53 protein-coding genes (2 of these 53 running past the window's edge) are annotated in these 57,671 nt (G+C 55.7%); 26 read left to right on the top strand and 27 right to left on the bottom strand.

The genetic code is table 11. The features are described from left to right. Positions 1 to 2,652, bottom strand: the 5' portion of a protein-coding gene (gene rbbA, locus WG929_RS05040) for a ribosome-associated ATPase/putative transporter RbbA (RefSeq protein ID WP_416205144.1). The gene continues 96 nt to the left of window position 1, outside the view; 2,652 of the gene's 2,748 nt are visible here — the first part of the coding sequence; it begins with the start codon at positions 2,650 to 2,652; its stop codon lies beyond the left edge, outside the window. Positions 2,653 to 2,655: 3 nt separating this feature from the next. Continuing rightward, the gene (locus tag WG929_RS05035; protein WP_416205143.1) at positions 2,656 to 3,732 is read right to left on the bottom strand and encodes an HlyD family secretion protein; all 1,077 of its coding nucleotides are present in this window, start codon (positions 3,730 to 3,732) and stop codon (positions 2,656 to 2,658) included. Positions 3,733 to 3,988: 256 nt separating this feature from the next. Between WG929_RS05035 and WG929_RS05030 the strand changes: the two genes are divergently transcribed. After that, a complete protein-coding gene (locus tag WG929_RS05030) occupies positions 3,989 to 4,642 on the top strand; it encodes a TetR/AcrR family transcriptional regulator (RefSeq protein ID WP_416205142.1) in 654 nt (217 codons plus the stop codon). Positions 4,643 to 4,841: 199 nt separating this feature from the next. Next, a complete protein-coding gene (locus tag WG929_RS05025; RefSeq protein WP_416205141.1) occupies positions 4,842 to 5,360 on the top strand; it encodes a DUF3087 family protein in 519 nt (172 codons plus the stop codon). A gap of 103 nt (positions 5,361 to 5,463) precedes the next feature. Here WG929_RS05025 and WG929_RS05020 read toward each other — a convergent pair whose 3' ends face one another. From WG929_RS05020 to WG929_RS05010, 3 genes are all read right to left on the bottom strand, one after another. After that, positions 5,464 to 5,865, bottom strand: coding sequence for a NifB/NifX family molybdenum-iron cluster-binding protein (locus tag WG929_RS05020; RefSeq protein WP_416205140.1), 402 nt, complete (start codon positions 5,863 to 5,865; stop codon positions 5,464 to 5,466). A 236-nt stretch (positions 5,866 to 6,101) separates the two neighbouring features. Beyond that, positions 6,102 to 6,518, bottom strand: a complete 417-nt coding sequence (cueR, locus tag WG929_RS05015; protein ID WP_369856454.1) for a Cu(I)-responsive transcriptional regulator — start codon at positions 6,516 to 6,518, stop codon at positions 6,102 to 6,104. 74 nt (positions 6,519 to 6,592) lie between these two features. Further along, positions 6,593 to 9,148: a heavy metal translocating P-type ATPase gene (locus tag WG929_RS05010; RefSeq protein ID WP_416205139.1), complete on the bottom strand. Its 2,556-nt coding sequence runs from the start codon at positions 9,146 to 9,148 to the stop codon at positions 6,593 to 6,595. A 250-nt stretch (positions 9,149 to 9,398) separates the two neighbouring features. On the opposite strand from WG929_RS05010, the gene WG929_RS05005 reads away from it, so the two are divergent. The 9 genes from WG929_RS05005 (at position 9,399) to WG929_RS04965 (ending at position 14,583) form a co-directional block, all read left to right on the top strand. Then, entirely contained in the window at positions 9,399 to 9,596 is a 198-nt protein-coding gene (locus WG929_RS05005) for a heavy-metal-associated domain-containing protein (protein WP_369856455.1), read from the top strand. 111 nt (positions 9,597 to 9,707) lie between these two features. Next, positions 9,708 to 10,109, top strand: a complete 402-nt coding sequence (locus tag WG929_RS05000) for a hypothetical protein (protein WP_416205138.1) — start codon at positions 9,708 to 9,710, stop codon at positions 10,107 to 10,109. After that, on the top strand, positions 10,109 to 10,423 hold the full coding sequence (locus tag WG929_RS04995; RefSeq protein ID WP_369856457.1) for a rhodanese-like domain-containing protein: 315 nt from the start codon (positions 10,109 to 10,111) through the stop codon (positions 10,421 to 10,423). The genes WG929_RS05000 and WG929_RS04995 overlap by 1 nt, the downstream gene beginning before the upstream one ends. A 2-nt stretch (positions 10,424 to 10,425) precedes the next feature. Beyond that, a complete protein-coding gene (locus tag WG929_RS04990; protein ID WP_369856458.1) occupies positions 10,426 to 10,812 on the top strand; it encodes a hypothetical protein in 387 nt (128 codons plus the stop codon). A gap of 156 nt (positions 10,813 to 10,968) precedes the next feature. Beyond that, complete coding sequence (thrC, locus tag WG929_RS04985) at positions 10,969 to 12,372, top strand: threonine synthase (protein ID WP_416205154.1); 1,404 nt, start codon at positions 10,969 to 10,971, stop codon at positions 12,370 to 12,372. A 142-nt stretch (positions 12,373 to 12,514) separates the two neighbouring features. Then, entirely contained in the window at positions 12,515 to 12,994 is a 480-nt protein-coding gene (locus tag WG929_RS04980; RefSeq protein ID WP_369856459.1) for a DUF2947 family protein, read from the top strand. A 236-nt stretch (positions 12,995 to 13,230) separates the two neighbouring features. Further along, a complete protein-coding gene (gene bfr, locus WG929_RS04975) occupies positions 13,231 to 13,704 on the top strand; it encodes a bacterioferritin (protein WP_369856460.1) in 474 nt (157 codons plus the stop codon). An 11-nt stretch (positions 13,705 to 13,715) separates the two neighbouring features. After that, the gene (gene bfr / locus WG929_RS04970) at positions 13,716 to 14,204 is read left to right on the top strand and encodes a bacterioferritin (protein ID WP_416205137.1); all 489 of its coding nucleotides are present in this window, start codon (positions 13,716 to 13,718) and stop codon (positions 14,202 to 14,204) included. A 130-nt stretch (positions 14,205 to 14,334) separates the two neighbouring features. Beyond that, positions 14,335 to 14,583: a DUF2164 domain-containing protein gene (locus tag WG929_RS04965; RefSeq protein WP_369856462.1), complete on the top strand. Its 249-nt coding sequence runs from the start codon at positions 14,335 to 14,337 to the stop codon at positions 14,581 to 14,583. Positions 14,584 to 14,707: 124 nt separating this feature from the next. Here WG929_RS04965 and alc read toward each other — a convergent pair whose 3' ends face one another. Together alc and puuE are read right to left on the bottom strand one after the other, a co-directional pair. Then, positions 14,708 to 15,739, bottom strand: a complete 1,032-nt coding sequence (gene alc / locus WG929_RS04960; RefSeq protein ID WP_416205136.1) for an allantoicase — start codon at positions 15,737 to 15,739, stop codon at positions 14,708 to 14,710. Then, positions 15,736 to 16,683 carry an allantoinase PuuE gene (puuE, locus tag WG929_RS04955; RefSeq protein WP_416205135.1) on the bottom strand — a complete coding sequence of 316 codons (948 nt, stop codon included), beginning with the start codon at positions 16,681 to 16,683 and terminating at the stop codon, positions 15,736 to 15,738. Before puuE ends, alc begins: the two co-directional genes overlap by 4 nt. A 255-nt stretch (positions 16,684 to 16,938) precedes the next feature. Between puuE and WG929_RS04950 the strand changes: the two genes are divergently transcribed. Further along, positions 16,939 to 17,463, top strand: coding sequence for an ureidoglycolate lyase (locus tag WG929_RS04950; RefSeq protein WP_416205134.1), 525 nt, complete (start codon positions 16,939 to 16,941; stop codon positions 17,461 to 17,463). 209 nt (positions 17,464 to 17,672) lie between these two features. Next, positions 17,673 to 18,101, top strand: a complete 429-nt coding sequence (locus tag WG929_RS04945) for a hypothetical protein (protein WP_416205133.1) — start codon at positions 17,673 to 17,675, stop codon at positions 18,099 to 18,101. A 157-nt stretch (positions 18,102 to 18,258) separates the two neighbouring features. Here WG929_RS04945 and WG929_RS04940 read toward each other — a convergent pair whose 3' ends face one another. The 4 genes from WG929_RS04940 to WG929_RS04925 all read right to left on the bottom strand — a co-directional run bounded on the left by WG929_RS04940 (position 18,259) and on the right by WG929_RS04925 (position 22,693). Then, positions 18,259 to 19,233: an isopenicillin N synthase family dioxygenase gene (locus WG929_RS04940; protein ID WP_416205132.1), complete on the bottom strand. Its 975-nt coding sequence runs from the start codon at positions 19,231 to 19,233 to the stop codon at positions 18,259 to 18,261. Between the two features lie 108 nt (positions 19,234 to 19,341). Then, positions 19,342 to 20,433, bottom strand: coding sequence for a BMP family ABC transporter substrate-binding protein (locus tag WG929_RS04935; protein WP_416205131.1), 1,092 nt, complete (start codon positions 20,431 to 20,433; stop codon positions 19,342 to 19,344). Positions 20,434 to 20,816: 383 nt separating this feature from the next. Beyond that, positions 20,817 to 21,164, bottom strand: coding sequence for a cupin domain-containing protein (locus WG929_RS04930; RefSeq protein WP_369856474.1), 348 nt, complete (start codon positions 21,162 to 21,164; stop codon positions 20,817 to 20,819). 149 nt (positions 21,165 to 21,313) lie between these two features. Further along, the gene (locus WG929_RS04925; RefSeq protein WP_416205130.1) at positions 21,314 to 22,693 is read right to left on the bottom strand and encodes a trimethylamine monooxygenase; all 1,380 of its coding nucleotides are present in this window, start codon (positions 22,691 to 22,693) and stop codon (positions 21,314 to 21,316) included. Between the two features lie 223 nt (positions 22,694 to 22,916). Here WG929_RS04925 and WG929_RS04920 point away from each other — a divergent pair, with 223 nt between their 5' ends. Next, positions 22,917 to 23,138 (top strand): hypothetical protein, encoded by a 222-nt coding sequence (locus WG929_RS04920; protein WP_416205129.1) that lies wholly within the window; start codon positions 22,917 to 22,919, stop codon positions 23,136 to 23,138. Positions 23,139 to 23,312: 174 nt separating this feature from the next. Here WG929_RS04920 and WG929_RS04915 read toward each other — a convergent pair whose 3' ends face one another. Continuing rightward, on the bottom strand, positions 23,313 to 24,593 hold the full coding sequence (locus tag WG929_RS04915) for an NAD(P)/FAD-dependent oxidoreductase (protein ID WP_416205128.1): 1,281 nt from the start codon (positions 24,591 to 24,593) through the stop codon (positions 23,313 to 23,315). Between the two features lie 356 nt (positions 24,594 to 24,949). Here WG929_RS04915 and WG929_RS04910 point away from each other — a divergent pair, with 356 nt between their 5' ends. Both WG929_RS04910 and WG929_RS04905 read left to right on the top strand, forming a co-directional pair. Then, positions 24,950 to 26,410, top strand: a complete 1,461-nt coding sequence (locus tag WG929_RS04910; protein ID WP_416205127.1) for an NAD-dependent succinate-semialdehyde dehydrogenase — start codon at positions 24,950 to 24,952, stop codon at positions 26,408 to 26,410. Between the two features lie 141 nt (positions 26,411 to 26,551). Then, a complete protein-coding gene (locus tag WG929_RS04905; protein ID WP_416205126.1) occupies positions 26,552 to 27,889 on the top strand; it encodes an aminotransferase in 1,338 nt (445 codons plus the stop codon). 372 nt (positions 27,890 to 28,261) lie between these two features. Here the strand turns inward: WG929_RS04905 and WG929_RS04900 are convergent, their stop codons facing one another. From WG929_RS04900 to WG929_RS04860, 9 genes are all read right to left on the bottom strand, one after another. Next, the gene (locus WG929_RS04900) at positions 28,262 to 28,525 is read right to left on the bottom strand and encodes a Txe/YoeB family addiction module toxin (protein ID WP_416205125.1); all 264 of its coding nucleotides are present in this window, start codon (positions 28,523 to 28,525) and stop codon (positions 28,262 to 28,264) included. After that, on the bottom strand, positions 28,518 to 28,772 hold the full coding sequence (locus WG929_RS04895; protein WP_303434130.1) for a type II toxin-antitoxin system Phd/YefM family antitoxin: 255 nt from the start codon (positions 28,770 to 28,772) through the stop codon (positions 28,518 to 28,520). The genes WG929_RS04900 and WG929_RS04895 overlap by 8 nt, the downstream gene beginning before the upstream one ends. Positions 28,773 to 28,903: 131 nt before the next feature. Next, a complete protein-coding gene (gene rarD / locus WG929_RS04890; RefSeq protein WP_416205124.1) occupies positions 28,904 to 29,806 on the bottom strand; it encodes an EamA family transporter RarD in 903 nt (300 codons plus the stop codon). A gap of 45 nt (positions 29,807 to 29,851) precedes the next feature. Then, on the bottom strand, positions 29,852 to 30,400 hold the full coding sequence (locus tag WG929_RS04885) for a cysteine hydrolase family protein (protein WP_416205123.1): 549 nt from the start codon (positions 30,398 to 30,400) through the stop codon (positions 29,852 to 29,854). A gap of 319 nt (positions 30,401 to 30,719) precedes the next feature. Then, a complete protein-coding gene (locus WG929_RS04880; protein ID WP_416205122.1) occupies positions 30,720 to 32,144 on the bottom strand; it encodes a gamma-aminobutyraldehyde dehydrogenase in 1,425 nt (474 codons plus the stop codon). Between the two features lie 84 nt (positions 32,145 to 32,228). Continuing rightward, positions 32,229 to 33,038, bottom strand: coding sequence for an ABC transporter permease (locus WG929_RS04875; protein ID WP_416205121.1), 810 nt, complete (start codon positions 33,036 to 33,038; stop codon positions 32,229 to 32,231). Then, the gene (locus tag WG929_RS04870; RefSeq protein ID WP_416205120.1) at positions 33,028 to 33,996 is read right to left on the bottom strand and encodes an ABC transporter permease; all 969 of its coding nucleotides are present in this window, start codon (positions 33,994 to 33,996) and stop codon (positions 33,028 to 33,030) included. Before WG929_RS04870 ends, WG929_RS04875 begins: the two co-directional genes overlap by 11 nt. 1 nt (position 33,997) lies before the next feature. Further along, positions 33,998 to 35,059, bottom strand: coding sequence for an ABC transporter ATP-binding protein (locus WG929_RS04865; RefSeq protein WP_416205119.1), 1,062 nt, complete (start codon positions 35,057 to 35,059; stop codon positions 33,998 to 34,000). 98 nt (positions 35,060 to 35,157) lie between these two features. Next, entirely contained in the window at positions 35,158 to 36,291 is a 1,134-nt protein-coding gene (locus WG929_RS04860) for an ABC transporter substrate-binding protein (protein WP_416205118.1), read from the bottom strand. A gap of 321 nt (positions 36,292 to 36,612) precedes the next feature. On the opposite strand from WG929_RS04860, the gene WG929_RS04855 reads away from it, so the two are divergent. Together WG929_RS04855 and WG929_RS04850 are read left to right on the top strand one after the other, a co-directional pair. After that, the gene (locus WG929_RS04855; protein ID WP_416205117.1) at positions 36,613 to 37,614 is read left to right on the top strand and encodes a LysR family transcriptional regulator; all 1,002 of its coding nucleotides are present in this window, start codon (positions 36,613 to 36,615) and stop codon (positions 37,612 to 37,614) included. A gap of 24 nt (positions 37,615 to 37,638) precedes the next feature. Then, positions 37,639 to 39,081, top strand: coding sequence for a gamma-aminobutyraldehyde dehydrogenase (locus WG929_RS04850; RefSeq protein ID WP_416205116.1), 1,443 nt, complete (start codon positions 37,639 to 37,641; stop codon positions 39,079 to 39,081). A 437-nt stretch (positions 39,082 to 39,518) separates the two neighbouring features. On the opposite strand, the gene WG929_RS04845 is transcribed toward WG929_RS04850, so the two are convergent. From WG929_RS04845 to WG929_RS04830, 4 genes are read right to left on the bottom strand one after another with little or no spacing between them, the layout of a single operon-like run. Continuing rightward, positions 39,519 to 40,889 (bottom strand): 8-oxoguanine deaminase, encoded by a 1,371-nt coding sequence (locus tag WG929_RS04845; RefSeq protein ID WP_416205115.1) that lies wholly within the window; start codon positions 40,887 to 40,889, stop codon positions 39,519 to 39,521. A 7-nt stretch (positions 40,890 to 40,896) separates the two neighbouring features. Beyond that, the gene (locus WG929_RS04840) at positions 40,897 to 41,823 is read right to left on the bottom strand and encodes an ABC transporter permease (protein WP_369856491.1); all 927 of its coding nucleotides are present in this window, start codon (positions 41,821 to 41,823) and stop codon (positions 40,897 to 40,899) included. Between the two features lie 4 nt (positions 41,824 to 41,827). Further along, entirely contained in the window at positions 41,828 to 42,943 is a 1,116-nt protein-coding gene (locus WG929_RS04835; protein ID WP_369856492.1) for an ABC transporter permease, read from the bottom strand. Next, positions 42,940 to 44,502, bottom strand: a complete 1,563-nt coding sequence (locus WG929_RS04830) for an ABC transporter ATP-binding protein (RefSeq protein WP_369856493.1) — start codon at positions 44,500 to 44,502, stop codon at positions 42,940 to 42,942. Before WG929_RS04830 ends, WG929_RS04835 begins: the two co-directional genes overlap by 4 nt. A gap of 303 nt (positions 44,503 to 44,805) precedes the next feature. Here WG929_RS04830 and xdhA point away from each other — a divergent pair, with 303 nt between their 5' ends. From xdhA to WG929_RS04795, 7 genes are read left to right on the top strand one after another with little or no spacing between them, the layout of a single operon-like run. After that, positions 44,806 to 46,347, top strand: coding sequence for a xanthine dehydrogenase small subunit (xdhA, locus tag WG929_RS04825; protein ID WP_416205114.1), 1,542 nt, complete (start codon positions 44,806 to 44,808; stop codon positions 46,345 to 46,347). Next, positions 46,340 to 48,772, top strand: a complete 2,433-nt coding sequence (gene xdhB / locus WG929_RS04820) for a xanthine dehydrogenase molybdopterin binding subunit (RefSeq protein WP_416205113.1) — start codon at positions 46,340 to 46,342, stop codon at positions 48,770 to 48,772. Before xdhA ends, xdhB begins: the two co-directional genes overlap by 8 nt. Then, positions 48,772 to 49,710, top strand: coding sequence for a xanthine dehydrogenase accessory protein XdhC (xdhC, locus tag WG929_RS04815; protein WP_416205112.1), 939 nt, complete (start codon positions 48,772 to 48,774; stop codon positions 49,708 to 49,710). Before xdhB ends, xdhC begins: the two co-directional genes overlap by 1 nt. Beyond that, entirely contained in the window at positions 49,707 to 50,222 is a 516-nt protein-coding gene (gene uraD / locus WG929_RS04810) for a 2-oxo-4-hydroxy-4-carboxy-5-ureidoimidazoline decarboxylase (RefSeq protein WP_416205111.1), read from the top strand. Before xdhC ends, uraD begins: the two co-directional genes overlap by 4 nt. A gap of 22 nt (positions 50,223 to 50,244) precedes the next feature. After that, entirely contained in the window at positions 50,245 to 50,595 is a 351-nt protein-coding gene (uraH, locus tag WG929_RS04805; RefSeq protein WP_416205110.1) for a hydroxyisourate hydrolase, read from the top strand. Positions 50,596 to 50,597: 2 nt separating this feature from the next. Continuing rightward, the gene (gene guaD, locus WG929_RS04800) at positions 50,598 to 51,938 is read left to right on the top strand and encodes a guanine deaminase (RefSeq protein ID WP_416205109.1); all 1,341 of its coding nucleotides are present in this window, start codon (positions 50,598 to 50,600) and stop codon (positions 51,936 to 51,938) included. Between the two features lies 1 nt (position 51,939). Then, positions 51,940 to 53,124 carry a urate hydroxylase PuuD gene (locus tag WG929_RS04795; RefSeq protein WP_416205108.1) on the top strand — a complete coding sequence of 395 codons (1,185 nt, stop codon included), beginning with the start codon at positions 51,940 to 51,942 and terminating at the stop codon, positions 53,122 to 53,124. Between the two features lie 110 nt (positions 53,125 to 53,234). Here WG929_RS04795 and WG929_RS04790 read toward each other — a convergent pair whose 3' ends face one another. Continuing rightward, on the bottom strand, positions 53,235 to 53,729 hold the full coding sequence (locus WG929_RS04790) for a TetR family transcriptional regulator C-terminal domain-containing protein (RefSeq protein WP_416205107.1): 495 nt from the start codon (positions 53,727 to 53,729) through the stop codon (positions 53,235 to 53,237). Between the two features lie 63 nt (positions 53,730 to 53,792). Next, positions 53,793 to 54,020, bottom strand: a complete 228-nt coding sequence (locus WG929_RS04785; RefSeq protein ID WP_416205153.1) for a solute carrier family 23 protein — start codon at positions 54,018 to 54,020, stop codon at positions 53,793 to 53,795. 443 nt (positions 54,021 to 54,463) lie between these two features. Here WG929_RS04785 and WG929_RS04780 point away from each other — a divergent pair, with 443 nt between their 5' ends. After that, positions 54,464 to 57,671, top strand: partial view of a hypothetical protein gene (locus tag WG929_RS04780; RefSeq protein WP_416205106.1) — the 5' portion only. 1,223 nt of this gene lie beyond the right edge of the window; only the first 3,208 of its 4,431 coding nucleotides appear in the window; its start codon is at positions 54,464 to 54,466; the stop codon falls past the right edge of the window.

The following is a 57,671-nucleotide window of genomic DNA, read 5'->3' as shown; positions in this document are numbered from 1 at the left end:
GGTCAGCGCTTTGCTGAATACACCGCGACTGATGGTCACCATATGGGTGGCCGGATAGATCTGACCAATAACCTGAGCGCTGCCTTCCAGTGAACTGACCGGATCGGTCAGGCCGGAGAACTGGGTCGCCGGAATCAGGGTGCCGACCATGGCGAAGAACATCGCCGCAATCTGACTTTTGGTGACTGCTGAGGCCAGTAAGCCCATGCCGGTAGCGGCAAAACTGAATAACAGGGCGGCGAGGGTCAGGGTCAGATAGCTGCCGGTCACTGGCACATCAAATAAGGTGACGGCGAGCAGACTCATGAGGAAGAAGTTGATCATGGCAAAGCCCACGTAAGGCAATTGTTTACCAAGAATAAATTCGGTGCGGGTGACCGGGGTGACGTACAGATTAATAATGGAACCCAGCTCTTTTTCCCGCACCACCGCCAGCGCGGTCAGCATGGCCGGCATCATCAGCAACAGAATCGGAATCACCGCTGGCACCATGGCTGGCAGGCTTTTGACATCCGGGTTGTAGCGGAAGCGGGTTGCGACATCAACCGCACTGCTGAGGGCTCCGGCATTGCCACCCTGGCGCGCCTGATCCTGTAACCACAGGGTGTGCATACCACTGACATAGCCTTTCACGGTTTCTGCTCTGGACGGCATGGCACCGTCGATCCAGACGCCGATATCGACCTGATCGCCACGCAGTACGCTGCGACCAAAGCCGGGCGGAATTTCAATCGCCAGTGACAGTTCGCCGGAACGCATGCGGCGGTCCATATCGGCGTAATCCCGGAGCGGGGCTTTTTCGCTGAAATAAGCGGAGCCGGTGAGGTTCAGCGCATAATTCTGACTGAGGGTGCTCTGGTCATAATCCAGCACCGCATAGGGCAGGTTATCAACATCCATGGTGATGCCATACCCCATGACCAGCATCAGAATCAGTGAACCGGCCAGTGCCAGTGTTGCCCGTACCGGATCACGCTGCAATTCCAGCGTTTCGCGCCACAAATAGCTCCACAGGCGTTGCGTTGAAAAACGTGGCGGACGTTGGCTGCCGGGCGGGGTTATTTCGTTATGGCTGCCGGTCGCGGCAATATCTTCTTCTGGGTTGGCGGCGCTGGTCTGGTTTCCGCTGGCTTCCATCAGGTAGCTGATAAAGGCTTCTTCCAGCGTTGTCGCGTTACGTTTGCTGATCAGACTGGCGGGTTTATCGCTGTCGAGCACCTTGCCGGCATGCATCATCGACATACGGTCGCAGCGCAGTGCTTCGTTCATAAAGTGAGTGGAAATAAAAATGGTCACCCGATCCCGGCGCGACAGTTCAATTAACAGCCGCCAGAAATTATCCCGTGCAATCGGATCCACGCCTGACGTAGGTTCATCGAGAATCAGCAGTTCCGGTTTATGCACCATGGCCACGGCCAACGACAGGCGCTGACGTATGCCCATGGGCAGTTTTTCCGGCAGAAAGCCTCGCACCTCATGGAGATCGAAACGCTGGATCATTTCTTCTGCGCGGCTCTGAACTTCGTCTTCCGGTACATGAAACAGGCGCGCGTGCAGCACCAGATTCTGCTCTACGCTGAGTTCGCCATACAACGAAAAAGACTGTGACATATAACCCACCCGCTGGCGGGTAGCGATGTCATGGGGATCGACCTCATTACCGAACAGCCAGGCTTGGCCTTCTGTGGCGGGCAGCAGACCGGTGAGCATTTTCATGGTGGTGGATTTGCCGCAGCCGTTGGAACCTAAAAAACCGAAAATCTCGCCACGGCGGATGCGAAAGCTCACATGGTCAACGGCGGTGAAATCGCCGAAGCGCATGGTCAGGTCGGTGGCTTCAATGGCGATGTCCTGACCATCGTCCGGCAGTGGTGGAATATTGACCGGTGCATAGCCTGCTTTTTTGTCGTCCGGCAGCAGTTCAATAAACGCCGCTTCCAATGACTCGGTGGCAGTTTTCTGCAGTAATTCATCCGGCGTGCCGGTATCCAGTACTTTGCCGTCATCCATTACTACCAGCCAGTCAAAGCCTTGTGCTTCATCCATATAAGCGGTGGCGACCACCACACTCATCTGTGGCCGGCTGGCGCGGATGCTCTGAATCAGCTGCCAGAACTGGGCCCGCGCCAGCGGGTCAACACCGGTGGTGGGTTCGTCCAGAATCAGCAGATCCGGATCGTGAATCAGCGCGCAGCACAGCCCCAGCTTTTGCTTCATGCCACCGGACAGCTTGCCGGCCGGACGCGTCAGAAACGGATACAGACCAGTACTTTTGGTCAGGTGATCAATACGCTGGCGGCGCTCAATGGAGTTATGGCCAAACAGGCGGGCAAAAAACTGCAGGTTTTCTTCCACCGATAAGGTCGGATACAGGTTTTTACCCAGGCCCTGTGGCATATAGGCAATGTCAGGGCAGACAAGATCGCGGTGACGCTTGTTGCTCATATCGCCGCCAAGGACAGTAACCTTACCGTCCTGTACTGCCCGGGCACCGGCCAGCAACGACAGCAGGCTGGATTTCCCTACGCCATCGGGGCCCAGTAAACCGACCATGACGCCGCCGGGAATATCCAGCGAGATGTCGTCCAGTGCACAGGTCTTGCCGTAATGCAGGCTGGCATGACTGAGGTGGGCTACCTGAGGTGTGGTCATGGCTTATTCTGCACTCAGATTAACGGTCAGCTCTGCGGGCCATGCGCTTGCCTCATCGAGCTTCAGCCACGCCACGCCGGGCAGCCCGGTTTTTACCTGAGTGATGTATTTCTGCAACAGTTGTGGCGATATCCGTGCGCGCACCCGGAACATCAGTTTCTGCCGTTCGCTTGCCGTTTCGACGGTTTTGGGGGTGAACTGGGCGGTGGACGCAACAAACGACACCTGTGCCGGAATGACATAATCCGGCGCTACGTCCAGCACCAGATGCACGTCTTGCCCGAGAGCGATGCGACCCGCCACAGTTTCGGGCAGAAAAAAGGTCATATAGACGTCTGACAGATCGATCATGTTGATCACCTTGCCACCGGCGCCCAGTACTTCACCCGGCTGAGTCACCAGATACTGTACCCGGCCATCCCGTGGGGCAGTAAGAATACTGTCGGTCAGATCGGTTTCGATACTGGCGACGGTGGCCGCTGCGGCATTTACATTGGATTCGGCCCCGATGACCTGGGCTTTGGCGGCTTCAATAGCAGCTCTGCCGGCAGCGACCTGAGCTTTGGCGGCACTCAGTGTGGCCTCGGCGGTGCGTACAGCGGCGCGGTCATCATCCAGAACCTGATCTGACAACGAACCTTCTTTGGCCAGTTGTACCGAACGGCGGTAGCGGCGCTGGGCGCTGTCCAACTCGGTTTCACGCTGAACCTGCGTGGCCTGCAGGGCCGCCAGGTCACTTTCGCGCATGGCCACCTGCGCCTTGGCGCTGGCCACGGCTGCTTTGGTTTGCGCCAGTTGAGCTAAAGCCTGATCGCGCTGGGCAAGCAAGGAATCACTCTGCATCACTGCCAGCTTTTGCCCGGCAATAACAAAATCGCCTTCTTTCACCAGTAATGACTCCAGCCGTCCGCCGAGTTTGGTGGCGACATCCACGGCGGTGGCTTCAATACGGCCATTGCCTTTGACAAAACCTTCCGTGGTGTTGGTGCTGTCCAGCCTGCTCCAGATAAACCAGCCGGCCAGAACGACGACGAACAGGATAAAGGCGGGAATACGTTTGTTGCTGAAAGCCGTTTTCATGATGGAAGTCCTGATTTTATGCGCGTCGCTGAATTTTTAATTGCCAGGCCGCAGACTGTTATCCACTATTAGCGACTGATCAGTCGGTAATCCTGCGGACAACTATAGGGCGGTGTTTTATGACTGACAATGATGATTTATTGATCTGTGTAGCGCGTTGCTCAGATAGCGCCGCTGTGAGCCGCTAACACAGTGTTTCACCGTAGTGACTATTGGTTAGCCGGGGCCGTTGGAGTAAGGAATGGTGAACAGCAACATGACCAATAAACAATCAGGCAAAACCATTGCCGCCACGGCAGCCGGACGTCGGCGATTGTCGCCTGAATTACGTATTCAGCAGATTCTTGATGCGGCGTTTGTGGTGTTTGCAGAGAAGGGATTTGTGTCAGCCCGGATGGACGACATTGCGGCGGCGGCGGGTTTGTCGAAAGGCGGCATTTATAATCATTTCCGCAGCAAAGAGCAGATCTTTGAAGAACTGCTGAAGCAGCGCTTGAACCAGCATGGCGCTGGTGTTGAGTTTCCGGATGATGACCGGCCAGTAACGGTTGAAAAGATTATTACTGACGTCGTAGAGCCATTGTATGCCACTTTTTCCAATCCGGATGTTATCCGCATTCTGCGGCTGGTGCTGGTGGACGGTAACCGTGTGCCGGAATTTGTCCGCTATTGGCATTTGTTAATATCGCAACCCTATCAACAGCGGCTTCAGACGCTGGTACAGAAAGGCGTGATGGCAGGAACGCTGCGCAATGGCAGCCTGACTCAGTCACCGGCCTTAATTGTAGCGCCGGCACTGGTGTTTATGTTCGATAGCATGGTGGACAGTGATAACGCCCGGCAGCAACTGGAAAACCGTTATCAGGCTCATGCCCGGATGCTGCGGGAAATGCTGACACCGCCGGTATAGCGGTTATTCATACAAACAGCAGGTGGTTGATCTGTTACAGCAAGGTTGTCGTGGGTACCACAGGCATACCCTGTTGAACGCAATCAGCCATTTTCGTGGTGGATGGCCTTTGTGATAGAGCAAACAAGGATCAGAACCTGCTTAATGGATGGTTCTGGTTTATGCTGCGGCTTCTTTCTCTTGCTCAGGAATGGTGATTGTGCAGCTTCGTTCTATCGACAAAACCACCTACAAAAAACGGCTTAACCAGGTACAGGGTGGGGCCGTGGTTACTTTATTGGTACTGGCGCTGCTGTTTTCCGAACTGTATCGGGCGTTATGGGCGGGGGGCGAATCCAGCACACTGCTGAATGCACTCGCGGTGGCTACGGCTGCGGCACTGGTGGCGCTGCTATTTAACCGCATCAAGGACAAACCCTGGATGGCGGACATGGTGTATCTGTGGCGTCTGAAACGGGAGCTGAACCGCATTTATCGCAGCAGCAAGACCCTTGAACAAGCGCTGGCTGCGGGCGATCGTGACGCGTTTGTTATCCAGAACTTCAATCTGCGCGGCGCGAAACTGCTTTACGAGGCGGAAGACAACACCCTGACATTGCCAGAGCTGCAAGAGAAAATCATTGAACTGGAAAACACCCTGTCTGAACGGCAGCTGACGGTATCGCTGGATGAATACAGCCCAGCCTTGCTGGATGGCTTCAAACAGCGTTTGAAATAGGCTCTGAGGCTACTCCGGGTCGTTATTATCACCCCAAAAAAGGTTAATGAAAGGAGCAAGCTCTGTCCTGCTCCCTACCCTATATGCTTGACCAAGCGTTTTCTCAATTCTTACTCACTGCTTTGCGATGCTCCGGGTCGAGGCATTCTATTTCTTCATGAGGAAGTCCGGGTGCCAGGGTGCTATTGAGATAAGCGGTTATCGCTGTGATCGGATCGGATTCTGAAGTGGCCACCAACGTGGTGCCGCGTTCTGCCAGTCGACGGGCTACACCTTCTCCGGCTGAGCCGCAGAGAGCTATATCGACCCCGTGCAGTGGGTGTCGATTGCCGTCGCCACGCACATGCCATTCATGCAGGCTGCCTGTTTTGGATAAATGGATACTCCAGACCAACTCTGGCTGGCCGTTCGATACAACATATACATTCCAGTGCACAGCACGGCCTGCGTGGGGAGATAATTGTCCGTGTTCTTGTATCGCAACGGCGATAAGGGGTTCTGTCATGGGGATTCCTCCGGTCAGTCCGTCCATGCTAAAGCGGGAAGAAAAAATACATTTGATCCGACGCAGTCATGGCTGCATCTGGCAGCAATAAATGTCAGAAATGGCATCGCGGCACATGCAGTAACGACAGTGCTCAATAGCGTATTACTCAAGACGTGTGGGTCGTTACGCCTGATTCTGTAGAAGGGTTGTTGTTATCTTTGTTGTTATCTTTGTTGTTATCTTTGTTGTTGTCGTCAATGGTGGTTGCTCTCGTCTATATGTTCCGGGTTGGCGATGTCTTCCAGAATGGGACAATCTGGACGGTCATCACCCGCGCAGCAGCTCACCAGTGATTGCAGGCTGTTGACCATCGACTGCAGTTCAGCAATCTTTTGATTCAATACGGTGATGTGGTCAGTGGCCAGTCGTTTGACATCTTCGCTGTGGCGGGATTGGTCTTGCCACAAGGTCAGCAGCTCTCGGGTTTTTTCAACCGGGAAACCCATTCCTCGCGCCCGGTGTATAAATTTCAGGGTGTGAATGTCCTGCTCGCGGTAACGACGATATCCGGCAGCACTGCGCGCTGCCGGTTGAATCAGGCCAATCGATTCGTAGTAGCGGATCATCTTGGCACTGATGCCCGAAGCGCTGGCAGCGGCTCCAATGTTCATACCGGTCTCCTGTGCGGTTGACGGGTGTGTATTTGTTACGGCTATTTGTTTGTTCTCAGGCTGGGTATCCGTTGTCAAGACAGACGAATCCGCTTTAATCGCAAGGCGTTGCCTACGACAAACACCGATGACATGGCCATCGCACCCGCTGCGACGGCAGGCGACAGCAACCAGCCAAAGGCCGGGTAGAACACGCCAGCAGCCAGGGGCACCAGGGCGGCATTATAGGCAAAGGCCCAGAACAGATTCTGGCGGATGTTGGTCATGGTCGCTTTGCTGAGGGCGATGGCGGTACGGGCACCGTTGAGGTTGCCCGACATCAGTACCACATCGGCGGCTTCAATCGCGACGTCGGTGCCAGTACCAATCGCCATGCCGATATCGGCCGCCGCCAGCGCTGGCGCATCGTTGATGCCGTCACCGACAAACACCAGTTTTTTACCCTGTGGGAGTGCGGCTTTGAGCTGCTGCAAGGCGTCCACCTTGCCGCTGGGTAATACCTCGGCAACGACCTGATCAATGCCCAATGTGCGTGCAATCGCTGCGGCGGTATGGCGGTTGTCACCAGTAATCATCACAACCTGGAGGCCCAACTGGTGCAAACCGGCAATGGCGTCCGGAGTGCTTGCCTTGATGGGATCGGCGACGGCGATGATGGCGGCGAGTTGGCCATTCAGTGCGGCATACAGGGGCGTTTTGCCTTCTTTGCCAAGTCGGGCGGCGGTACTTGCCAGCGGGCGGATGTCGATGCCCATTTGTTGCATCAGCCGATCCGCCCCCAGTGCGATGTGCTGGGTCTGTTCATTTGGCGTCACTCCTGCCCTTGCCGCTGTCATCACTTTGGCTGTCACGCCCAGGCCAGTGAGCGATTCAAAGTCTGAGCAAGCCGGTATGGTCAGTTGCTGTTGCTGTGCTGCCGTTTCAATGGCGCGGGCAATCGGGTGTTCGGAATGTTGTTCAACGGCGGCGATCAGGGCCAGAACGGCAGCAGCCTCAAAACCAGGCGTGACTTCCAGATCGGTCAACGCCGGTTTGCCCTCGGTCAGGGTGCCGGTTTTATCTACCGCAATAACGGCCACATCCTGCAAGTGCTGCAAGGCTTCGCCTTTGCGGAATAACACTCCGGCTTCTGCACCCCGGCCGGTGCCGACCATCAGCGAAGTCGGTGTGGCCAGCCCCATGGCACAGGGACAGGCGACAATCAGTACCGCCACGGCATTCACCAGCCCAAAAGTCAGCGCCGGTTCCGGGCCAAAGATCAGCCACACGACAAAGGTCAGTAAGGCCAGCGCCATGATGGTGGGCACAAACCAAAGCGTGACCTTGTCGACCAGGGCCTGAATCGGCAGTTTGGCTCCTTGTGCCTGCTCGACCATACGGATAATTTGCGCCAGCACGCTGTGTTCACCGACCGCCGTCGCCTGAATCGTCAAGGCACCAGACTGGTTCAGTGTGCCGCCGGTGACGCTGTTGCCGGGCTGGCGTCGAACGGGCAGGGGCTCTCCGGTGAGCATGGATTCATCAATATAGCTGTCACCATCAATCACCTCGCCATCCACCGGGACACGTTCACCGGGACGTAACTCGATGCGATCTCCCAGAATAACGTCTGCCAGCGCCAGCTCAATTACCTGGCCGTTGCGCTGCACCCGTGCAGTGTGTGGTTGCAGGCCGATCAGGTGGCGAATCGCCTCCGAGGTTCTGCCCTTGGCACGAGCCTCCAGCAACCGCCCCAGCAGAATCAGCGTGACGATCACCGCAGCCGCTTCGTAATACACATGCACCGTGCCTGGTGGCAGCAGGCCGGGCAGAAAGGTGGCGATGGTTGAAAATCCCCAGGCCGCCAGGGTGCCGACCGCCACCAGAGAGTTCATATCCGGTGCCGCGTGCAGCAAGGCCGGAATCCCCCGCTGATAAAACCGCAGCCCCGGTATCAGCAACACCAGCGTCGTTAAGACAAACTGCAATAGCCAACTGGTTTGCTGGCCCAGTGTGGCCATCACCCAATGATGAAAGGCAGGAATCAGGTGACCCCCCATTTCCAGAATAAACACCGGCAAGGTCAGCGCTGCAGCAATCAGCAGATCACGCTGATAAACCTGGGCTTCGGCATCGCGTTTTTCCCGGTTATCGAGAGACGATTGCCCGGCCTGTTCCACTGTACCCATCGCCTTGGCCCCGAAGCCGGCTTTTTCTACCACAGCAATCAGCTCGGCAGCCGTGGTGCCAGGCAATATATTGATTCGTGCTTGCTCTGTGGCCAGGTTAACCGCCGCACCCACCACGCCAGGCTGCTTGTTGAGTACCCGTTCAATCCGGCCAGAGCAAGACGCACAGGTCATGCCCTCAATGGCCAGCTCGATCGCTGCCGGTTGATGGACTGAGTAACCGGTTTTGACGACAGCTTCAATCAGCGCTTCTACGTTTAACCCGGTTTTGCCGGTAATCGTTGCGGTTTCGGTCGCCAGATTGACGGTTGCCTCGCTCACACCAGCGACGCTGGCCAGCGCTTTTTGTACCCGAGCAGAACAGGAAGCACAGGTCATGCCGTCGATATTCAGACGTAAAATGTGTTCCGGAGTGGCCGGGGGTTGGCCGGACGGTGAACTTGAGGTTTGAATGGCAGACATGGAACCTCCTTGGCGAAGCGAGTGAAGGGACTGGGTGAGCTGGGCAGTGGAGCTGGTTGGACGTTAAACCCTGCTCGCCCCGTCAGCGATTAGCAACATGGTAAACCTTGCCATCGTTGTAAGGTAAACCGGATTCAGCGAGCCAGATCAATATTCTGGTGACGGATGCAGACGCATTCTTGACCTTACCACTGTGGCAAGGATCATATTGACGCAGTGTTAAATCACCCACTGAACAGGAGCACAAATCATGAAACTGACCGTAGAAGGCATGACCTGCGGCGGCTGTGTCAACGCCGTCACCCATATTATCAAAGGGCTGGATGACAGTGCCGAGGTCAGCGTCAGCCTTGAAACCGGACTGGTAGAAACCAATGCCAAAGCGACACTGGAGCAACTGGCTGCGGCACTGGACGACGGCGGCTTTCCGGCTAAAGCGGCGGGATAATTTGCCGTTTTAATAACGCCGAGGGAATGGACATCTTGGCCCCCTGTCAAGCTGGCAAACTCCTTGCAATATCTCCCTGTGAGTAGGCAATTGACTAGGGAGACTGCCGTTATGACACTGTATTGCGGGGCATATTTGCCTGAAAGCGGGTTATCAGACAGCCCGTTTGTCGGGGCGCTGACAAGGGTTGCAGCAAAACTGACAAGTATGAATGGTCGCAAGAAGAGCCTGGAAGATCCTCATCTGGATCTCTATTTTCTGGTTCCGGGGAGTACCGATGTTCCGCCGTTTCGTGGCATGCGTTTCCATTCGTTTGATCGTGCCAACCGGCGGCTGCGGATTGAATCTTCAGTCCCGGCCCATATGGTGGCATCACGTCATTGTCAGGCTTATGTACTGGCGGCGATTCAGGATGCGGTCGAAAATGCGGCGGACTTCTTTTCACGCGAACATATCGATTTTGACCACCAGGCCTACGACCTGATGATCGCGCACCTGGTGGAGACGCACTGATGACGGCTCCCATCAAGATGATCCTGTGTGAAGACATCCAGAACCTGCTCGACAAGCCCGACCTGATGCTGCTCGATTGCCGTGACGTTGGAGACTACCGCAGCAATCACCTTGATGGTGCCCTGCATGCCCATGATACGCTGGTCGAAACCCTGATTCGCAAGGGCGACAAGCAACGACCGATTCTGATCTACTGCTACTCCGGGCATCGCAGCGAACACTTATGTGAGCTGTTTACCGGCTTCGGCTTTGAACAGGTGTACAACCTGGGCGGAGGCTACCTGCGCTGGCAGGAGCTGCAAGTGGCGGGCTGATCATGAAAACCACCACGCAGACTGACCGCACAGGTATCCAGATGGGTGAACTGAATATCTGGGCGATGGACAAGGATCAGGGCATCAAGCACCTGCTGCTGTTGTTAACCGAACAGCTGGGAGCTGATGCGTTTGCGATTGATGAGCGTATCAATACCGACCTGCGTGCCATTTACATCTGTGATCTGGATGAACCGGGTATCCGCGCTTACCTCTATACACTGGGTCAGACGCAGGGCCGCTATGGCGTGCATCTGGAATATCCGGAGTCATCGGAAGTGAACCCGGTCTACGACGCCTTCGAAAACCTGACGCTGCCCTCCCTGGTCAGCATCCTCGCAGTGCACCTTGATGTGGATGAAATCCAGCCGCTTCCGGTGCTGCATTAACCTGAGCGACCTGAACAGGGGATTATCCTGGTGATCCGTGCGTGCTTCTCGCAAAGCAGGTAAACTAGCGCCTTTTTTATGGGGTCGCTGCCAATTGCCTGGCGCGGTCGCCATATCACCTGACAGCAAACCAGGATATTCGGGTTCCATACCATGATGAAATACATCTCCACTCGGGGTAATGCGCCAGAGCTGGCGTTCGACGACGTTTTGTTAACCGGTCTGGCTGCCGATGGCGGCTTGTACGTACCGAAGGAAGTACCACAGTTTTCTCTGGCCGAGATTGAATCCTGGCGCGACCTGTCGTACACCGAACTGGCGCACAAGGTCATTTACCCCTTTGTTGAAGGCTGTGTGGATGCCGAAGCCCTGCAAGGCATGATCGACGATGTCTATGGTGCGTTCGGCCATAAAGCCGTTGCACCGCTGCAACAGCTTGACCACAACGAATACGTACTGGAGCTGTTCCACGGCCCGACCCTGGCGTTCAAGGATTTTGCCCTGCAACTGCTGGGTCGTTTGCTGGACTACGTACTGGAACGTCGCCACGAAAAAGTCGTGATTATGGGGGCAACCTCCGGCGATACCGGCTCCGCTGCGATTGAAGGCACCAAGGCCTGTCGCAACGTCGACATTTTTATCCTGCATCCTTACGGCAAGGTTTCTGACGTCCAGCGCCGTCAGATGACCACGGTCAGCGGTGATAACATCCATAACATCGCTATCGAAGGCAACTTCGATCAGGCGCAAGACATGGTCAAGGCCAGCTTTGGTGATCAGTCTTTCCTGCGTGGTGAGCGCAAGCTGGTGGCCGTCAACAGCATTAACTGGGCACGTATCATGTCCCAGATTGTGTACTACTTCTATTCCGCGCTGAACCTGGGTGGCCCGCTGCGTCCAATGGCCTACTCGGTGCCGACCGGTAATTTTGGCGATATCTTTGCCGGATATATGGCTCGTAAAATGGGGCTGCCGATCGAACAACTGATTATTGCCACCAACGAAAACGACGTGTTGCATCGCTTGATGAGCCAGAACCTGTACGAAGTGCATCCGCTCAAGCACACCATCACCCCGTCGATGGATATTGCCGTATCGTCCAACTTCGAGCGCCTGCTGTTTGATCTTTATGATCGCGACGGTGCCGCGCTGGCCGATCTGATGGGCCGCATGAATGCCAAAACAGACGTGGTCTCGCTGGATGAAGACAAACTGGCCAAAGCCCGTGAGCTGTTCGACAGCATGGCGGTGAATCAGGATGAAACCGTTGCTGTGATGCAGCAGGTCTTTGCTGAAACCGGCTACCTGCTCGACCCGCACACCGCGATCGGTGTGAAGGCGGCACGGGAATGTCGTCGTAATACCCGTATCCCGATGATCACCCTGGGCACCGCCCACCCGGTGAAATTCGAAGATGCGGTCAAGCGCGCCGGATTCGAGATGCCTACATTGCCTCACCACCTGAACGACCTGATGGAACGCGAAGAGCGGCTGAGCGTATTACCCGCTGATCTCAAGACTGTCCAGGCATTTATTGCCAGCCATACTTTCAAGGATTGATTGGCAGACTGCCGGGCGTCCAAACGCCCGGCATCGTGATGTGTTGTCGGCCGGTTGCATCGGGGCCGTCGCATCAACCCGGTTATTTCCATCGTGCTGCTGTTGACGTTTCGGCGTCCGACCACCTTCCCTGAGGTTTGCCATGAATTACGTATCCCTGAATGACTTCAAATGGGGCTGGATTTTCCGTCACCGCGAACTGCCGGTGGACTCAGAGTCGCTGGGTCTGATTCGTCCGCTCGACAAAGCATCGGCCAACCAGTTCTGGAAAACCCATATCAGCAAGGAAGCGGCTCACGCCAGTCACTTTCTGGGAGACGACTGGCCGTCTCGCAATGGCGTCTGGCAACCAAAAGAGAACTGGCAATTGGCCTGGGAAGCCGACGCTAACGCCATGCCAGCGCTTATGGCGCAACACATCCCGTGGGAAACCAACGTCACGGTCTTTTTTTGTTACGATGTCGACCATATCGTCCAGACCCGCTGGGATATATTTCAGCGCCATTGGAAAAATTTCCTGTTTGTGGATGATCAGCCCATGTTGCTGGGCAAAAGCCGTGATGAAGTGGTGCGTTTTTTTAATGATGGCTCATATCAAACGGGAATTCGTCCCAAACGTTGATATTTCTCAAATGAAAATGAGGTTGAATATTTTTTTTATATAATGTTTTTAGAATCAATAACTTGTAGGTTTTCCTACAAAAAAGATAGCCGATCCGATATTGAGTGATAATTGGGTGTTAATTAAGCCGTAATAGTTTCTTTTTGAATCAACCATTGCATTTGTTTACTTGCCGATAGGTCATTTGATACTTAGACTTGGATCCTATTTAATCAAAACAAGGATTGGGAGGGCTTATGAAAGGCGACAGCAAGGTTATTGAATACCTGAATCAGGTGCTTACTATTGAACTGACCTCGATCAACCAATATTTTCTGCATGCCCGCATGTACAAAAACTGGGGTTTCGAAGAACTCAACACCAAGTGCTACAAAAAATCCATCAAGGACATGAAGCAGGCCGATGAACTGATCGAGCGTGTCCTCTTCCTTGAAAGCCTGCCCAATCTGCAAAAACTGAACCGCCTGCGCATCGGTGAAAGCCCGGCAGAAATGCTGCAGTGCGACCTGGAACAGATTATCGAGCAGCTTGAACTGCTGCGCGAAGCCATCGCCTATTGTGAATCCGTCAAAGACTTCGTCAGCCGCGAGGTACTGGAAGAAATCACTGAGTACGAAGAAGCTCATCTGGACTGGATCGAAACCCAGCAGCACCTGATCGCCACGACGGGCATCGAAAACTACCTGCAATCCATGATGAGTGACGACTGAGGAGACGAACCATGAAAGGCAATCAACAGGTTATAGATAAACTGAACGAACTGCTGGCTGGTGAACTCGCTGCCATGGATCAGTACTTCGTCCACTCCCGCATGTATCAGGACTGGGGACTGAACAAACTGTATGTCCGTATCGATCACGAATTCGACGACGAAAAACAACACGCCGCCGATCTGATTGAACGCATCCTGTTCCTCGAAGGCACCCCTGATATGGTCACCCGAGCGCCGATTAACGTCGGTAAAGACGTTCCGGAGATGCTGCAAAGTGATCTGGATCTCGAATACAAGGTCGTCACCGACCTGCGCGAAGTGATGGCTTACTGCGAATCGGTACAAGACTACGTCACCCGCGATATTCTGCTGAAAATGCTGGATGACACCGAAGTGGATCATGCTTACTGGCTCGAAAAACAGCTTGGCCTGATCAATCGCATCGGTCTGCAGAACTACCTGCAGTCGCAAATGGGCAGTGACGTTCCGGCGGCCTGATGTGCTCTGGCAGGGTTACCTGCCCACCCCCGATGGCCCTGCGGTTACGACAACGCAGGGCTGTTTTTTTTCTGTCACCGTTCCCCTTTGGTGAGGGTACGGTACTCACAGTTTGGTTGATGGTGTGATAATGAGCGAAATAACCTTTTCCAACGATGAAAAAGTACGTATGGCGGCCAGGGTAAAGAAGTACTTCGTTGACGAGCTGCAGCAAGAAATTGGCAGTTTTGATGCCGAGTTTCTGATTGACTTTTTCGCCCGCGAGATTGGGCCGTACTACTACAATCGTGGCTTGAAAGATGCCCACCAACTGGCCAGTGAAAAAATGGACGAAGTCGGTTATCTGGTGCAGGAATTGGAGCAACCAGAAGGGTATTAGGGCTGGCAATCTATTGTCGTTGCAGTTCTCATGCAACAGCAATACGAGCTTGCCATACCTCGGCTCGGGTGCCGGTGGACTCCGCAAACGCTCTTGTACTTGACCGGTCAGCTGCCGATGACGGTTACCTGGCCACTTTCCCCATCAACCGCACTCGGCTAATCCCCCCATCCGGGAAGATATTGATCTTTACATGGGTCACTGGGCCTAAATCTTTTACTTCCACCTTGTAGCTGTGTTCCTGATTGGGCTGCATTTTCTGTTGCGGCAGCAGTTCTTGCCAGTACAAGCTCTGGGTTTCGATCTGGTCGTCGGTGCCGCCGGTGACACAGGCTGCCTGTATCGAACACTTGTCCGGGTAGTTGCCTTTGAAATGGTGGGTGTCGATCAGTATTTCTTCGATAGTGCCTGCGTGGCCCAACGCCAGAATCACCCAGTCGTTGCCCGGTGTACGACGACGGGCGGTTTCCCAACCATCGCCCATGTTGATGCCTTTGCCAGGCTGGATGAGGTTGCTCATATGGCCAAAGTGCTGGTTGTTACAGGCCAGCGCACGCCCACCATTCAGAGCGGCCACAAGGTCGACCTGTTCGTCGTCTGTAGACGGGTTGGACCAGTCTTTGTAAGGCACGCCGTAGACACGTAAACGGGCTACACCGCCGTCGGGGAAAATGTTCAGACGCAGGTGCGTCCAGGGCTGGTCGGTGTATCGATCGTCAATGGCGTGCAGGTGATGGCTGTCGCCCTGCAGGTTGACCGCTGGCAGAATATCGCTCCATTCGGTATCGGCCGTCGGGTTGCCGATGTCACCATTGGATGTGGTCGGACAGTAACAGGCTTGCAGCGAGGCGGATGGCGGGTAGTTGCCGGTGAAGAAACGGGTGTCGATATCCACCGCCTTGATCACACCGGTCACACCCAGACGAATAATCGCGTAGTCGTAACCGGCCTGGCGCTTGCGGCGTGATTCCCAGCCATCCATCCACTTGCCGTTGTCGTCGTAGACGCCTTCTTGCCACACCGGTGCTTCCGGGTTGAGCATGCGGTTGGCTTCGGCAAACCAGTCGTCGGTGACGTAGGTCACCTCGGTGCCCAGGCGACGGTTGGCCAGGTTGACGTATTGCTTGAGTTTTTCTGGAGTGAGTGTGGTGTTCATGCTTGGCTCTGTACGGAAGTCGGGTAGTGGTGTTCGTGCCAGTGCTTGGCGATATCCATGCGACGCGGGAACCAGACCTGCTGGTGGCCTGCGGCGTATTCAATAAAACGTTTCAGCGACGCCAGCCGCGCCGGGCGGCCAATCAGACGGCAGTGCAGGCCGATCGACAGCATCTTGGCTGCACCGTTGGCCCCTTCCTCGTAGAGCACATCGAAGGCGTCTTTCAGGTACTGATAAAACTGTTCGCCGCTGTTAAAGCCCTGTGGCGTAGCAAAACGCATATCGTTGGTGTCGAGGGTATAAGGGATGATCAGGTGCGGTTTTTCTGCCCCGGTTGAATCTTTGGGGCCATTGACCCAGTAGGGCAGATCGTCGTCGTAGCTGTCGGAGTCGTACAGGAAACCACCTTCTGCCATGACGATATCGCGGGTGTTGGGGCCGGTGCGACCGGTATACCAGCCCAGTGGCCGTTCGCCGGTAATGCCCTGGAGGATTTCGATGGCTTTGTTGAGGTGTTCGGTTTCCTCTTCCTTGCTCATGTACTGGTAGTCGATCCAACGGTAGCCGTGGCTGCAGATTTCATGACCGGCAGCGTGCATGGCCTTGATCAGTTCTGGATGGCGTTCCGCTGCCATGGCTACGGCAAAGATGGTGAGTGGAATATTGTGCTGTTCAAACAGTTTGAGAATACGCCACACACCGGCACGGCTGCCGTATTCATAAATGGATTCCATGCTCATATGGCGCACATTGGCGAGCGCCTGCGCCGCTGGCATCTCGGACAAGAAGGCTTCAGACTCCTGGTCGCCATGGAGGATGCAGCGTTCGCCGCCCTCTTCGTAGTTGAGCACAAACGAGATGGCGATACGGGCGTCACCAGGCCATTGCGGGTGTGGGGGTTGACCACCATAACCGATTAAATCGCGGGGATAATCCACAGACATTGTGTTCTCCAGTCGGACGGCTGCCGCGCTGCAGAGATCTGCCGGGCAGGAAGAATATGCGCGTATTCTTGAAAGTGCTGGCAGATTATCTTGTCCTTGGAATCCACTCAATAAAAAATCCTGACCGATTGGTCAAATCAGACATTTAGGCCCATCATCGAGTTAATGAGTCGGCTACAATGACGCATCCGATACTGCTTGTCGGGACTGTCTTCCGAATCTCTGGCTGCTGAATTCTTACTGCAGGAAACCTCTATGGAACCTTTTGTTGAACCGGCGCCGGGCTTCGTCACCCTCACGCCACAATCCTTGAGCCGGGAGGCCTTTGCGCCTTTTGGTGATGTGATCGAAACGGCAGGCCGTGACCATTTCTCCATCAACGATGGTTACGCTGATCGCTTCCATAACCTGGCGGATGTCGACCTGACCGAAGCGGATGGCAAGCCGCTGTTGAGTATTTTCCGCGCCCGTCCACGGCCCCGGCCACTGCAAGTGGACATGATGGAGCGTCACCCAATGTCGAGTCAGGCGTTTATTCCACTGTCGGATACGCCGTTTCTGGTGCTGGTGGCACCGGCGGGTGAAGCGCCGTCACCGGAGAGCCTGACGCTGTTTTGTACCAACGGCTGCCAGGGTGTGAACTTTGCCCGTGGGGTATGGCATTTCCCGCTGCTGGTGGAAAAAGTGGATCAGGAGTTTTTGGTTGTTGATCGCGGTGGCCCGGAGCAAAACTGTGACCTGCATTATTTTGCCGATGGCGTGCGCGGGGTGGTTGAGTAAGCAGCGCTTGCAGAATAGCAACGGCGGTGTCATCGCCGCAGGCGTATGACACTGCAATGGAACGTTGTGATGGAATGATGTGATGGAACGCCAGCCAGCCCCTTATCACCAACACCGATATTGGATCAAAAACCTGAAGGCCAGCCCGGAACAGATCCGTCAGGCTCTGCTGAAAATGCAGCGCACTGAGCCGGTCGGAAATAAAGAGTTTGAACAGTATTTGCAATACATGCGCTGATTCCGGCAACCATAACCGGAACAGTGGTCCGGACGAAGTCGGCACCGGTCGATCTGGCGAAGAATACGTGCCACTGTCCGAGCTGGTAGAGCAACTTAACGCACGTTTTGGTACCCACTTTACCGAGGCGGATCAGCTGTTTTTCGACCAGATTCAACAAGAAGCCATCGAAAACGCCGACTTGCGAGAAGCTGCTCAGGCCAATACTGAAGATGATTTTCGTTATGTGTTTGAAAAGACATTTGAAGGACTGATCATCGACCGCATGGATGACAACGAAGAAATATTTGGCCGCTTGATGGCTGATCCGGAGTTTCGTCAATTAGCCACCGATGATCTGATCAGCAAAATTTACCGGGCCTTGCGACGCAAGGGTAAGCAACACGCTGGACCAGCTTGATGGTGTACCGCGCTGAATTGGCAAGAAATTCCCTTCAACAGCACGTTGCCTGAATAAGCGCAGCGCCATCCAGGGGAGCTGATAACGGTGTACTACGCTTCGTTACTACACCCTGCTTGGCGGCTGTTTTGGTATTGAATCTGGCGTGCTGCCGTTGTCAGGTTTCTTCTTGCTGATATTCTTCCGCCCGATAGGCATAGGTGTTGTTGAAGCAGTAAATCATCCAGTCACCGGCGGATATCGGCGCGTATTTGGGTGTGTCACCGGCGGCGGCGCAGTTTGGTAAACAGCTGACGTCGGTATCAAAATCCGGTTCGACAAAAAACGGCATGGAGTAACGCTCGGCCCCCGATGGGTTGTAGACCCGGTGCGGGGTGGATTTATAACGGTCGTTACTCCAACGCGCCATCATATTGCCGATGTTGATCACGAAGGTGTTGGCTATCGGCGGGGCATCTATCCAGCGTCCGTTGACGTCTTGTACTTGCAGGCCGCCGATTTCGTCTTGCCACAAAATAGTGATGCAGCCGTAGTCGCTGTGGGCACCGGCTCCGATAGCGGCCTGTTTATCTGTTGTCGGACGTGACGGGTAGTGCAGGAAGCGCAGTACGCTGAGCGGGTGGTCGAATTTGTTATCGAAGAAAGTTTCGTCGATGCCGAGGGCCAGCGCCAGCGCGCTGAGGATTTTTTTGCCCAGTGCCAGCATGTCCCAGTAGTGGGTTTCCATGCGGCGCTGGAAGTCGGGTATGGCGGTAGGGTACTGATTGGGGCCGTAGAGCGGTCGTTCGGGGCCAATCAGCTCGTGATCTACGGGCAGGTTGAGGCCCATGTCGTAAGATTCTTTCCAGTCGCCGGGTTGGCTCGGGTCGAGTTGTTCGGCGGCGGTTTCACCATAACCCCGGTGGTTGGCGGAGAGCTGGATGTTGATTTTGAGCTTTTCTGCGGCGGGCAGGGCGAAAAAGTCTTGCGCCAGCTGACGCATGGCGGCGATACGTTCGCGGCTGATGGGGTGGCCCTGGATGTAAAAGAAGCCGCTGTGCTGGCAAGCGTGGTCGATGGCGTTGGCCACGCTGAGTTTGCCGGTCGGGTTGTCCTGGTACAGGGGCGCAATATCAATGAGCGGAATATTCATAAGTGGTAATCCAATAAAAAAACCCACCCGCCTCTCGTCAGGCGATAAGAGGTCGGGCGGGTAATACCAGCTAACCGAGCGGTATTCTTGGTGGTCATTCTCTATCTGTTATTTCGGAATGTCAGCCTGAATGCCTTCAACATACCAGTCCATTTTTTCCAGATCAGCGAACGTCAGCTTGGTGCCAGCCGGTACTTTCAGCTCGCCTTTGTTGTCCTTCAATGGGCCGGTGAAGGGGTAGACGCTGCCGTCCTTGATGCCTTCGATCAGCTCCTTGGCTTTGGTGACCACATCCGCCGGAATGCTTTTGTTAAAGCCGGGAATCACAATCGCACCTTCTTTCATGCCTTCCACGTGGGCGGAAGCCGTCCAGCTGCCATCCATCACCGCTTTGACGGTGTTGATGTAGTGCGGACCCCATTCGTCGACGACGGACAGCAGGTGGGCATTCGGGCCGAACGAGGACATGTCGGATGCCTGACCCACGGCGTAGGCTCCACGGCGTTCAGCCGCCTGCATGGCTGCCGGGCTGTCGGTGTGCTGCAGTATCACGTCGACACCCTGATCCATCATGGCGTTGGCGGCGTCGGCTTCTTTACCTGGATCAAACCAGCTGTTGACCCAGATGATTTTCAGTTCGGCTTTCGGGTTGTACTTGGTCAGTGCCAGTTGCACGGTATCGATATCGCGAATGACTTCCGGAATCGGGAACGAGGCGATGTAGCCGATTTTGTTGGACTTGGTCACCTGGGAGGCAACGTAACCGGCAATGTAGCGGCCTTCGTAGGTGGTGGAGACGTAGGTGCCCATATTGTCGGCCATCTTGTAGCCGGTGGCGTGTTCAAATTTTACTTTGGGGAATTGCTTGGCGACTTTCAGCGTCGGGTTCATAAAACCGAACGAGGTGGTGAAGATCAGGTCGTGACCGGTTTTGGCGAGGTTGCGGATAACGCGCTCGGCATCGGCACCTTCGGCGACGTTTTCAACGTAGGTGGTTTTGACCTTGTCACCAAAATACTTTTCAACCGACAGGCGGCCCTGATCGTGCTGGTAAGACCAGCCATGGTCGCCAATCGGGCCGACGTAAACGAAACCGACTTTGAGCGGGTCTGCGGCAAATGCTGCGGGAATAGCGAGGGCAGCCATCAGGGTTCCGGCGGCCAGACCGCTGATCAGCTTGTGAAATTGACGTCGTTTCATCCGTCCTTCTCCTGTTGCGGCAAGTGACATTGCCTGATTTTTTTAAAAAATTGACCGTTTGGACAGTATTTTCAATTAGCAAAATCCTGACCAAGTGGACGAGATTGCCAGGCTTTATTTAATTGCCTGATTTTATGGGCATTCGGGCGCTGTGTATGACGGTTAATTGTGAGGGAGGGGGACGTTTTGAGCCAGTGTCTTGGTCGTGGGTGCTTATGGTTGGTGCGCGGGTGCAGCAGGTGGGCACTTAAATGTCGCAGCCTGAAGAGTGCAGTTTGAGGTGTTGCAGTCTGAGATGTTGCAGTCTGAGATGTTGCTGCTGGCAAGGAATAACACGAAGAGAGTTGTGCGGGCACGGCGGCCCGCGCCCAGAAAGCCGGTTGTTACTTCAGTTTGATCGTAAAGTGCTTTTTGATCGGTTCGACAATTTTCCAGAAACCTTTGAAGTCGGCTTCAAAGATAAAGGCATCGCCAGGGCCAACTTCCACCGGTTCGCCGCCGTCCGGGGTGATGATCGCCTTGCCCTCGATCAGGTGAACAAATTCCCAGCCGGAGTATTCGGCGTAGTAGGTACCGGGTGTGGCTTCCCACCATCCGGCGATCATGGATCCGTCCGGGGCGGTGTATTCAATCCAGGTTTTCATGGTTGGATTGCCTTCGGCTTTGGTCCATCCAGCCAGATCGTCGGTAATGACGTCAACGGAGGGGGCGGGAATTTTGGTGATGGTCATGGGGTGTTCTCGTGTTGAAAAACGCTTCACTTTGGCTCTCACACAGAGCGTGGGAACCCGATATGTTGGTGCAGGAGGTGACTTGCCGCGCTGGGGTGCGGTATTGGTGCGGTATCGGGGTCACGTCTCCTCCTGCGCATTGGCCAGGGTTATTCGCCCGCCGCCCGCCGTATTTCTTCCGGCTTGGGTTCGTCGCTGAGGTAGGCTTCCAGCGAGTCGTCCAGGGCATACAACCAGGGGGTGTGGTGCGCCGGTGACGGCGTACCGGTTATAACGGAAGGGAAGGAGTAGTCGCGGAATTTCATGATGTCTTGCTTCTTGTGCTTCTTCCATTGCAGGAAAGTTTCGTTCACTGCCGGGATGTCGAAGCTGGGGTAATCGGTTTCGTCGATCAGTTCCTGAATGTAGGCCCCCTGGAACTCGTAGTTTTCCTTGTCGGTTACCAGCTTGAGTTCGTTCTCGCGCCACAACGCGCTGTGGGCTTTCATTGTTTCTTTCGAGGGCATGGGAATGCGCCCCATGATCAGGTCGCGGGCATACCAGGCTTGGGCATCAAACATGTTGAAGCTGTACCACTGGTCTTGCATGCCGAGGTAAAACAGCTTGGTGTTTTCTTCCCACGCTACGCCTTTGTACAGACCCAGTGGCCACAGGCGGTTGTTGGTTTTCAGGCGCAGGGCTTCTGGCAGGAAGGGGAAGGAGTGCAGGTAGCCGGTACAGAGGATAATGGCGTCGATTTTTTTGCTGCTGCCATCGGAGAAGAATACGGTATTGACGTCAACGTGGGTCATGGCCGGTTTTTCTTCCCAGTTGGCGGGCCATTTGTAGCCCATCGGCGCACTGCGGTAGCAGGAGGTAATCGAGCGGGCGCCGTATTTGTAACACTGGGAGCCAATATCCTCGGCGGAGTAGCTGGAGCCGACCACCAAAATGTCCTTGTCCTTGAATTCCAGTGCATCGCGGAAGTCGTGGGCGTGCAGGATGCGACCGCCAAAGCTGTCGAAGCCAGGATATTCCGGTACGTATGGGGTCGAAAAGTGACCGCTGGCGACCACCACGAAGTCAAAGTCTTCCTCATAAACTCGGTCTTCGTTGTGGTCGTGAACAGACACGGTGAAATTGTCGCTGGCTGCGTTGTATTCAATATGACGAACCGGAGAGTTAAAGCGGATGTACTTGCGCACGTCGGCTTTTTCGACCCGGCCCTTGATGTAATCCCACAGTACTTCCCGTGGCGGGTAGGAGGCGATGGCTTTGCCGAAGTGCTCGTCGAAACTGTAATCGGCAAATTCCAGCGCTTCTTTCGGGCCGTTGGACCACAGGTAGCGGTACATGGAGCTGGGCACTGGCTCGCCGTTTTTGTCCAGGCCGGTGCGCCAGGTGTAGTTCCACTGGCCACCCCAATCGGTTTGTTTCTCGAAACACACCAGTTCAGGAATGTCGGCCCCCTTGGCTTGGGCAGACTGGAAAGCTCGCAATTGGGCCAGACCACTGGGGCCAGCGCCAATAATCGCAACGCGTTGGGTCATGTGTTTTCTCCTGCTACAGAAAAATTATTGTGGGGAAAAATTTATGACGATTGATGCATCAGGGGTATTCCCCCGTGAGGGTAAGCAAAAGGGGATAGGTCGGGGGTAAGTGTCGGGTTGGGGAAGGCCGGAAATACGCACAAGCTGGTCAAGCCTGGCAACTTCCGTCACAGTGAGGGGACTCACAAACAGGCATTACACCAAGCCAGAGGAGGTACCTTGTATGAGTGACAAGATGAATGAAGCGGCATTACAGGCATTAAAAATCGCCTTTACCTATATGCCCAAGGCTATTGAAGTGACCAAATATGAATATGGCGATCGTTACCAGATCGTGCTGGATCAGGTTGCTGCTGTCAGAGAGGTGTTACTGGACAATGACGTCGACCCAGAAGAGGCGTACGGCGATATCAACCCCTCCACCACGCCCAATTCAACCTATTGAGCGCGCAAGGTGGATGGCCGGTTCAGCATGATACGTGGATTGGTTGCTGCTGAGTCGTTGTTGAGATTGCTGATCAGTCGTTGATGGCTAGTTAATGAGTAGTTGATGGATAGATGATGGATAGATGCCCGGACGCCCCGAGGGCGTCCTGACAGCAGAATATGAACAGCGGGTTCAGATTCCCAGCTTGTCGCGCATATCGTAATAAAACGCACCCATAGCGGTGTAGGGAATTCGCATCAAACGGCCGCCGGGGAAAGGGTATTGCGGCAGGCTGGCCATCACATCGAAACGTTCGGCTTGCCCTTGTATCGCGCTGGCGATCAGCTCTCCGGCCAGATGGGTGGACGTTACGCCATGGCCACTGTAGCCCTGGGCGTAATAGATATTGTCGCCAATACGGCCAAACTGCGGCAGACGCATCAGCGTCAGCAGGAAGTTGCCGGTCCAGGCGTAGTCTATTTTCACGTCTTTCAGCATCGGGAAGGTTTTCAGCATTTTGGGTCGAATCAACGCTTCAACCTTGTCTGGCTCCCGTGCGCCATAAGTGACACCGCCGCCGTAGATCAGGCGGCCGTCGCCACTGAGGCGGAAGTAATCCAGCAGATAGTTACAGTCTTCAACGCAGTGATCTTTGGGTAACAGCTGGTGCTGCAATTCCGGGCTGAGCGGTGCGGTGGTGATGACCTGGGTGCCACAGGGCATGGCTTTCTGTTGCAGTTTCGGCAGCAGCCCGGTGAGGTAGGCATTACCGGCAACCATTACAAAGTTGGCGGTGACCTGACCGTTGGCGGTTTTTACGACGGCCTTGGGGCCTTGCTGAATATCCACCACTGGCGAATCTTCGAAAATCTGACCACCCAAAGACTCAATGGCTGTGGCTTCGCCGAGTGCCAGGTTCAGCGGATGAATATGGCCGCCACTGTGATCCAGTAACGCGCCCTCATAACGCTCTGTACCCACGTATTCGCGCACCTGATGGGCGTCGAGCATGTCCAGCTGCTGGTGGCCGTGCTGTTCCCATAGGGCTTTTTTGGCTTCCAGTTCATGCAGCTGCTTCTGATTGCAGGCCGCGAAAATACCGCCGTCTTTCAGATCACATTGAATATGGTATTGATCCACCAGGCGGCGAATAATCCGGCCCCCTTCAAAGGCCATTTTACCCATGGCATTGGCGGTTTTCTGGCCGTAATGGCGTTCAATAAAATCCATGTCGCGGCTGTAACTGTGCACGATCTGGCCACCGTTACGGCCGGAGGCACCAAAACCAATGCGGCTGGCTTCCAGTACCACCACGGAGAACCCGCGCTCAGCCAGATGCAGTGCCGTCGACAGGCCAGTGTAGCCTGCACCGATCACGCACACATCCGCACTGATACTGCTGCTCAGCGACGGACGATCCGGCTGTTGGTTGGCCGAGGCAGCGTAGTATGAAGAAGGATAAATGGCTGTCATCGTTAGTCTCTCTGGGGGCGGAGTGCGGGGTTGGCCCGAATGCTCTCAAGATAGGGCGGCAGCCGTCTTGCCGCCATACCCACCGGGGGATATATCCCGACTTTTTCGCGGCTGATTGGATAGCGCCGCTGGTCAGCCGCGTGGCCATTAACAGGCTTAGGCAGCGTGGAACATTGGCCTCTCTGTCTGGGTTTGAATGGTTAGGCCGACGTTGGCAGAGTGACAGCAAAGGCTGGCAGCCTGGTCTGGATGCTTTGCGTAAGGTTTTATCAACGTAAGCTATGGTTCAGCTTTATTTATTGGCGGCTTGCTGCACGCTATAACAACGTAAAATCGAATAACAGGTCGAGGGTGCTATGAACGTGTTACTCAAGAATAGCCGTTTGGTGATGACGCAAGGACTGATCAATGGCGAATGGGTCGATGCCGACCAGAAAGCCACTCTGGTGGTTGATAACCCGGCAACAGGGGAAGAGCTGGTTCGTGTCGCCGATATGGGCGCGGCAGAAACCCGGCGGGCGATAACCGCTGCCCATGGTGCCTTTCCCGGCTGGTCTGCCACCAGTGCCAACCAGCGCAGTCTGATTCTGGAAACCTGGTACGACCTGATTATCAAGCATCAGGACGAACTGGCGCTGATCCTGACCGCAGAGCAAGGCAAGCCATTAGCCGAAGCCAAAGGCGAGATCGTCTATGGCGCTGCTTATATCAAATGGTTTGCTGAAGAAGCCAAGCGCGTCTACGGCGATGTTATCCCGGCGGCGCAAGCTGGCCGACGTAATATCGTGATCAAACAACCCATCGGTGTAGTGGCGGCTATTACGCCGTGGAATTTCCCCAGCGCCATGCTGGCGCGCAAAATTGCACCGGCCCTGGCAGCGGGTTGCACCATCGTTTGCAAACCGGCGGCAGAAACTCCGTTGTCGGCGCTGGCGCTGGGGCTGCTGGCCGAACAGGCCGGTGTACCGGCGGGTGTGATCAATATGGTTGTAGGCTCCGATGCCCCCGCCATTGGAAACGAACTGACCGGCAGCAAATGGGTGCGCAAGGTAACCTTTACCGGCTCGACACCCGTCGGTAAGTTGCTGATGAAACAATGCGCCGACACCGTCAAACGCACCTCAATGGAACTGGGCGGTAATGCACCGATCATTATTTTTGATGATGCCGATCTCGATCAGGCCATTAATGGCGCGCTGATTTCCAAATTCCGCAACTCTGGCCAAACCTGCATCTGTTCCAATCGCCTGTTAGTACAATCCGGCATTTACGATCGCTTTATCGAACGCTTGTCCGAGGCCGTAGGCGAATTCCGTCTCGGAAACGGTCAGGACGCCACGACGACCCATGGCCCACTGATTACCGACAAGGCGGCACTGGGGGTGGACGAAAAAGTGCAAGATGCCGTTGCACAAGGTGCCCGTATCGTCACCGGTGGCGCACCATCCGACCAGGGCAGCCGCTTCTATCAGCCTACTATTCTGGCCGATGCCACCCCGGATATGCGGGTGTTCCGCGAAGAAATCTTTGGCCCGGTAGCGCCCATCTTCAAGTTTGAAACCGACGCCGAAGCCATTGAACTGGCCAACAGCACCGAATACGGCCTGGCGGCGTACCTTTTTACCCAGAACCTCAGCCGTATCTGGAAGGTATCGGAAGCCATTGATTTCGGCATGGTCGGTGTTAATGAAACCGCTATCAGCTCCGAAGCGATCCCTTTTGGCGGCGTGAAAGAATCCGGCCAGGGCCGTGAAGGCTCGAAGTATGGTCTGGATGATTATCTGGAAACCAAACTGATCTGCCTGGGCGGACTGTGATTGGCTGAAACAAACGTCGTCAGAAACTCAGCCCGGATGTCATTCAGGTAACCGGGGCGCAAAACAACAAACGGGTGAGTCTCGGGACTCACCCCTACGAATCAGCCCGCCAAACCGGGTAAACAGAACATCGAGGTTGCTATGTCTCACATGATTTATCCCACCACCAACTTCGCTGCCACCGAAACGATGAACATCGCTCGTGGTGACGGTATCTACGTGTACGACAACCACGGCAAACAGTATCTCGAAGGGATGTCCGGGCTGTGGTGTGCATCGCTGGGTTATAACAATGCCGAACTGATCGAAGCGGCCACTCGGCAGATGGAAACCTTGTCTTTCGCCCATATGTTCAGCGGCAAAACCCACGATGTCGGCATGCAGCTGGCGGATACATTGACCGCCATGGTGCCGGTTGACGACGCCCGTGTCTTTTTCGGCAGCTCGGGTTCCGACGCCAACGACACCCAGATCAAACTGCTGCGTTACTACTTTGCCGCCATCGGCAAGCCGGAAAAACGCAAAATAATCGCCCGTGAGCGTTCCTACCATGGAGTAACCGTGGCAGCAGCCTGCCTGACCGGGTTGCCTATCAACCAGGCCAACTTTGACCTGCCCATCGATGCGCTCGGAATTCTGCGCACCGATGCCCCGCACTACCTGCGTGGTAAACAGGATGGCGAAAGCGAAAGCCAGTTCGTGGATCGTATTACCGCCAATCTGGAAGCCCTGATCCTGAGTGAAGGCCCGGAAACCATCGCCGCCTTTATCGCCGAGCCGATTACCGGCGCGTCCGGCGTGATCGTACCGCCCGCTGATTACTACGAAAAAGTACAGGCCATCCTGAACAAATACGACATCCTGTTCTGGGCCGACGAAGTCATCACCGGCTTTGGCCGTACCGGCAATGACTTTGGCTCCACCACCATGGGCATCAAGCCCGACATGATGAGCTTCGCCAAACAACTGTCGTCTGCCTATGTGCCGATTTCAGCCTCGGTGATTCGTGGCGATATGTACGCAGCCATGATTGATCCTTGCAGCAAGCTGGGTGTCTTTGGCCATGGCTACACCTACTCGGCGCACCCGCTGGCTTGTGCCGTGGCATTAAAAACACTGGAAATCTATGAACGCGACAACGTCTTTGCCAAAGCCGCAGCAACCGGCACCTACCTGCAAACCCGGCTGCGTGAATTCAACGATCACCCGTTAGTGGGCGAAGTGCGTGGTACCGGCATGATAGCGGCCATTGAACTGGTGGCGAACAAGGAAACCGGCGAAGCGTTCAAGGATGGCAAGGTCGGTTATTTCGCCGCTAACGCCTGTCAGGAACACGGCTTGATCAGCCGCCCGGTGGCCGGTTCATCACTGGCGCTGTGTCCACCGCTGATCACTACCGCAACCCAGATCGACGAAATCATCGAGAAAATGGGCAAGGCGCTGGACGACACCCTGGCCTTCGTGCAACAGCAAGACTAAATGATTCACCGGGTGCGACCCGCACCCGGCACCCCCGCTTCAATTTAGATGAAGCCTTTGCCTCCGCTTGCGGAGGCTTTTTTGTGGCTGGGGATTTAACGGGCCTGTAGAAAAACCTGTTTCTAACCCGCTTTTCCCACCAACAGTTCGTTTCCTGTTATTTATTTTCGATTGCCGGTTTTTATCAGCCATCATTTGTTTATTCTGTGTTTCCGGCCTTTTCAGGCTTTGGCTGTCTGTAAGCCAGGTATCGTGCTGCTTTCAGTGCCTGTTCTAAGGCTGTATTGACTCTGTTTTACTGGATTAGATGCCCGTATTTTGGGAGTGTTCATTTTTCTGTGCCCCCAACATTTGATTGTTAGCTGCCACCTATTAGTAATGGTAGCGACACGAGATAACAATAATTGCCGTATCATCCACGGCGTATACTAAACGATTGGTATCATCTATTCTGCGAGACCAGAAGCCTGAAAGGTTTTCTTTAAGGGCTTCCGGTTTTCCAATTCCATCAAACGGAGAACGCTGAACATCGGTAATCAATGTATTGATGCGTTTCAAGGTTTTCTTGTCTTGAGTCTGCCAATAAACGTAACTATTCCAGGCTTCATCAGTCCATGATAATAACCTGTTACTCATCAATAAGATCTCGCTGAGTCGTTTTACCCGTTTTAAACTGCGTAATTGAACGATTTAAGTGTTCGGCGTTTGCTGGTGAGCGAAGTAAATGTACAGTTTCCATAAGGCTGTTGTAGTAATCCAATGACATTACAACAGCATCTTCAGAGTCACGACGAGTGATTACAGTAGTATCCGCATCGTTAATAACATTGTCCAAGACGGCTTTTAGACCATTTCGGGCTTCAGTAAAAGAGACAATTCTCATTTTGTACCTCACTTGTACAGGATATAGCACAAGTCTAGCTTAAAGATAAATACATGTACAGAATGTTGTGCATAACTTCGTCGTGGCAGTTAACGCCCTCAGTACGCGCGGCTTTGTAAAGATCCAGCTTTTCAGAAACGAGGTAGTGCAGGGCGTGGCTGTCGGCGTAGTTGCCGGACGCCATGAAGCACCAGCAACAGCACCGCCAGCCAGATAGGGACATACATCCACAGGTCCTCTGCGACAAAAGGCTCACCCAGTAGCAGGGCCACCGCAAACAGCAACAGCGGCTCGACATACCCCAACATACCAAACAACGCAAACGGCAACCGTTGTCCGGCGGCGAGATAACAAAACAGCGCCGTACTGCTGAGTAGACCAAGCCCGATCAGTACCGGCCAGGATAACGCCCCCCGCGCCACAAAAAAATCGGCATTAAAGTCCCACATAAACAATATGATCAAGGCCGGGGGCAGCATCACCAGATGCTCGATAAAAATACCACTCAACCCTTTTAGGGCCAGCCGTTTCCGGAGCATGAAATAGGGTGGACAACCCAGCATTACAATCAGGGATACCGGTGAAAAGTGGCCATGCAGAACCAATCCGGCCAATACCCCGATCAGCGCCAGGAACACCGCCACCACTTGTAACGGACGGATGGTTTCGCGATACCAGAAGCGCCCGATCACCACCATCAGCAACGGCAGCAGAAAATACCCCATCGCCAGCGCCTGACCTTCACCGTTCATCGGTGCCCAGCCAAACAACATGAGTTGCAACGCTATCAGGCCACTGCAGATCAGGGTGAGGCCGGCATTGGCAGGGCGGCCAAGCAGACGACGGATATCAGCCCAGACCAGCAGACTGCTGCGGCTAAACAGCACTAGCAAAGCAAAGATCAGCAGTGAAAAAATGATCCGCCAGCCGAAGACCGACGGCCCATCCAGAGGCGATAACAACACACTGTAATATGACAGCAGACCAAACAACACCGAGGCGGCAATGGACAGCAAAACGCCTGCAAATACCATAAAACTCCCATGCCCACTGTCGGCAGAGGGCGTATCAGACGTTAATCATTTATTGTTCAGCGCGTTATCGATGCGCTGCATAAGATTGGCGGTGTCGGTGACTTCACCAAATTCGTAGGCCATCGCCGTCAGGGCAATGCGTTGTACCTCGTCTGCCGATACCTCACCAAAGCCCATATCCAGATAAGGCATGGCTGCATTGGCATCGCTTAACGCAATCATCCGGTATTCGCGGTGTACGCCATCGCGCATGGTGGTTTCACAGCAGACATTGGTCACGGTGCCGCAGACAATCAGGGTGTCGATGTCTTTCATCCGCAGGATTATGTCCAGATCGGTATTATGGAAGCCGCTGTAAAACAACTTGTCGACAACAATGTCGCCGTCTTGTGGTTGCAGCTCATCGATCACTTCAATGGCCGGATTGGAGCGCGCAAACTGGGCATCGGCATCCGGGTACAGATCGCGGAAACGTCCGGTATCGGAACCATCACCCCACACCACATGGCGCAAATAAATCACCGGCATGGCCGCGGCACGCATCTGTTCGGACAGGCGTTTGATGGGCGCAATAAGGGCCCGACTTGACGGCACAAGCAAGGCACCGTCTTACTCGCAAAAAATCTTTTGCATATCGGCAATAATCAACGCCGTACGCCGGGGGTTAATGGCCCATTCAACTTTTTTCAACATGGTTCGCTGACCTCTTTCTATGTTACTGAAGACGGGTATCAGGTATCGCAGCCATGTTTACCACGACGGCGATGGCTACCATGACATGAAAACGAACCGGGTTGGCACCCGTATTGGCACCAAGGGCGTAATAACTGTCATCTCTGGATTCACACAATAATCACAACCGCTGAACGCTCGCAGGGCATCACACCGGACAACCCTGCGGATGTTGGTCAACTCAGTGTTTGATCATCACATGACGCACGGTGGTGTAGTCTTCCAGGCCGTACATCGACATGTCCTTGCCATATCCCGACATCTTCATACCGCCGTGGGGCATTTCGCTGGTGAGCATAAAGTGGGTGTTGACCCAGGTGCAGCCGTATTGCAAGCGGGCACTGAGGCGGGCGGCGCGGCCGGTATCGGCGGTCCAGAGGGAAGAGGCGAGGCCATAGTCGGAATCGTTGGCCCAGGCCAGAGCCTGGGCTTCGGTGTCGAATTCGGTGATGGAGACGACTGGGCCAAAGACTTCACGGCGGACAATTTCGTCGTCTTGTTTGGCGCCAACAATCAAGGTCGGTTCGTAGAAATAGCCTGCGCGATCGGCGATCTTGCCACCGGTGGCGATGGTGATATGAGGTTGTTCGCGGGCGCGGTCCACAAATCCGGCCACCCGTTCAAGATGGGCCTGGGAAACCAGCGGCCCCATTTCTGTGCCGTCTTCGTACTGGCTGCCGATTTTGATGGTGGAGACGGCGGCGGCCAGTTTATCGACCAGTTGCTGGTACACGCCTTTCTGGGCGTAGATGCGACAGGCGGCGGTGCAGTCTTGTCCGGCGTTGTAGTAGCCGAACGCCCGTAAGCCTTCGACGGCGTCGTCGATATCGGCGTCGTCAAAAATCAGCACCGGTGCCTTGCCGCCCAGTTCCATATGGGTGCGTTTCATATCTTCGGTGCTGGATTGCACGATTTTCTGGCCGGTGGCGATCGAGCCGGTCAGCGACACCATGCGCACCTCTGGATGGGTGGTCAGGGTAGCGCCGACGCTGGCGCCGCCGCCAAAGACGGTATTGACGACGCCAGCCGGGAAAATCTCCTGCATGATTTCGCCCAACTTGAGGGTGGTAAGTGGCGTTAGTTCCGACGGTTTGATCACAACACAGTTACCGGCAGCCAGAGCGGGAGCGAGTTTCCATGAGGCCATCATCAAGGGGTAGTTCCAGGGCGCGATGGAAGCCACGACGCCAAGTGGATCGCGGCGAATCATGGAGGTGAAACCGGGCAGGTATTCCGCTGCTGCGGAACCACTGAGACAACGTGAGGCTCCGGCAAAAAAGCGGAAGACATCGGCAACGGCCGGAATTTCGTCGGCCTGCATGGCGGAGAAGGGTTTGCCGGTGTCGTTACATTCGAGACGGGCGAACTCTTCGCTCATGGCTTCAATACGATCGGCCAATTGCAGCAGCAGGTAGGCGCGGTCTTTGGGCGCTTGCTGGCTCCAGCTGTCGAAGGCGTTATCAGCGGCACTGACGGCGGTGTTGACCTGAGCGGCGGTGGCTTCGGCAATCAGGCACAGTACCTCGCCAGTGGCAGGATTAAATACTTCCAGTTGCTTGCCTTCGCCAGCAACCAGTTCCCCGTTAATCAGCATTTTATTGAGCATGGTATTAGGCCTCTTTGTTCAGACGATAGGTCGGACGGGTGTCAGATAATGTGTATGGATCAGCGGTCATGGAATATTGCCTCGTTATTTGCCGCTACCGGCAACGTCATCGCCACCTCGGGTGAGGAGGTAAGCCAGAAAAACCGGCACCATGGTGGCGAGCATCACCATCAGCGCAACCACGTTGGTGACCGGCACATCCCGTGGTCGGGTCAGCTGGTTCAATAGCCAGATTGGCAGCGGTTTTTCGTGACCGGCGGTGAAGGTGGTGACAATCAGTTCATCAAACGACAGCGCAAACGCCAGCATGCCACCGGCGAGCATGGCGCTGCCCAGATTGGGCAACACGATGTAGCGAAAGGTCTGCCAGCCATCGGCACCCAGATCCATCGAGGCTTCGATCAGGCTGCCGGAGGTGCGGCGAAAGCGGGCGACGACGTTGTTGTAAACAATCACCACACAGAAAGTGGCATGGCCAATCACTATGGTGAGGATGCCAGGCTGGATATCCATGGCCTGGAATGCCTGCAACAGTGCCAGACCGGTGATAATACCGGGCAGGGCAATCGGCAGAATTAGCATCAGGGTGATGCTGTCTTTGCCGAAGAACGAACGGCGATACATGGCTGCCGCCGCCAGCGTGCCCAGCACCATGGCAATAGCGGTGGCAAGGCTGGCAATTTTCAGCGACAGGCCAATCGATTCAAGGACATCAGCACGTCCAAACGCAACACTGAACCAGTGCAGGGTAAAACCCTTGGGTGGAAAGCTGAACGCCGACTCTTCGGTGTTAAAGGCGTACAGGGCAATAATGACAATGGGGAAATGCAGGAACACCAGACCACCCCAGGCCGCTGTTTTCAGCCACAAACCGGCGTGTTGATCAGAGTGCATCAAAAGCCCCCAGACGTTTCACAATCGACAGATAAACCGCAATCAACACAATCGGCACCAGCGTAAACGCAGCAGCCATCGGCATATTGCCAATCGATCCTTGTTGTACGTACACCATACTGCCGAGGAACAAACCCGGCGGCCCTACCAGCTGCGGCACAATGTAATCCCCCAGCGTCAGCGAAAAGGTAAAGATGGAACCGGCGGCAATACCCGGCACCGACAACGGCAGAATCACGTGGCGGAAGGTTTTGAACGGCGTAGCGCCAAGGTCGGAAGAAGCCTGCAACAACGACGGCGGCAAGCGCTCCAGTGATGCCTGAATGGGCAGAATCATGAACGGCAGCCAGATGTAAGTGAACACAAAAAAACGCCCGAGGCTGGAAGTCGATAGCGTACTTCCCCCCAGGCCGGGAAGCGCCAGCAGTGCATCGAGTAGCGGCGTCAGCCCGAGCAGATGAATAAACCACTGCGACACACCCTCCTGCGCCAGCAGCAGCGTCCAGGCATAAGCCTTGACGATGTAACTGGTCCACATCGGTAACATCACGCCGAGATAGAAAAAGGCCTTGGTGCGACCACTGGCGTAGCGCGCCATGTAATAAGCCACCGGGAACGCCAGTACGGCACTGAACGCGGAGACCGCCAGCGCCATCAGCAGGGTACGCAGGATGATGTCGAAATTGGCAGGATCAAACAGCCGGGCATAGTTTTCCAGCGTCAGGGTATGACTCACTAGCATGGTGAAGTCGTCGAAGGTGTACAGCCCTTGCCATAACAGCGCCAGCAGCGAGGCAATATACACCGAGCCAAACCACAGCAGCGGCGGTAGCAGCAGCAAGGCCAGCAGCAGATTGGGGCGACGATAAAGCCGATCTGCGGCCTGATACAGCAGCCCGGATGGAGGGGTAAAAACCGGGCTGTTATCAGCCGCAGACAGTGACGATTTTGAAGTCATATCAGGCACTCGCTTCGTCCCGCAAAGACACCATGGCCTGGCTGCTCCAGCTGACCTGTACCAACTGCCCTGGCAGCAGTGCGGTGTGGCTCGACAACAGACTGTTGGCCTCGGAGGCGGCAACGCTGACACCGGGTTCCAGCTCCACTTCAAAGCGGGTGTTCGAGCCCTGATACTGCACGTCTTTAATCACACCGGGCAGGGTGATGACATCCGCTGGGGTCGTGCTTGATGAGCGAGCGGAGCCGGTGTGTATGCCATTGGCGTCGAGCGAAATGTATTCCGGGCGAATCGCCAGTGCCGCAGACTTCCCCGACAAACGCTGCGCCAGTGCACCTTGCAAGACATTGGAAGAACCCACAAACCCGGCAACAAATGCCGTTTGCGGCTGGTTGTACAAATTGCGCGGTGAATCCAGTTGTTCAATCCGGCCCTGGTTAAACACCGCCACGCGATCCGACATCGACAGCGCTTCGGTCTGGTCGTGGGTTACAAATACAAAGGTAATACCCAGCTGGCGTTGCAGCCGTTTCAGCTCTCCCTGCATTTGCTCACGTAATTTCAGATCCAGCGCCCCCAGTGGTTCGTCCAGCAACAGCACTTTGGGCCGATTGACCAGTGCCCGGGCCAGTGCAATCCGCTGGCGCTGGCCACCGGACAACTGTGAGGGTTTGCGCTGGCCATGCTGCCCCAACGCCACCATATCCAGCGCTTCGGCGGCGCGATGCTGGCGCTCTTTTTTGTTGACGCCCTTGACCATCAGCCCATAGGCGATGTTGTCGAGCACGTTCATATGAGGGAACAGGGCGTAGTCCTGAAAGACGGTATTGACGTTACGCTGGTAGGGCGGCAACCCGGTGGCATCGCGGCCATGAATGATGACATGGCCATCGTCCGGTTGCTCGAACCCGGCAATCAGCCGCAGGCAGGTGGTTTTGCCGGAACCCGAAGGCCCCAGCATGGAAAAAAACTCACCTTCGGCGATTTTCAGCGAGACCCGGTCGACCGCCCGGACATCGCCGAAGCAGCGGCTGGTTTGGTAAAACTCAACAGCGGTATTCATAAAATATATCGTGTCCTGTGAAAGCATTGCCGGGCCAGCAGGCCCGGCAGTCAACCGGTACTCGTACTTTTTTCGTACTTAACTCGTACTTGGCGGAATCAGCGGCCGCCCATAATGGCGATGTAATCCCGAGTCCAGCGGCTGTAGGAAACACAGCTGCCCTGGCTGCTGCAGTTGGAGGTCGGGGTCTTCCAGAAAAACACCTGGTCGAAGTTGTCCATCCCATTGGTCTTACAGCCCTCGGCACCCAACAGCTCATTGCCATCACAGGCGGCGGGCACCGCCGGAACCGAACCAAACCAGGACGCCAGGTCGCCTTGCAACTTGGGCGTGATTGACCAATTGAGCCACTCGTAAGCACAGTTCGGATGCGCGGCATCCGTGGCCAACATGGTGGTGTCGGCCCAACCCGTCACCCCTTCTTGCGGGAACGCAGTGGCAATCGGGGCACCTTCCGACATCAGGATATTGGCCATAAAAGGCCAGCTGCTGGAGGCCACCACGCCTTCGTTTTTGAAATCACTCATCTGCACGTTGTAGTCGTGCCAGTAGCGATGAATCAGGCTGTGTTGCGCACGTAATACCTCCAGTACGGCGTTGTACTGGGTTTCATTCAGTTCGTACGGATCCTTGATGCCCAGTTCCGGGCGGGCAGACTTCAGGTACAGCGCGGCATCGGCCAGATAGATGGCACCGTCATAGGCCTGCACCCGACCCTTGTTGGACTGGCCATCTGGCAAGGTTGTGGCTTCAAACACCACGCTCCAGCTGTCCGGTGCCTGTTTGAACACGTCGGTGTTGTACATCATCAGGTTGGGACCCCACTGGAAGGGCACGCCGTAGTGTTTGCCATCAAGGGTAAACCAGGGCGCGTTTTGCAGACGTGGATCGATGCTGTTCCAGGCCTTGATCTTGCTGGTGTCGACCGGTTGCACCCGCTTGCCGTAAATCAGTCGTAACGAGGCATCACCGGATGCTGTAACCAGGTCGTAGCCGCCCTTGGACATCAGGCTGACCATCTCGTCCGAAGTCGCTGCGGTTTTGACATTGACGGAACAACCGCTGGACTGCTCAAAGCCGCTGACCCAGTCATAGGCGGGGTCGGTATCGCCGCGTTCAATGTAGCCGGGCCAGGCGATAATATCGACGCGGCCTTCTCCCTGGGGGCCAGCCAGCGCAGTCAGTGCGCTGGCAGCCAACAAGGTGCTGAGTATCAGATGACGTGTTGCCATGGGGTTTTCCTCTGCCTGAACGTATGGAAGGCTTGCGCCGGTTTAACGTCGTGTCCCGAGCGCCGCTACGGATGGCGGAAGCTGTGGAACGGGATGCAACGAGGGCTTCAGGCTAAAGCGAGGGGTTTGTCTGGCTCCAATTGTTAATTAAGAAAGAAGCCTTCTAAAAAAACGATAGCCAAGAAAAAATTAGCGGTGGTATATCCAAAACAGATTGTTAATACTGGCGTAAGCCCCGGTATTTACTGGAAAACCCTTGTCTGGTGTGGGTGACGGACGAGTGTTGGCCACCGCCATCAGGGTCAAGCAGTCGTCGCCGGTGTGAGTGACATTGCTAACAATGAAGACATGTACTACGTCACCATGACCCCCTTGGACAACCCCTCGCGGAGCACCTGTTTTGCCATGATGAGCCTGCGCCAGATTCGATACTTTATTGCCATTGCCGAAACCGGGTCGGTATCGGCGGCGGCGCAGGCGGTGCCGATTTCGCAGTCGACCCTCACCACCGCCATCAAACAGCTGGAAGATGACCTCGGCGTCACCCTGTTCAGTCGGCACGCCAAGGGCATGGAACTGACGCACCAGGGCCATCAGTTTTTGCGTCAGGCACATCTGGTGCTGGCATCGGTAGACAACGCCCGTCGCAGCCTGCAACAAAGCACCGATGAAGTGGCTGGCGAGCTGACCGTCGGCGTGACCAGTCTGGTGGCCGGATATTATCTGGCTGATCTGCTGGCGCGCTTCCAGCGCATTTATCACCGCGTCAAATTACGGGTGGTTGAAGATGACCGGGACTATATCGAGCATCTGTTAGTCAGTGGTGAGATCGATGTCGGGGTGTTGATCCTGTCGAATCTCAAATACCTCAGCGCCCTGAATACCGAAGTACTGACCTTTTCCCATTACCGTCTCTGGTTGCCGCCCGATCACGAACTGCTGCAGCTCGACAGTATCGGCTTCAAGGATTTGCTGCATGAACCGCTGATTCTGCTTAACGTCGATGAAATGGAACAACGCATTCGTAACCTCTGGGCACCGGCCGCCAGCAAGCCCACCGTCAGCCTGCGCAGTGCCTCGGTGGAAGCGGTGCGCAGCCTGGTATCGGCAGGCATGGGAGTGGCGCTGATGCCGGATATGACCTACCGGCCATGGTCGGTCGAAGGCGATACCGTCGAGGCTCGTCGTATCACCGAAGTATCGGAAACCCTCGATATCGGTCTGGCCTGGCGTCGTGGCGGTGCTCGCAATCCGCTGATTGACCTGTTCCTGCCAGTGGCTCGGGAATCCCTGCCAGTACGCCATAACCACGCCAACAGCTGACGATCTGCCCAAGAGAGAAAACCCATGAATGCCAATAAGCTGCCGACGAACATACTGATACAGGGCCAGCGTATGGCCGGAGACGGAGAGGCTGAAGCCGTCATCAACCCGCGTACGGGGGAGTTATTGATCAGCTTGCCGCAGGCATCCGCCGAGCAGGTTGATGCTGCCGTAGCCGCTGCTCGTCAGGCCGCCAGAGTATGGAAACAAACCAGCCCCGGCGAACGGGCGGCGATGCTGCTGGCCATCGCTGCCGGTATCGATGCCCGCGCTATGGAACTGGCACAGCTGGAAGCACTGAATTGCGGCAAACCCTTGCATCAAGTGGTCGAGGACGACGTACTGGCCACTGCCGATGTGTTCCGCTTTTTTGCTGCGGCGGTGCGTTGCCAGACTGCCCCGGCCGCAGGGGAATACTTACCCGGCCACACCAGCATGATTCGCCGCGACCCCATTGGCGTGGTGGCCGCCATTGCCCCCTGGAATTACCCGCTGATGATGGCCGCCTGGAAAATTGCCCCGGTAATCGCCGCCGGCAACACCATGGTGTTCAAACCGTCGGAACAAACGCCACTGACGGCGCTGGTATTGGCCGATATTCTTGACGCGGTATTGCCGCCTGGAGTCGTCAACATAGTGCTGGGCCGAGGCGACAGCGTGGGCAGCCAGCTGATCAACCATCGTCATGTTCGAATGGTGTCACTGACCGGGGATATTTCTACCGGACAAAAAGTTTTGCAGGCAGCGCGGCGCTCGATCAAACGCACTCATCTGGAACTGGGCGGCAAAGCCCCGGTGATTGTGCTGGCAGATGCCAACCTCGATGCCGTGGTCGAAGGGGTGGGTCGTTACGGCTACTACAACGCTGGGCAAGACTGCACCGCCGCTTGCCACATCTACGCGGATGCCAGTATTTACCAGCCGCTGATCGAAGCACTGGCGAAGAAAGTCTCCTCGCTGACCTTTAACCAGGCTGACGACCGTTGTAATGATCTCGGCCCGCTGATCAGCCAGCGCCAACGCAACAGCGTCGCCAGCTTTGTCGAACGGGCGCTCGAACAGCCTCATATCCAGTTGCTGGCAGGTGGGCAGATACCCGCAGGGCCTGGCTTTTATTACCAGCCTACCTTGCTGGCCGGTGCCCGCCACGACGATGAAATTGTGCGCCGCGAAGTCTTCGGCCCGGTGGTCTCCGTTACCTCTTGCCCAACTGCGCAACAAGCCATCGACTGGGCCAACGACTCCGAATACGCCCTGGCTTCATCGGTCTGGTCTGGACATATCGGCCGTGCCATGGCCACCGCCAGCCAGCTCGAATACGGCACCACCTGGATCAACAACCACTTCATGCTTCCCAGCGAAATGCCCCACGGCGGCCTGAAAAGCTCCGGTTACGGCAAAGACCTCTCCGCCAGCGCACTGGAAGAGTTTTCCGTCGCACGACACATCATGCTGAGCCATCGGTAACCGTTATCAGGCTTGCTTGGTTTGACTCAGGGTTACCTGTTTTTCATCTTTTTGGACTGGGTTGTGGTTTTTATGTGAATTCAGGTTTTTCGCGCATGCCCTCTAACACTACTGATGTTTATGCAGGAGTGAATTTATTTCCGAACACCGCATCTGCGGCAAGACGGACAGGGACGTAACACCGCATCTGCGGCAAGACGGACAGGGATGTAACACCACGTCTGCGGCAAGACGGACAGGGACGTAACACCACGTCTGCGGCAAGACGGACAGGGACGTACCACCACGTCTGCGGCAAGACGGACAGGGACGTACCACCACATCTGCGGCAAGACGGACAGGGACGTACCACCACATCTGCGGCAAGACGGACAGGGACGTAACACCGCATCTGCGGCAAGACGGACAGGGACGGAGCCCGTCCCTACGGCGGCGGATCAGTTTGTTTTTGCTGCCAGCCTGTTCGCGGCTTGCTGATGGCTGTTGCGCAGTGCACCAATATCAACTCCTGCTACTTCGCCTTTTTCCACTTTCCAGTGTCCGGCCACCATCACGTAGTCGGCTTGGTGGGCTCCGCATAACAGCAGGGCGGCGAGTGGGTCGTGGCTGCCGGAGAAGCGCAGTTCGTCGAGGTTGAACAAAGCCAGGTCGGCTTGTTTGCCAACGGCGAGGGTGCCGATGTCGTCGCGGCCGAGTACACGGGCGGAGCCCTGGGTTGCCCAGCGCAGGGCGTCCTGGTGGGTGACGCTGGAGGAGCCGTATTTGAGCCGTTGCAGGTACATGGCCTGACGCGTTTCCTGAATCAGATTCGAGCAGTCGTTAGAGGCGGAGCCGTCAACTCCGATCCCTACCGGGCTGCCAGCGGCTTCGAGGTCTTTGACCGGGCAGATACCGGAGGCCAGCATCATGTTGGAAGTTGGGCAGTGGCAGATGCCCACACCGGCGGCACCCAGACGGAGGATTTCATTGGCGTCGAAGTGGATGCCGTGGGCCAGCCAAGTGCGGTTGTGCAGCCAGTTGACGCTGTCGAGGTAATCCACGGTGCGCAGGCCAAACATTTTTTGGCAGAAGGCTTCTTCGTCGAGGGTTTCTGCCAGATGGGTGTGCAGTCGTACCTGATGTTTGGCGGCCAATTCGGCGCTGGCAAGCATGATGTCGCGGGTGACCGAAAACGGCGAGCAGGGGGCCAATGCCACTTGCACCATGGAGCCTTCGGAGGCGTCGTGGTAACGGCTGATCAGACGTTCGCTGTCGGCCAGAATGGTCGCTTCGCTTTGTACTACATGCTGTGGTGGCAAGCCGCCGTCGTCCTGGCCGAGGCTCATGGAGCCACGGGTCAGTGTGACTCGCAAGCCAACTTCCCTGGCGGCATCGGCTTGTATATCAATAGCGTCGGTGAGGGTTTGCGGGAACAGATAATGGTGGTCGGCGGCGGCGGTGCAACCGGACAACAGCAGCTCGGTCAGGGCCAGTCGGGTGGCCTGATGGAGCATGTCGGGTTCGAGCCCGGCCCATACCGGATACAGGGTTTGCAGCCAGGGGAACAGTTCCTTGTTGAGCGCGGCTGGCAGGGCACGGGTAAGGGTCTGGTAAAAGTGGTGATGGGTGTTGATCAGGCCCGGAATCAGCACATGGCGGCTGGCGTCGAATTGCTGGTCAAAGTGGATGGGCTGTTGCCCGGCCGCCACGACTTCGACGATTTTGCCGGACTGGATCACCAGTCCGCCACGGGCGTCTTCGTCAGCGTTGGTATGAATCGCCAGCGGGTTGGCGATCCACAGTCTTGCGCTTGCAGTGATGCTGTTCATGGTCATATTAACTTTTTGCGTAGAAGGCTTTGCCGAGGGACATCGGCGCGACAAGGCGGCTGCGGCTCTGGTTGCTGGACAGAATCACCAGCACCACCACCGTGGCCAGATATGGCAGAATCGCCAGCAGGTTGGGGGATACGGCAAAACCGAGCCCCTGAAAAACCAGATGCAGAATGCTGGCAAGGCCAAACAGCCAGGCTCCCAGTAACACCCGTTCGGCTTTCCAGCTGGCGAACACCACCAGTGCCAGCGCAATCCAGCCGCGTCCGGCGCTCATGTTTTCTGCCCACAGCGGGGTGTAGGCCAGTGACAGATAGCTGCCCGCCAGACCGGCCATGGCACCACCAAACATAATGGCCAGATAACGGGTCTTGAGCACCGGCAGGCCAATGGCGTTGGCGGAGTGGGGGTTTTCACCCACGGCTTTTAAAATCAGGCCAGGGCGGGAATATTTGATAAACCAGTAGACACCACCAAACAGCACAAACGACAGATAGACAATCAGATCCTGACCAAAAATCATGCGGCCAATCAGTGGCAGATCGGTCAGTAGCGGAATAAAAATTGGATCGAGGCCTTCGATCGGCTTGCCAACAAAATCCGCACCGATAAAGGCCGACAGACCGGTGCCGAAAATGGTTAATGCCAAGCCGGTAGCCACCTGATTGGCGCTCAGTTCCATGGTAATGGCGGCAAAGATCAGCGACATCAGTATGCCGGCCACAATCGCCAGTACAAAGCCCAGTATCAGGCTGCCAGACAGCAACGCCACCACAAAACCCACCACGGCGCCCATCAGCATCATGCCTTCCTGGCCGAGGTTAAGGACGCCGCTTTTTTCACAAATCAGTTCGCCCAGTGCCACAATCAGCAGCGGTGTGCCGGTACGTACCATGGCGTAAAGTATGTTGGTAATCAGATCGATATCCATGGTTTTATCCCTGTGTATTGGTGGCGCTGGCAGACATTGTACGGGTGGATGGGGTGCCGGGTTTACGGCTGACCCAGCGAATACGGAAGCCAATCAGAACGTCGCAGGCGAGCAGATAAAACAGCAGCATGCCCTGGAACAGTCCGGTTAATGCCAGTGGCAAGCCGAGGCTTATCTGGGCCATTTCACCGCCCATGTACAGCAGCGCCATCAGTAAGGTCGCCAGCACGATACCGACTGGATGCAAACGCCCGAGGAAGGCCACAATGATGGCGGCATAACCGTACCCCGGGGAAATGTTCGGAATCAGCTGACCAATCGGTCCAGCCACCTCACTCACTCCGGCCAGTCCGGCCAGTGCGCCACTGAGCATCAGGGCAAAGTACACCAGGCGTTTTTCCTTGAAGCCGGACAGCCGCGCAGCGCTGGCATCGAGCCCCATCACCTTGATCTGGAAACCGTAAAAACTGCGGCTCATCAATACCCATACCGCGACGACGGCGAGCAGGGCCAAGGCCAGACCAAAGTGAATGCGAGTGTCTTCAATCAGGATAGGCAGGAGCGAGAAATCCGAAAACATGGCGGATTCCGGAAAGTTAAATCCGTCCGGGTCTTTTAATGGCCCGTGTACTGCCCACAACAGAATATTAAGGGCGATGTAATTCATCATAATGGTGGTAAGGATTTCGTTGGTGTTGAAGCGAACCTTTAACAGCGCGGCAATCCCGGCCCAGAACACACCGCCGATGGCGCCAAATAACAGCACCATGGGGAGTACCCAGCTGGATTCCACCTCGATCAGTTGCAGCGCCATATAGCTGCCAAACAGGCCGCCCATTAGCAGTTGACCTTCGGCACCGATGTTCCAGATTTGCGCCTTGAACACCACCGACAATCCAATGGCACAGAGCAGAATGGGGGTGGCTTTGACGCACAGTTCGGCAATGCCATAGGTATCCGAGATGGGCACGTAGAGAATGGTGACCAGTGCCTCCCAGGGGTCGACCCCCAGCAGGGTGAACAGTATTACGCCAGTGAGCAGGGTCAGCAGCGCCGCCAGTACTGGCGACAGGTAGGCCATGAGTTTGGAGCGCTCGCCCCGAGGTTCCAGTTTGATCATGCCTCTTCTCCCTGAGGGGTTTTAGTCGGCGGCGGGCTGGTGGGGGTACTGAAGTCACCTGCCATCATGCGGCCCAGCTCTTCAATGGAAGATTGTGGTGTCGGTTTGACCGGCGATAACGCGCCATCACAAATGGCACCGATGCGGTCGGAAATCAGAAATAATTCGTCGATGTCTTCCGATACCACCAGAATGGCAGCCCCCTGATCACGCAGGGTAATCAGCGCTTTATGAATCGCTGTCGCGGCACCGATGTCAACGCCCCAGGTAGGATGAGCGGCAATCAGAATTTTCGGGTTTTGGAGAATTTCCCGACCGATAATGAATTTTTGCAGGTTGCCACCAGAGAGGCTGTCAGCCTGGGCATGACGCCCGGCAGTTTTGACCTTGTAGTCCTGAATAATTTTGTCGGCGAAGGCTTCTGTCTTGCGCCAGTTCACCATACCTTTCTCCACCAGTCCGGTGAGGAAGCCAGTGAGCAGGGCGTTTTCGGTCAGACTCATTTCCGGTACGGCACCACGACCGAGGCGCTCTTCCGGTACAAAACCCAGCCCCAGTGCACGGCGCTGATCCGGCGGCAGGTTGGCGACGTCGACACCATTAAAAGCCAGTGTACCCGCAGGGCAACGTGTTTCGCCGCTGAGACTGGCCAGCAGTTCTTCCTGACCGTTACCGGCGACCCCGGCAATACCGACGATTTCACCGCTATGTACTGTCAGGTTGAGATTGTTCAGATGCACACCAAACGGATCATGGCTGCGCAGGCTCAGTTGTTGTACTTCCAGCACCGGCTCGCTGCCAAGTACTTTGGGGTAGGTGGTGCTGACCGGAGTATCGTCACCGACCATCATTTTGGCCATGCTGGTGGTGTCTTGCTCGGCGGGAATACAGGCACCGGACACGCGCCCGCCACGCAGCACCGTGGCCTTGTGGCACAGAGCTTTGACTTCGTTGAGTTTGTGGCTGATAAACAGAATGGAACAGCCTTCGCTGGCCAGCTTGCGCAGGGTGATAAACAGGGTATCGACTTCTTGCGGAGTCAGTACCGAGGTGGGTTCGTCGAGAATCAGCAGTTTGATGTCCTGCACCAGACAACGGACGATTTCGACCCGCTGGCGTTCGCCCACCGACAGGGTATGAATCTCGCGCTCGGGGTTAATCGCCATGCCGTATTTTTCTGACACTGTACGGATTTTTTCCGCCAGCGGCCCCAGCTCGCCCGCTTCATCACCCAGTGCCAGGGCGATGTTTTCGGTGACGGTGAGGGTATCGAACAGCGAAAAATGCTGGAACACCATACCAATGCCCATCTTGCGAGCGTGCGCGGGGTCTTTTACTTCCAGTGGCAGGCCATCCCACAGCAGTTCGCCTTTGTCTGGCTTCACCAGACCATAGATCACCTTCATCAGGGTACTTTTGCCAGCGCCATTTTCACCCAGCAGGGCATGAATTTCGGCTGGGGCGATAGCCAGGTGAACATCGTCATTGGCCAAACAGCCAGGGTACTGTTTGGTGATGCCACGCAGGCTGAGCCTGGGTGGTACAGGTTGATTGGGCACGGGCTGTTCCTCTCTGCTGAAGGTTCCGGGGTTGACCTCCCGGTTGCAGTATTGTTATGGATCTTAACCCAGTGAGCAAAAAGCTGGCCAACTGGTCAGAATTTTTTTGTTAAGCCGTCAGAGTGACTGGTATAGTAAATGCTTTACATGACCGATCGGTCAGGTTTTGCGGGGCTTCAGAGCCAGCCTCAGGAAAACCACCATAAAATTCGGGGAAAACGCTGTTGTAACTTTAAATTCCCTTAAAAATCATTAGGTTATGAATTAGTTGCCGATATAAGTAGCTAATCGGAGGAAGCAACATTGATTCGCTTTTTATTCAATGATCAGTTACGCGAAGTAGATGATCTTGCTCCAGACCTGACCATTCTGGAGTACCTGCGCACTGTCGAAGTGCAACGAGGCACCAAGGAAGGTTGTGCATCTGGCGACTGTGGTGCCTGCACCGTGGTGGTGGCTGAACCTTCCTCTGTCGAGGGCTCTGCTGACGGCTCTCCAGAGGGTTCTGTTACAGGCAAGCTGACCTATAAAAGTGTTAACAGCTGCATCACCTTTGTGGGCAGTTTGCATGGTAAACAGCTGATCACAATAGAAGCCCTGAAAGCGCCGGGACAGCCATTACATCCTGCCCAACAAGCCATGGTGGATTGCCACGGTTCACAATGTGGTTTCTGTACCCCCGGTTTTGTGATGTCGCTGTTTGCACTCAGCAAGAACAGTACACCGGTTACTGCCGTTAACGCATGTGATCCGGCCAACCCCGATGCCCACACCCGCCATGACATTGATCTGGCACTGGGTGGCAACCTCTGTCGTTGTACCGGTTATCGGCCGATTATTGAAGCCGCAGGCCATGTACTGGCCGCAGCCGCTAACGATCATGCCAATGACCACTTCAATCACCAGGAAGCGCAAACCTGGCAGCAGCTGCGGGATCTGGCCAGCGCCACCGATACGGGTTCTCTGAATCAGGGGGATCGGCACTTTTTTGTGCCGCAAACCCTGCAGCAACTGCTCGACCTGCGTTGCCAGTATCCTCATGGCCGTCTGGTGGCCGGGGGCACTGATCTGGCGCTGGAATATACCCAGCAGCTAAAGCCGCTGGATGTGCTGATTTACACCGGCCAGGTGGCGGAGTTGCAGCATATTCAGGTCAGCAACAGCCGCCTGATGATCGGTGCCGGTGTCAGCTACAGCGCGGTTATGGACACCCTCAAACAGCATCTGCCGGAATTCGCCCGCATGATGGAACGGCTGGGGGCGCTGCAGGTGCGTAATCAGGGCACCATGGCGGGCAACGTCGCCAATGCTTCTCCTATTGGTGATACACCGCCGGTGTTGCTGGCGCTGGATGCCATTGTGCATGTTCACAGCCCGGCCGGAGCCAGCCGGATTGCCATCAAGGATTTTTTTAGCGGTTACCGCCAGACCTGTTTGCCAGCGGGTGGGGTCATTAGCCAGATTGAAATTCCCCTTGATAAAACCGATTGGCATCGTTGTGTGTTCAAGGTTTCCAAACGCTTTGAAGACGATATTTCCGCCGTGCTGGCAGCGCTGATGTTCAAGGTGGAAAACGACGTCATCACCGCTGCCCGGCTGGCGTTTGGTGGCGTGGCGGCAACACCCTTGCGTGTTGAAGCTGCCGAACAGGCGCTGATTGGCCAGCCCGCCACGCTGGCCGGTATTCGCGCCGCCCAAACCGTATTGGCACAAACCCTGACCCCCCTGACGGACGTCCGCGCCAGCGCTGCTTATCGCTTGCAGCTGGTGCAGAACCTGCTGGCCCGCGCGGTACTGGAATACCAGCAGCCCCACGCCACACTGGAGGTTGCCCACTATGCGTAACGTCACCCTGCCCGAACACAACACGGGGCTGGCCGAAACCGGACCATTGGCCAACAGTGGCCTGGCCGGACAGGATATTGTCAGCGCTGTGCTGGGCAAACCGTCGCCACATGAAAGCGCCATTGGCCATGTCAGCGGCAGCGCCCGTTATGTGGATGACATGATAGAACCCGCCAATTGTCTGCATGCCGCCGTGATTCGCAGCAGCATCGCCGCCGGACAGATAACCCGGCTGGATCTGACCGCCGTCAGCAACAGCCCAGGTGTGGCAACCGTGATGACGGTGGAGGAACTGACCGGCCACGTGGATATTGGTCCGGTATTCCCCGGCGACCCGATTATGACCTCCAGCGAGGTGAAGTTTTTTGGCCAGTGTATTGCCGTCGTGGCCGCCACCACCGAACTGGCGGCGCGCCGCGCAGCACAACGGGCCATTGTTGAATACGAAACACACACGCCCCTGCTCGACCCTCGCGAGGCACTGGCACAAGCACGTCTGGTGCGCCCCAGTCATCGCATGATCAAGGGCAATATTGCCGACGGTATGGCGGCGGCAGCGCATATTCTCGAAGCCGAACAAGCGGTCGGTGGGCAGGAACATTTTTATCTGGAAGGGCAGGTTTCGCTGGCCTTACCCGGCGAAGACGGCGGCATGCTGGTGTACACCTCCAGTCAGCATCCCAGTGAAGTGCAAAAGCTGGTGGCGGAAGTGCTGGACGTCCCACTGAACCGTATTACCGTGGATATGCGCCGTATGGGCGGTGGTTTTGGCGGCAAGGAAAGCCAGGCCGGGCAGTGGGCCTGTCTGGCGGCGTTGCTGGCGGCAAAAACCGGGCGGGCGGTAAAAATGCGTCTGCCGCGTCAGGACGATATGGTGATGACCGGCAAACGGCACCCGTTTGCCAACCGTTACCGTATCGGTATCGACTCGCAAGGACAGATTCTGGCGGCCGATATAGAGGTTATTGGTAACTGCGGCAACTCCCCGGATTTGTCCGATGCCATTGTGGACCGCGCCATGTTCCACGCCGATAACTCCTACTACTTGCCCCATGCGGTGATAGACGGCCACCGCGCCTTTACCCATCAGGTGTCGCATACCGCCTATCGGGGCTTTGGTGGCCCGCAGGGCATGATGATTATTGAACGGGCGATGGACGACATTGCCCGTACCGTTGGCCAGGACCCGCTCACCATCCGCAAACTCAATCTGTACGGCACCAGCACGCATAACCCGGATCGCACCGTGACGCCCTACCATCAGCAGGTGGAACACAACAGCCTGCCGGAGATGATTGAACAGCTGGAGCACAGCAGTGATTACTGGGCGCGTCGTACGGAGATTCACCAGTGGAATCAAGCCAGCCCGATTCTCAGACGCGGCCTGGCTCTGACACCGGTGAAATTCGGTATTTCCTTCACCTTGCAGCATCTCAATCAGGCCGGAGCGCTGATTCATATCTACACCGATGGCTCGATTCAGGTAAACCACGGTGGCACCGAGATGGGGCAGGGCCTGCATACCAAAGTGGGGCAGATTGTGGCGCAAACCCTGGGGGTCAGCAGCGAGGTGATTCAGGTCACCGCTACCCGTACCGACAAGGTGCCCAACACCTCACCAACGGCGGCCTCCAGTGGAACCGACCTGAATGGCAAAGCGGCACAGAATGCCGCCCTGACCCTGAAACAGCGGCTGACCGGGTTTCTGGCGGCGGAAAAATCGGTAGCAGAAGAGGCCATTCGTTTTGCCGACGGGCGGGTATTCTGGGGTGAGACCGACACCGACAACACCTCCTTTGCCGAACTGGTACAAGCCGCTTATGTCGGCCGGATTTCGCTGTCGGCTACCGGTTATTACCGCACGCCAAAAATCCATTACGACCGCAGCAGCGCTTCCGGTCGGCCGTTTTTTTACTTCGCCAATGGCGCGGCAGTTGCCGAGGTGGTGATCGACACCCTCACCGGTGAATACAAGGTGTGCCGGGTGGATATTCTCCACGACGTTGGCCGCAGCATTAACCCGGCCATCGACCGTGGCCAGATTGAAGGGGGTTTTATTCAGGGCATGGGCTGGCTGACCACCGAAGAACTGGTGTGGCACAACGATGGCCGTTTGCTCAGTAACTCCCCGGCGACCTACAAGATTCCGGCGATTGGTGACACACCACCGGTATTCAACGTCAGCCTTTATGAGCAGGCCAACAACGAAGCCACGGTCTACAACTCCAAAGCCGTGGGCGAACCGCCGTTTATGCTGGCGATTTCGGTCTGGTCGGCCCTGCGTGATGCCATCAGCAGTCTCAGTAACTACCAGCTCAGCCCCGACCTCGACACCCCGGCCACGCCCGAACGGGTGTTAAAGGCGGTGATGGCGATTCAGACCGATATGCTCGACAAGGCCGTTGCCAATGGCGAGGACTGCTGATGAATACCCCCTCGCGCCCGTTAAACTGGTCGCAAGCGCTGGCCGACTGCCAGCGTCGCGGCCAGCCTCATGTACTGGTCACCGTGATCAGCACCGGTGGCTCCACGCCGCGTGCCTCTGGCAGCAAAATGCTGGTATTGCCGGATAACAGCATCGACACCATTGGTGGTGGCCAGCTGGAATATCAGGCACTGCAGCAGGCGCGGCAGTTATTGCGGCACCATGAACCGCAACAGCAGATCCAGCAGGTTTTGCTGGGAGCGGACGCCGGGCAGTGTTGTGGTGGTTACGCCACCTTGCTGTTTGAAAGTTACCCCGCCCGCGCAGCCGCGCTGTGGCTGTTTGGTGCCGGTCATGTTGCCAGCGCCCTGATGCAGATTCTGCAACAGCTGCCGCTGCCAACCCGCTGGATCGACAACCGCCCGGAACTGTTTCCGCCAGCCGATTCCCTTGCCGCCCATATTGAATGTGTGGTGGCCGAGACGCCGGAATCCCTGCTCGAACAGGCGCCACACGGCAGCCGTGTGCTGATTCTTACCCATGACCACGCACTGGATTACCGCCTGGCTGAAACCGCCCTGCGGCTGCAGCGTTTTGCCTCTATTGGTGTGATTGGTTCGGTTACCAAGGCCAACCGCTTTCGTTACCGGCTACGTCACAGTGGTATTGACGAACAGCAGTTAGAGCGCCTGCAATGCCCGGTGGGGCTGGCCAGCGTGGGCGGCAAGTTGCCCATGGAAGTGGCGGTGTCGATTGCTGCCCAGCTGATCGCCCAGTATCAACACATCGACCAGTATCAACCAGCAGCAGAGTCGCAGCACTCCGGGCGCAACACGGGTGTTCCTTTGCCAACCCTGAAAGCGCTGATGCGTCAGGACAAGGCGCGCAACCAGATTCTGCCTGAATCTCTGTCAGAACTTCACAAGGCGACCTCATGATGACACTTGAGCAACTGAACCAACTCTCAGCCGCTGACGCCGCTACGGCGTTTGCCCAATGCTGTGTCAGCCAGCGCTGGATTCAACAGATGATAGCCGCCCGGCCGTTTGCCTCGCTGGAACAGCTCTACCGTGCTGCTGATGATATCTGGCAAGGGCTGGAAGAAGCGGATTATCTCGAAGCCTTTGAAGGTCACCCGAAAATTGGCGACGTTAGCTCGCTGCAACAAAAATACGCCAGCACCAAGGCACTGGCGGCCGGTGAACAGTCCGGCGTCAACGCTGCCAACGACGCCATTATCAACGCCCTGGCAGAGGGTAATCAGTCTTACGAACAGCGTTACGGGTTTATTTTTATCGTCTGTGCCAGCGGCAAAAGTGCTGCCGAAATGCTGGCTCTGTTGCAGGCCCGGCTGAACAACAACCGCGCCACCGAAGTACAGAACGCCGCTGACGAGCAGGCCAGAATCACCCGGATTCGTATTAACAAATTACTGGGCATCGCCGGGTAAGCAGAAGACAGGAAACAACACCATGATCACCACCCACGTACTGGACACCGCACTGGGCCAACCCGGCAGCGGTATTGAGGTGAGCCTCTGTCGTCAGCACGAGAGCAGTCAGGATCAGCTCGGCTGGACAAGCGTTAGCAAGGGAATCACCAACCACGACGGCCGTATCCCCGGCTGGCTGGATGACAAACCGGCGCTGTTGCCCGGTATTTACCGCATTCGTTTTGAACTGGACGACTATTTCAGCAAGCTTGGGCAAAGCGCTTTTTACCCCTTTGCTGAAATTGTCTTCCGGGTGGAAAACCCGGCGCAGCACTTTCATATTCCGCTGTTGTTAAGCCCGTTCAGCTACTCGACTTACCGAGGTTCATAAGCATGATCCAGGTATTTCGAGGCTCGTTGCTGTTTTTCACCAGTGACCCGCTGCAAGACGGTGATGCAGCGTATCAGTGGATTGAAGACGGCTTGTTGTGGGTTGGCGAGAGTGGCCTGATCGAGCGTGTTGGTGCGTATGAGCAATTGGCCGGGCTCCTGATCGAACAACAGACAGAACAACAGATCCAGCTGCTGGACTACAGAGGCAAAATTCTGCTGCCGGGGTTTGTTGACTGCCATATCCATTATCCACAAACCGAAATGATTGCCGCCTACGGCACCCAGCTGCTCGACTGGCTGCAAACCCACACCTTCCCGGTGGAAAGCCGCTTCAGTGATTACGATTATGGCGTCAGTATTGCTGAACGTTTTGTTACGGAACTGCTGCGTAATGGCACCACCACCGCACTGGTGTTTGGCACCGTACACCCGCAGTCGGTGGAGGCGTTTTTCAGCGTGGCGCAACAGCACCGGCTGCGCATGATTGCCGGTAAGGTCATGATGGACCGCCATGCGCCTGAATCCGTACTCGATACGGCTGAAACCAGCTACCACGAATCAAAAGCCCTGATCGAAAAATGGCACGGTGTTGACCGTCTCAGCTATGCCGTTACCCCGCGTTTTGCCCCCACCAGCACACCTGCACAATTGCATATGGCCGGACGCCTGTTAGCAGAATTTCCCGATGTGTATCTGCATACCCATTTGTCTGAAAACGTCGATGAACTGGCCTGGGTACAAAGCCTGTTTCCAGACTCAGAGCATTATCTGGACGTTTACGATCAGGCCGGTTTGCTGGGAAGCCGCAGCATTTTTGCCCATGGCATTCATCTGTGTGACGACGAATGCCAGCGTCTGGCCAGCAGTGACTCGGTGCTGGCACATTGCCCGTCATCCAACCTGTTTCTGGGCTCGGGCCTGTTCAACCTGAAAAAAATGGACGACTACGGCATTCGTGTCGGCATTGGTTCTGACGTGGGTGGTGGCAGCAGTTTTTCGGCGTTTGATTCACTGGCCGATGCCTACAAGATCCAGCAGCTGCAACACCACAATCTTGACCCGTTCCGGGCGCTTTATCTGGCCACACTGGGCGGTGCCAAAGCGCTGTCGCTGGATAACAAAATCGGCAGCTTCCAGCCCGGTATGGAAGCCGACTTTATTGTGATGGACCCACAAGCGACGGATTTTCTGGCCTTCCGTACGGCGCATTGTCACAACCTTAAAGAAACCCTGTTTGTCCTCAACACCCTCGGCGACGACCGCGTAATTGCCGCCACCTATATTCTTGGCCAACTGGCCCATCAGCGAGATTCGCACCACGTGCCTCAGGGGGAAAACTGATATGGACGCCTACATCATTGACTGGTTACACCTGCTTGTGCGGTTTTTGCACGTCTTAACCGCCATCGCCTGGATTGGCGCATCCTTCTATTTTGTCTGGCTCGACAACTCGCTGGAAACCCCGCCGCAATGGAAAACCGATCAGGGCATCAAAGGAGACCTCTGGGCCGTCCACGGTGGCGGCTTTTACGAGATCGCCAAATACAAAAACGCTCCGGCAGCGCTGCCGACAACCCTGCACTGGTTTAAATGGGAAGCCTATTCCACCTGGATCACCGGCATGCTGCTGCTGGTTGTGGTGTTTTATGTTGGTGCCCAGAGTTACCTGATTGACACCAACAAAGCCGACCTCAGCAGCTGGCAAGCCATTGGCATCGGAGTTGGCTCGTTACTGGCGGGCTTTGCTATTTACGAAGGTGCTTGCCGCACCCCATTGGTGGAAAAAGGCCTGTTGTTTGGTCTGGTGATGCTGGTATTACTCACTGCCATGGCCTGGGCACTGAGCCAGGTACTGGGTGACCGCGCCGCCTATATCCATGTGGGTGCATTAATTGGCACCTGTATGGCCGCCAATGTGTTCACCACCATTATGCCTGCCCAGCGGGCCATGGTTGCCGCCGCTGCCAAAGGCGAATCACCAGACCCCATCTATGGCTACAAGGCCAAATTACGCTCGACCCACAACAACTACGCCACCATTCCGGTGCTGTTTATTATGCTCAGCAACCACTTTCCCATGACCTACGGCCACGAATACGGCTGGCTGATACTGGGAGTGCTGGCGTTCATTGGTGCCTGGGCTCGTCACTTCTTCAATCTACGCCACCAGGGCATCGTCAAACCCATGATCCTGGTCTCGGCCCTGGCTGCCTTTGCCCTGGTCGCCTGGGTTACCAAGCCAGCCGACCAGACAGCCATGGCCGCCGCTGCAGGCTCCCCCGTCACCGATATACAAGCGTTAGGCATCGTAGGCAAACACTGCAGCGCCTGCCATAGCGCGACACCCAGCGACGACATCTTCAAAGCCGCACCCGGTGGTGTGATGTTCGACAACCTTGACCAGATAAAAGCCATGAAAGAGCGCATCCTCGCCCGCGCTGTCCATACCCATGACATGCCGTTTATGAACAAAACCGGCATGACCGCCGCAGAACGGCAAACACTGGAGCGATGGCTGAACCAGTAAGCATAATCCTTATAACGCACCGTCTTGCGGGAGTGCGGGCGCCCGGCCCGCACACACTCGCATCCGCGCTGCCTGGTTCCCGCGCTCGCGTGGTAACGTCCGCTATTTGTTCACACCACCCCGCATCCTTTCAGAATAATATGCGTCAGGGTTGTGGCTGCAGTATCAAAATCTGCCGGTTGTAACTCCGGCTTGTTCAGCGCCGAGGCAATCTGGAAATTGAAATCGGCGTAGTGTTGGGTGCTCGACCATAACAGGAATATCAGATGAGCCGGTTCTATGCTGGAGTCCATCTTGCCGCGTCGTTGCCATTCTCGGAACACGTCTACCCGTGACTCGAACCACTGCACGTAACCTTCACTGAAATACCCGTCCAGATTGGGGCCGCCGCTGATGATTTCGGTGGCAAATATACGCGAGGCTTGTGGATGCTGACGGGAGAATTCAATTTTCTTGCGGATATAGTGTCGCAGCGATTCAGCCGGATCGTCGTCGGAGGTTATTTGGCTGAAGGTGCCATCCCAGAGATCAATGATGTCACTCACGACGGCCAGGTACAGGCCCGGCTTGTTCTTGAAGTAATAATGAATGTTGGCTTTGGGCAATCCGCACGGCGGGCAATTTCGCGCATGCTGGCACCCTTGAACCCGAACACGGCGAACTCCTGTTCAGTAGCAGCCAGAATCCTTGCCCTTGGCTACAAACCCCGCTGCCAGCACCGAGCTGAGAAACGCAAAGCTGGTGCCCTGTACACAGATCAGACCAATACCAATACCAAACGGACGACGTGCCTGAATAAAGGTGTCAACACCCGACACCATCAACGACATGCTGATCAGGTAAGGGATGTGCTCACCCAGACCCAGCACGCCACCAACAATCAGCGTTGGCGTGATGATGACCGTTCGGTCAGGCCGCTGGAGAAAAGCAAAAAGTTGACAGGCTGGTCAGGAAGCCATAAAGAAAAGCTTTATTCGAAGAAAAACAGCTGGTTACGTGGTGATTGGTGCCACCAGCGATCAAACGGGAAGTATCACGCCAGCAATGAGTGCCCTGTCACAAGACACAAGGATAAAAAGCGCACAGAAACGGACCATGGTTGTAATACAGGGAATATGTTTGTCCGGGAGCCGGGCGGAGACGCTCCCGATAAAGCTAACCGTAGCCCGGATGATAATCCGGGGAGCTGGCGATATTCGGGAATACCGGGGTACTACGGCCGAGGGTGGCTGAGATCGCGGTCCGGCCTGATTTTCTGGTAATGTCCTTTTTAATCGACCACTGGCTGGCATAAGCTGCATCATAACCGTTTTACAACAGTCACTTTTCAGGGATGAGTATGTCTGAATCCATGATTTTCCCGGTTGCCTTTGACCTTGGCGCTGCCAATACCGGTGTGTTTGCGCTGTTATACCCCGCAGGAACACAGATTGAATCCGGAGCCATAACCCGGCTGACATTTACCGCCAGGGTGCCAACCATCAAGGCTGGTGGCTACAGCCTGCTGCAAACCGGACGCACGCAGAAACGCCATATCCGTCGCTGCCAGACCCGCGATCGTCAGGCCAAGCGGCTTTTTGCGCTGATACTGGAGCGGATTTACGGCTTTGCAGCGGCTGAATATCAGGAAGCCATCGCTGAACTGATGAACAGAAGGGGTTACAGCTACGTCGAAAAAGCTGAAGTGGATTTTGGTGCCCCGGAGAGTCTGGATTTCTCTGCGTGGTTGCCCCTGATTGAATCAGAAAATGTACTGGAGGCCCTGCAGGATCTCGATACACAGAACCTGAATCAAAGCATTGACGCCCTGTTCGAAGATGAACCAGCCGTCATTTTTGAGCTTGAAGAGTTGATCAATGCCCATGATTGGCACAAGGGCAAGGGAAAGTCGCCTGAAAGACAGTTCGCCAAAGGTCTGCTCGATTTTGCCAAAGACCAGACCAAAGGGGCCAAACACCGTCGTCAGTTTTTTTCCGATATAGCCGAAGACCTGAAGCACTATACCGAGCATCCGAGTAAAACCGTGCGCAGGCTGGGCCATGAACTGCATCAGCATAAGTCTGCCAATCAGACTAACGTTCGTTTTATGCAGGTTTTTCACCGGTTACTTTGCCATGTCAGTAACCTGGAGCTGAAAACCCTTAATGCCATGTTACCCGCCGGTATCGAATCCGGGTCTGCTGAAGAGCTGGAAAAACACTGGGCTGAAATCTTTGGACGCTGGATTCTGAAACAATGGCAAACCAGCAGCAAAAACAAGCCGGAACGTATCGTCGAGATCAAACAGCTGCGCGAAATCTGGAAAGCCTTTACTGAAGCGTCACCCGGTAAACTGTTTGAGTTCTGGCTCAAGATCGACCCGGAACAAACAATCCCACCCTACCAGAATCACACCAACCGTCGTCCGCCATCCTGCCAGACCCTGATTCTGAATCCCGGTTTTCTCGATCAGGCGTACCCGCAATGGCGCAACTGGCTCCAACAATTACAGAGCACCGATGTCGCCGGGGTGCAGAATTACCAACAAGCCCTTCACTCGGCTCTCAGCAAAAATGACAACCCATTGGCAAGCGCAGACGAGCTGGACGCCCGCACGCTGCAAGTGTTTCTGGATGCCAGCCAGAGTCATGATCCGCTCAAACTCAACAGTATCTGGAGTCTTCTCAAAAAGGCTCATGAAAACCAGCGCCATGGCAACAGTATCGAACGCCAGCAAGCCGAACTGTCAGCCTTGGTACAGGAGTCGGCGTTGCCCGAAAACCTGAAATCGTCGCTGACGGTGGGTGGCGATCAGGCTCTGGGAGGCTTCTGGCATCTGCTCAATCGCTACTACCAGACCCGTCGTCGCAGCCGTGATGGCCGTTACTTTCTGCATTACGACAACAGCGTCAGCTCTTTGCAAAATCGCTGGCAGCGTGAAGGCAATCTGATGGTGATGTGCAGCCATCGGCCACGGCAGCTTAAACATCAGGCGCTGCAGGATATTCTGGCACTGTGGGGAATGGCTGAAGCACAGCTGCGTGCTGCGCTGCTGCCGGGGGAATGGAATATTGAGACCCTGGATGAGTTTCTGTTTGCTATCAAAGGCTTGAAAACCCGCTGCAAGGAGGCACTGACTCTGCAGAAGCAACACGGCCCGTATCTGGGGGCCATGCTGCAAACCGACAAAAAGCTGATTGATCTGCGGGTGAAGCTGCGCGAAGACAGCAAGCGGCTGGCCAGCCGCCTGTTTAACAGCGAAACACAGCAACAGCAATTTGTTGAACGCAACAGCTCGCTTTACCAGTTTGCCCAACTCTACGCACTGGTATGGGAAGACCGCAGCGGTTTTGGCAAAACCTGCCCGTTGTGCAGCGTTGATAATGCCCAGCGCATGCAAGCGCAAGAAGGCAACACCAGCAGCCGCGCCAGCCGTCTGAACACCTTGTCCATGCGTCTGATCGACGGTGGCCTGAAACGCTTGCTGACCCATCAGGCCCACCACATTACCAACCGTCTCTGGCCGGTCATCGAACCCTTGCTGTCCAATGGCAACAGGGTATCGGTTCCTCTGGTTCTGGAACAAAACCGCTTCGACTTCACGGAAAACCTGGCAGACCTCAAAGGGGTAAAAAAGAAAGAAGGCAAAGCCATGCCGGATGTCTATGAAGCCAAACAGGAGCGCATCGTCAATCAGAGCAAGGGCATTTGCCCGTATCCGGGAGGTAACAGCACCAGTCTTGAAGTGCACGAAATCGACCATATTATTCCGCGCACCGGCCCCTGGGGCGTTCTGAACGACGAAGCCAACCTGATCTGCGCCTCTCGTAACGGCAACCGCAACAAAGGCAATCGCATGCTCACCCTGGCCGATCTGAATCCGGCCTACCTGAAAGCGCAATTCGGCACTGCCGATATGCATGCGATTACTCAGAGCATTGAGTCCTGCCTGTGGAAAAGCGGCAGCGAGCAATTTGTGTTTGGCCAGTACCGCCAGTTTCTGGCACTGACTGCCGAACAGCAAACCGCGTTCCGCCATGCCCTGTTCCTGCCTGCTGAACATTCGCTGCGACAGCAGGTCATCGATGCCATCCAGCACCGGCAAAAAGCTCGGGTTAACGGCACCCAGCGTTACATGGCGCAGCTGCTGGCGGATATTGTCTGGCAAAAAGCCCGCAAGATCGGGGCAGATAAACAGCTGGAGTTCGATTACTTCGAAATCAGCAGCAACCCTGCGGATGAAAACTCCACCGTTGCCCTGCGTCGCATACTGGAATGCGTTGATCCTGCCAGCGGCGTTGACTTGCGTCCCTACAAGAAGAAGGCAGGCATCTCCCAGAAAGAATATTCCCATGTGATCGACGCCATGTGCGCCATGACTCTGGCTGTTGATGCCCATCAGGGCGAAGGCGCATTACGCCTTGAGCTGCCACGTCACTGTACGCCCTGGGGTGTTAATCAGCAGACGGGCGAGGTAACACCGGGTCTGTATGGTTTGTTACAGGTTCCGGAAAGCCAGGTCAGCCCGGCAGTACAGGTAAAACCGCAAAGCCAATACCAGAAAGCCA

The sequence above is a fragment of the Oceanobacter antarcticus genome (assembly GCF_044962685.1).
GTDB lineage: Bacteria > Pseudomonadota > Gammaproteobacteria > Pseudomonadales > Oceanobacteraceae > Oceanobacter > Oceanobacter antarcticus.
Note: the sequence above shows the minus strand (reverse complement) of the source record. Positions and strands in the feature narration are given on the sequence as shown.

Excerpts from the sequence above, each read along its gene's own strand:
- WG929_RS05035 (WP_416205143.1), bottom strand. The coding sequence starts at position 3,732 with ATGAAAACGGCTTTCAGCAACAAACGTATTCCCGCCTTTATCCTGTTC.
- WG929_RS05030 (WP_416205142.1), top strand. The coding sequence starts at position 3,989 with ATGACCAATAAACAATCAGGCAAAACCATTGCCGCCACGGCAGCCGGA.
- WG929_RS05020 (WP_416205140.1), bottom strand. The coding sequence starts at position 5,865 with ATGACAGAACCCCTTATCGCCGTTGCGATACAAGAACACGGACAATTA.
- cueR (WP_369856454.1), bottom strand. The coding sequence starts at position 6,518 with ATGAACATTGGAGCCGCTGCCAGCGCTTCGGGCATCAGTGCCAAGATG.
- WG929_RS05010 (WP_416205139.1), bottom strand. The coding sequence starts at position 9,148 with ATGTCTGCCATTCAAACCTCAAGTTCACCGTCCGGCCAACCCCCGGCC.
- WG929_RS05005 (WP_369856455.1), top strand. The coding sequence starts at position 9,399 with ATGAAACTGACCGTAGAAGGCATGACCTGCGGCGGCTGTGTCAACGCC.
- WG929_RS05000 (WP_416205138.1), top strand. The coding sequence starts at position 9,708 with ATGACACTGTATTGCGGGGCATATTTGCCTGAAAGCGGGTTATCAGAC.
- WG929_RS04995 (WP_369856457.1), top strand. The coding sequence starts at position 10,109 with ATGACGGCTCCCATCAAGATGATCCTGTGTGAAGACATCCAGAACCTG.
- WG929_RS04990 (WP_369856458.1), top strand. The coding sequence starts at position 10,426 with ATGAAAACCACCACGCAGACTGACCGCACAGGTATCCAGATGGGTGAA.
- thrC (WP_416205154.1), top strand. The coding sequence starts at position 10,969 with ATGAAATACATCTCCACTCGGGGTAATGCGCCAGAGCTGGCGTTCGAC.
- WG929_RS04980 (WP_369856459.1), top strand. The coding sequence starts at position 12,515 with ATGAATTACGTATCCCTGAATGACTTCAAATGGGGCTGGATTTTCCGT.
- bfr (WP_369856460.1), top strand. The coding sequence starts at position 13,231 with ATGAAAGGCGACAGCAAGGTTATTGAATACCTGAATCAGGTGCTTACT.
- bfr (WP_416205137.1), top strand. The coding sequence starts at position 13,716 with ATGAAAGGCAATCAACAGGTTATAGATAAACTGAACGAACTGCTGGCT.
- WG929_RS04965 (WP_369856462.1), top strand. The coding sequence starts at position 14,335 with ATGAGCGAAATAACCTTTTCCAACGATGAAAAAGTACGTATGGCGGCC.
- alc (WP_416205136.1), bottom strand. The coding sequence starts at position 15,739 with ATGAACACCACACTCACTCCAGAAAAACTCAAGCAATACGTCAACCTG.
- puuE (WP_416205135.1), bottom strand. The coding sequence starts at position 16,683 with ATGTCTGTGGATTATCCCCGCGATTTAATCGGTTATGGTGGTCAACCC.
- WG929_RS04950 (WP_416205134.1), top strand. The coding sequence starts at position 16,939 with ATGGAACCTTTTGTTGAACCGGCGCCGGGCTTCGTCACCCTCACGCCA.
- WG929_RS04940 (WP_416205132.1), bottom strand. The coding sequence starts at position 19,233 with ATGAATATTCCGCTCATTGATATTGCGCCCCTGTACCAGGACAACCCG.
- WG929_RS04935 (WP_416205131.1), bottom strand. The coding sequence starts at position 20,433 with ATGAAACGACGTCAATTTCACAAGCTGATCAGCGGTCTGGCCGCCGGA.
- WG929_RS04930 (WP_369856474.1), bottom strand. The coding sequence starts at position 21,164 with ATGACCATCACCAAAATTCCCGCCCCCTCCGTTGACGTCATTACCGAC.
- WG929_RS04925 (WP_416205130.1), bottom strand. The coding sequence starts at position 22,693 with ATGACCCAACGCGTTGCGATTATTGGCGCTGGCCCCAGTGGTCTGGCC.
- WG929_RS04920 (WP_416205129.1), top strand. The coding sequence starts at position 22,917 with ATGAGTGACAAGATGAATGAAGCGGCATTACAGGCATTAAAAATCGCC.
- WG929_RS04915 (WP_416205128.1), bottom strand. The coding sequence starts at position 24,593 with ATGACAGCCATTTATCCTTCTTCATACTACGCTGCCTCGGCCAACCAA.
- WG929_RS04910 (WP_416205127.1), top strand. The coding sequence starts at position 24,950 with ATGAACGTGTTACTCAAGAATAGCCGTTTGGTGATGACGCAAGGACTG.
- WG929_RS04905 (WP_416205126.1), top strand. The coding sequence starts at position 26,552 with ATGTCTCACATGATTTATCCCACCACCAACTTCGCTGCCACCGAAACG.
- WG929_RS04900 (WP_416205125.1), bottom strand. The coding sequence starts at position 28,525 with ATGAGTAACAGGTTATTATCATGGACTGATGAAGCCTGGAATAGTTAC.
- WG929_RS04895 (WP_303434130.1), bottom strand. The coding sequence starts at position 28,772 with ATGAGAATTGTCTCTTTTACTGAAGCCCGAAATGGTCTAAAAGCCGTC.
- rarD (WP_416205124.1), bottom strand. The coding sequence starts at position 29,806 with ATGGTATTTGCAGGCGTTTTGCTGTCCATTGCCGCCTCGGTGTTGTTT.
- WG929_RS04880 (WP_416205122.1), bottom strand. The coding sequence starts at position 32,144 with ATGCTCAATAAAATGCTGATTAACGGGGAACTGGTTGCTGGCGAAGGC.
- WG929_RS04875 (WP_416205121.1), bottom strand. The coding sequence starts at position 33,038 with ATGCACTCTGATCAACACGCCGGTTTGTGGCTGAAAACAGCGGCCTGG.
- WG929_RS04870 (WP_416205120.1), bottom strand. The coding sequence starts at position 33,996 with ATGACTTCAAAATCGTCACTGTCTGCGGCTGATAACAGCCCGGTTTTT.
- WG929_RS04865 (WP_416205119.1), bottom strand. The coding sequence starts at position 35,059 with ATGAATACCGCTGTTGAGTTTTACCAAACCAGCCGCTGCTTCGGCGAT.
- WG929_RS04860 (WP_416205118.1), bottom strand. The coding sequence starts at position 36,291 with ATGGCAACACGTCATCTGATACTCAGCACCTTGTTGGCTGCCAGCGCA.
- WG929_RS04850 (WP_416205116.1), top strand. The coding sequence starts at position 37,639 with ATGAATGCCAATAAGCTGCCGACGAACATACTGATACAGGGCCAGCGT.
- WG929_RS04845 (WP_416205115.1), bottom strand. The coding sequence starts at position 40,889 with ATGAACAGCATCACTGCAAGCGCAAGACTGTGGATCGCCAACCCGCTG.
- WG929_RS04840 (WP_369856491.1), bottom strand. The coding sequence starts at position 41,823 with ATGGATATCGATCTGATTACCAACATACTTTACGCCATGGTACGTACC.
- WG929_RS04835 (WP_369856492.1), bottom strand. The coding sequence starts at position 42,943 with ATGATCAAACTGGAACCTCGGGGCGAGCGCTCCAAACTCATGGCCTAC.
- xdhB (WP_416205113.1), top strand. The coding sequence starts at position 46,340 with ATGCGTAACGTCACCCTGCCCGAACACAACACGGGGCTGGCCGAAACC.
- xdhC (WP_416205112.1), top strand. The coding sequence starts at position 48,772 with ATGAATACCCCCTCGCGCCCGTTAAACTGGTCGCAAGCGCTGGCCGAC.
- uraD (WP_416205111.1), top strand. The coding sequence starts at position 49,707 with ATGATGACACTTGAGCAACTGAACCAACTCTCAGCCGCTGACGCCGCT.
- uraH (WP_416205110.1), top strand. The coding sequence starts at position 50,245 with ATGATCACCACCCACGTACTGGACACCGCACTGGGCCAACCCGGCAGC.
- guaD (WP_416205109.1), top strand. The coding sequence starts at position 50,598 with ATGATCCAGGTATTTCGAGGCTCGTTGCTGTTTTTCACCAGTGACCCG.
- WG929_RS04795 (WP_416205108.1), top strand. The coding sequence starts at position 51,940 with ATGGACGCCTACATCATTGACTGGTTACACCTGCTTGTGCGGTTTTTG.